49 protein-coding genes (1 of these 49 running past the window's edge) are annotated in these 57,671 nt (G+C 64.0%); 22 read left to right on the top strand and 27 right to left on the bottom strand.

Features of this window, described 5'->3' with window-relative positions; translation table 11 throughout:
- Nucleotides 1–332, bottom strand: partial view of a nucleoside triphosphate pyrophosphohydrolase gene (gene mazG, locus UNPF46_RS13900; RefSeq protein WP_100177455.1) — the 5' end (the start) only. 523 nt of this gene lie to the left of the window's left edge; only the first 332 of its 855 coding nucleotides appear in the window; the start codon lies at nucleotides 330–332; its stop codon lies off the left edge, out of view.
- A gap of 126 nt (nucleotides 333–458) precedes the next feature.
- On the opposite strand from mazG, the gene queC reads away from it, so the two are divergent.
- Complete coding sequence (queC, locus tag UNPF46_RS13895) at nucleotides 459–1,172, top strand: 7-cyano-7-deazaguanine synthase QueC (protein ID WP_142250385.1); 714 nt, start codon at nucleotides 459–461, stop codon at nucleotides 1,170–1,172.
- A gap of 98 nt (nucleotides 1,173–1,270) precedes the next feature.
- On the opposite strand, the gene UNPF46_RS13890 is transcribed toward queC, so the two are convergent.
- From UNPF46_RS13890 to nthA, 4 genes are all read right to left on the bottom strand, one after another.
- Nucleotides 1,271–2,995, bottom strand: coding sequence for a hypothetical protein (locus UNPF46_RS13890; RefSeq protein ID WP_142250384.1), 1,725 nt, complete (start codon nucleotides 2,993–2,995; stop codon nucleotides 1,271–1,273).
- Nucleotides 2,996–3,118: 123 nt separating this feature from the next.
- On the bottom strand, nucleotides 3,119–3,496 hold the full coding sequence (locus UNPF46_RS13885) for a nitrile hydratase accessory protein (protein WP_174718943.1): 378 nt from the start codon (nucleotides 3,494–3,496) through the stop codon (nucleotides 3,119–3,121).
- Nucleotides 3,496–4,155, bottom strand: a complete 660-nt coding sequence (gene nthB / locus UNPF46_RS13880) for a nitrile hydratase subunit beta (protein ID WP_142250383.1) — start codon at nucleotides 4,153–4,155, stop codon at nucleotides 3,496–3,498. Before nthB ends, UNPF46_RS13885 begins: the two co-directional genes overlap by 1 nt.
- Complete coding sequence (gene nthA, locus UNPF46_RS13875; protein ID WP_100177450.1) at nucleotides 4,152–4,778, bottom strand: nitrile hydratase subunit alpha; 627 nt, start codon at nucleotides 4,776–4,778, stop codon at nucleotides 4,152–4,154. The genes nthB and nthA overlap by 4 nt, the downstream gene beginning before the upstream one ends.
- Before the next feature lie 62 nt (nucleotides 4,779–4,840).
- Between nthA and UNPF46_RS13870 the strand changes: the two genes are divergently transcribed.
- From UNPF46_RS13870 to UNPF46_RS13830, 9 genes are all read left to right on the top strand, one after another.
- Nucleotides 4,841–5,599 carry a PA4824 family protein gene (locus tag UNPF46_RS13870; protein WP_142250382.1) on the top strand — a complete coding sequence of 253 codons (759 nt, stop codon included), beginning with the start codon at nucleotides 4,841–4,843 and terminating at the stop codon, nucleotides 5,597–5,599.
- Between the two features lie 30 nt (nucleotides 5,600–5,629).
- Complete coding sequence (locus UNPF46_RS13865; protein ID WP_142250381.1) at nucleotides 5,630–6,436, top strand: enoyl-CoA hydratase/isomerase family protein; 807 nt, start codon at nucleotides 5,630–5,632, stop codon at nucleotides 6,434–6,436.
- Between the two features lie 127 nt (nucleotides 6,437–6,563).
- Entirely contained in the window at nucleotides 6,564–8,036 is a 1,473-nt protein-coding gene (locus UNPF46_RS13860; protein WP_142250380.1) for a DASS family sodium-coupled anion symporter, read from the top strand.
- A 239-nt stretch (nucleotides 8,037–8,275) separates the two neighbouring features.
- Complete coding sequence (locus UNPF46_RS13855; RefSeq protein ID WP_181769920.1) at nucleotides 8,276–9,415, top strand: methionine ABC transporter ATP-binding protein; 1,140 nt, start codon at nucleotides 8,276–8,278, stop codon at nucleotides 9,413–9,415.
- Nucleotides 9,405–10,070: a methionine ABC transporter permease gene (locus tag UNPF46_RS13850; RefSeq protein WP_100177446.1), complete on the top strand. Its 666-nt coding sequence runs from the start codon at nucleotides 9,405–9,407 to the stop codon at nucleotides 10,068–10,070. Before UNPF46_RS13855 ends, UNPF46_RS13850 begins: the two co-directional genes overlap by 11 nt.
- 181 nt (nucleotides 10,071–10,251) lie before the next feature.
- On the top strand, nucleotides 10,252–11,379 hold the full coding sequence (locus UNPF46_RS13845; RefSeq protein WP_142250379.1) for a hypothetical protein: 1,128 nt from the start codon (nucleotides 10,252–10,254) through the stop codon (nucleotides 11,377–11,379).
- 709 nt (nucleotides 11,380–12,088) lie between these two features.
- Nucleotides 12,089–14,080, top strand: a complete 1,992-nt coding sequence (locus tag UNPF46_RS13840) for a TonB-dependent siderophore receptor (RefSeq protein WP_181769919.1) — start codon at nucleotides 12,089–12,091, stop codon at nucleotides 14,078–14,080.
- Nucleotides 14,081–14,138: 58 nt separating this feature from the next.
- Complete coding sequence (gene fsrB, locus UNPF46_RS13835) at nucleotides 14,139–15,428, top strand: siderophore utilization protein FsrB (protein ID WP_142250377.1); 1,290 nt, start codon at nucleotides 14,139–14,141, stop codon at nucleotides 15,426–15,428.
- 86 nt (nucleotides 15,429–15,514) lie between these two features.
- Nucleotides 15,515–16,330: a hypothetical protein gene (locus UNPF46_RS13830; protein ID WP_142250376.1), complete on the top strand. Its 816-nt coding sequence runs from the start codon at nucleotides 15,515–15,517 to the stop codon at nucleotides 16,328–16,330.
- 41 nt (nucleotides 16,331–16,371) lie between these two features.
- Here UNPF46_RS13830 and UNPF46_RS13825 read toward each other — a convergent pair whose 3' ends face one another.
- From UNPF46_RS13825 to UNPF46_RS13795, 7 genes are read right to left on the bottom strand one after another with little or no spacing between them, the layout of a single operon-like run.
- Entirely contained in the window at nucleotides 16,372–17,367 is a 996-nt protein-coding gene (locus UNPF46_RS13825) for an FAD:protein FMN transferase (protein WP_142250375.1), read from the bottom strand.
- A complete protein-coding gene (locus UNPF46_RS13820) occupies nucleotides 17,364–17,933 on the bottom strand; it encodes a nitrous oxide reductase accessory protein NosL (RefSeq protein ID WP_142250374.1) in 570 nt (189 codons plus the stop codon). Before UNPF46_RS13820 ends, UNPF46_RS13825 begins: the two co-directional genes overlap by 4 nt.
- Nucleotides 17,930–18,757: an ABC transporter permease subunit gene (locus tag UNPF46_RS13815; RefSeq protein ID WP_142250373.1), complete on the bottom strand. Its 828-nt coding sequence runs from the start codon at nucleotides 18,755–18,757 to the stop codon at nucleotides 17,930–17,932. The genes UNPF46_RS13820 and UNPF46_RS13815 overlap by 4 nt, the downstream gene beginning before the upstream one ends.
- The gene (locus UNPF46_RS13810; protein WP_142250372.1) at nucleotides 18,754–19,674 is read right to left on the bottom strand and encodes an ABC transporter ATP-binding protein; all 921 of its coding nucleotides are present in this window, start codon (nucleotides 19,672–19,674) and stop codon (nucleotides 18,754–18,756) included. The genes UNPF46_RS13815 and UNPF46_RS13810 overlap by 4 nt, the downstream gene beginning before the upstream one ends.
- Complete coding sequence (locus UNPF46_RS13805) at nucleotides 19,671–21,029, bottom strand: nitrous oxide reductase family maturation protein NosD (protein ID WP_142250371.1); 1,359 nt, start codon at nucleotides 21,027–21,029, stop codon at nucleotides 19,671–19,673. Before UNPF46_RS13805 ends, UNPF46_RS13810 begins: the two co-directional genes overlap by 4 nt.
- A 35-nt stretch (nucleotides 21,030–21,064) precedes the next feature.
- The gene (nosZ, locus tag UNPF46_RS13800; protein WP_142250370.1) at nucleotides 21,065–23,011 is read right to left on the bottom strand and encodes a TAT-dependent nitrous-oxide reductase; all 1,947 of its coding nucleotides are present in this window, start codon (nucleotides 23,009–23,011) and stop codon (nucleotides 21,065–21,067) included.
- 22 nt (nucleotides 23,012–23,033) lie between these two features.
- The gene (locus UNPF46_RS13795) at nucleotides 23,034–25,328 is read right to left on the bottom strand and encodes a NosR/NirI family protein (protein ID WP_142250369.1); all 2,295 of its coding nucleotides are present in this window, start codon (nucleotides 25,326–25,328) and stop codon (nucleotides 23,034–23,036) included.
- A 178-nt stretch (nucleotides 25,329–25,506) separates the two neighbouring features.
- Here UNPF46_RS13795 and UNPF46_RS13790 point away from each other — a divergent pair, with 178 nt between their 5' ends.
- On the top strand, nucleotides 25,507–26,385 hold the full coding sequence (locus UNPF46_RS13790; RefSeq protein WP_142250368.1) for a ferritin-like domain-containing protein: 879 nt from the start codon (nucleotides 25,507–25,509) through the stop codon (nucleotides 26,383–26,385).
- A gap of 53 nt (nucleotides 26,386–26,438) precedes the next feature.
- Nucleotides 26,439–27,134 carry a VIT1/CCC1 transporter family protein gene (locus tag UNPF46_RS13785; protein ID WP_100177433.1) on the top strand — a complete coding sequence of 232 codons (696 nt, stop codon included), beginning with the start codon at nucleotides 26,439–26,441 and terminating at the stop codon, nucleotides 27,132–27,134.
- 344 nt (nucleotides 27,135–27,478) lie between these two features.
- On the opposite strand, the gene UNPF46_RS13780 is transcribed toward UNPF46_RS13785, so the two are convergent.
- Nucleotides 27,479–28,381, bottom strand: coding sequence for an AraC family transcriptional regulator (locus UNPF46_RS13780; protein WP_283811666.1), 903 nt, complete (start codon nucleotides 28,379–28,381; stop codon nucleotides 27,479–27,481).
- A gap of 108 nt (nucleotides 28,382–28,489) precedes the next feature.
- On the opposite strand from UNPF46_RS13780, the gene UNPF46_RS13775 reads away from it, so the two are divergent.
- From UNPF46_RS13775 to UNPF46_RS13740, 8 genes are all read left to right on the top strand, one after another.
- Entirely contained in the window at nucleotides 28,490–29,476 is a 987-nt protein-coding gene (locus UNPF46_RS13775) for an amidohydrolase family protein (protein ID WP_142250366.1), read from the top strand.
- Between the two features lie 52 nt (nucleotides 29,477–29,528).
- Nucleotides 29,529–31,031, top strand: a complete 1,503-nt coding sequence (locus UNPF46_RS13770) for an amidase (RefSeq protein ID WP_142250422.1) — start codon at nucleotides 29,529–29,531, stop codon at nucleotides 31,029–31,031.
- 49 nt (nucleotides 31,032–31,080) lie between these two features.
- Nucleotides 31,081–32,391 carry an MFS transporter gene (locus UNPF46_RS13765; RefSeq protein WP_142250365.1) on the top strand — a complete coding sequence of 437 codons (1,311 nt, stop codon included), beginning with the start codon at nucleotides 31,081–31,083 and terminating at the stop codon, nucleotides 32,389–32,391.
- 119 nt (nucleotides 32,392–32,510) lie between these two features.
- Entirely contained in the window at nucleotides 32,511–33,668 is a 1,158-nt protein-coding gene (locus UNPF46_RS13760; protein ID WP_246668646.1) for a serine hydrolase domain-containing protein, read from the top strand.
- A gap of 697 nt (nucleotides 33,669–34,365) precedes the next feature.
- Entirely contained in the window at nucleotides 34,366–35,397 is a 1,032-nt protein-coding gene (locus UNPF46_RS13755; RefSeq protein ID WP_100177427.1) for a TRAP transporter substrate-binding protein, read from the top strand.
- A gap of 30 nt (nucleotides 35,398–35,427) precedes the next feature.
- The gene (locus tag UNPF46_RS13750) at nucleotides 35,428–37,317 is read left to right on the top strand and encodes a TRAP transporter large permease (protein WP_142250364.1); all 1,890 of its coding nucleotides are present in this window, start codon (nucleotides 35,428–35,430) and stop codon (nucleotides 37,315–37,317) included.
- 22 nt (nucleotides 37,318–37,339) lie between these two features.
- Nucleotides 37,340–38,989, top strand: coding sequence for an acyl-CoA synthetase (locus UNPF46_RS13745; protein WP_181769918.1), 1,650 nt, complete (start codon nucleotides 37,340–37,342; stop codon nucleotides 38,987–38,989).
- A gap of 250 nt (nucleotides 38,990–39,239) precedes the next feature.
- Nucleotides 39,240–40,589 (top strand): autotransporter outer membrane beta-barrel domain-containing protein, encoded by a 1,350-nt coding sequence (locus UNPF46_RS13740; protein ID WP_142250362.1) that lies wholly within the window; start codon nucleotides 39,240–39,242, stop codon nucleotides 40,587–40,589.
- Nucleotides 40,590–40,629: 40 nt separating this feature from the next.
- Here the strand turns inward: UNPF46_RS13740 and UNPF46_RS13735 are convergent, their stop codons facing one another.
- From UNPF46_RS13735 to UNPF46_RS13690, 10 genes are all read right to left on the bottom strand, one after another.
- Nucleotides 40,630–41,607, bottom strand: coding sequence for a TRAP transporter substrate-binding protein (locus tag UNPF46_RS13735; RefSeq protein ID WP_142250361.1), 978 nt, complete (start codon nucleotides 41,605–41,607; stop codon nucleotides 40,630–40,632).
- Nucleotides 41,608–41,639: 32 nt separating this feature from the next.
- Entirely contained in the window at nucleotides 41,640–42,953 is a 1,314-nt protein-coding gene (locus tag UNPF46_RS13730) for a TRAP transporter large permease (protein ID WP_142250360.1), read from the bottom strand.
- A gap of 2 nt (nucleotides 42,954–42,955) precedes the next feature.
- Nucleotides 42,956–43,588, bottom strand: a complete 633-nt coding sequence (locus UNPF46_RS13725) for a TRAP transporter small permease (RefSeq protein ID WP_100177421.1) — start codon at nucleotides 43,586–43,588, stop codon at nucleotides 42,956–42,958.
- A 128-nt stretch (nucleotides 43,589–43,716) separates the two neighbouring features.
- Nucleotides 43,717–44,514 (bottom strand): MBL fold metallo-hydrolase, encoded by a 798-nt coding sequence (locus tag UNPF46_RS13720; protein ID WP_100177420.1) that lies wholly within the window; start codon nucleotides 44,512–44,514, stop codon nucleotides 43,717–43,719.
- Between the two features lie 13 nt (nucleotides 44,515–44,527).
- Nucleotides 44,528–45,304 (bottom strand): TatD family hydrolase, encoded by a 777-nt coding sequence (locus UNPF46_RS13715; protein WP_100177419.1) that lies wholly within the window; start codon nucleotides 45,302–45,304, stop codon nucleotides 44,528–44,530.
- A 185-nt stretch (nucleotides 45,305–45,489) separates the two neighbouring features.
- A complete protein-coding gene (locus UNPF46_RS13710) occupies nucleotides 45,490–47,406 on the bottom strand; it encodes a hybrid sensor histidine kinase/response regulator (RefSeq protein ID WP_283811665.1) in 1,917 nt (638 codons plus the stop codon).
- Between the two features lie 361 nt (nucleotides 47,407–47,767).
- The gene (gene metG / locus UNPF46_RS13705; RefSeq protein WP_142250358.1) at nucleotides 47,768–49,768 is read right to left on the bottom strand and encodes a methionine--tRNA ligase; all 2,001 of its coding nucleotides are present in this window, start codon (nucleotides 49,766–49,768) and stop codon (nucleotides 47,768–47,770) included.
- 110 nt (nucleotides 49,769–49,878) lie between these two features.
- Nucleotides 49,879–50,925 carry a DNA polymerase III subunit delta' gene (locus UNPF46_RS13700; RefSeq protein ID WP_142250357.1) on the bottom strand — a complete coding sequence of 349 codons (1,047 nt, stop codon included), beginning with the start codon at nucleotides 50,923–50,925 and terminating at the stop codon, nucleotides 49,879–49,881.
- Entirely contained in the window at nucleotides 50,922–51,608 is a 687-nt protein-coding gene (gene tmk, locus UNPF46_RS13695) for a dTMP kinase (RefSeq protein ID WP_142250356.1), read from the bottom strand. The genes UNPF46_RS13700 and tmk overlap by 4 nt, the downstream gene beginning before the upstream one ends.
- A gap of 2 nt (nucleotides 51,609–51,610) precedes the next feature.
- On the bottom strand, nucleotides 51,611–52,873 hold the full coding sequence (locus UNPF46_RS13690; RefSeq protein ID WP_142250355.1) for a D-alanyl-D-alanine carboxypeptidase family protein: 1,263 nt from the start codon (nucleotides 52,871–52,873) through the stop codon (nucleotides 51,611–51,613).
- Between the two features lie 153 nt (nucleotides 52,874–53,026).
- Between UNPF46_RS13690 and UNPF46_RS13685 the strand changes: the two genes are divergently transcribed.
- Nucleotides 53,027–53,983 carry an alpha/beta fold hydrolase gene (locus UNPF46_RS13685; RefSeq protein ID WP_142250354.1) on the top strand — a complete coding sequence of 319 codons (957 nt, stop codon included), beginning with the start codon at nucleotides 53,027–53,029 and terminating at the stop codon, nucleotides 53,981–53,983.
- Here the strand turns inward: UNPF46_RS13685 and UNPF46_RS13680 are convergent.
- From UNPF46_RS13680 to UNPF46_RS13665, 4 genes are all read right to left on the bottom strand, one after another.
- On the bottom strand, nucleotides 53,980–54,498 hold the full coding sequence (locus UNPF46_RS13680; RefSeq protein WP_181769917.1) for a GNAT family N-acetyltransferase: 519 nt from the start codon (nucleotides 54,496–54,498) through the stop codon (nucleotides 53,980–53,982). The genes UNPF46_RS13685 and UNPF46_RS13680 overlap by 4 nt on opposite strands.
- Before the next feature lie 9 nt (nucleotides 54,499–54,507).
- The gene (locus tag UNPF46_RS13675) at nucleotides 54,508–55,050 is read right to left on the bottom strand and encodes a phage tail protein (RefSeq protein WP_100177412.1); all 543 of its coding nucleotides are present in this window, start codon (nucleotides 55,048–55,050) and stop codon (nucleotides 54,508–54,510) included.
- A gap of 37 nt (nucleotides 55,051–55,087) precedes the next feature.
- Nucleotides 55,088–55,615: a phage tail protein gene (locus UNPF46_RS13670; RefSeq protein WP_100177411.1), complete on the bottom strand. Its 528-nt coding sequence runs from the start codon at nucleotides 55,613–55,615 to the stop codon at nucleotides 55,088–55,090.
- A 119-nt stretch (nucleotides 55,616–55,734) separates the two neighbouring features.
- A complete protein-coding gene (locus UNPF46_RS13665) occupies nucleotides 55,735–56,271 on the bottom strand; it encodes a phage tail protein (RefSeq protein WP_100177410.1) in 537 nt (178 codons plus the stop codon).
- Between the two features lie 519 nt (nucleotides 56,272–56,790).
- Between UNPF46_RS13665 and UNPF46_RS13660 the strand changes: the two genes are divergently transcribed.
- Nucleotides 56,791–57,671, top strand: an 881-nt coding sequence (locus UNPF46_RS13660; RefSeq protein WP_181769916.1) for an IPT/TIG domain-containing protein, incomplete at its 3' end; no start/stop codon positions are given.

The raw sequence follows: 57,671 nt of genomic DNA, 5'->3' as shown, positions 1-57,671 counted from the left end.
GCGAGATTGCCGTCCTTGTCGGCGAAGACGTGGGGATGACGCCGGATCATTTTTCGCGTGATGGCCTCGACCACGTCGCCGAAGGCGAACGCGTTCTGCTCGGACGCCATCTGGGCGTGGAAGACGACCTGGAGCAGGAGATCGCCGAGCTCTTCGCGGAGATCGTCGAGATCGCCGCGGTCGATGGCGTCCACCACTTCATAGGCTTCCTCGATCGTGTAGGGCGCGATCGTCGCAAAGTTCTGCTCGAGGTCCCAGGGGCAGCCGGTGACCGGCGTGCGCAGCGCCGCCATGATCTCGATCAGGCGGGAAATGTCGCGGGAAGGGGTCATTGCGGGGCCGTTCTCCTGGGTCCAAAGCCTTATGCCAAAAGCGGGCCGCCGATCCCAGAGCAGGCAGCCGGAACAGGCCGATTTCCACCGATTGGCTGAGACGTTCCGCGGTGCTAAAGCGCGGTCATGAGTGACGCATTTTCATCACAAACCGCGCTGGTGCTGTTCTCCGGCGGCCAGGATTCCACCACCTGCCTGGCCTGGGCGCTGAGCCGCTTTGCCCGCGTGGAGACGCTGGGGTGCGACTACGGCCAGCGCCATGCCATCGAACTTGCCTGCCGCGACCGGCTGTTCGCCGGCGTCAAGGCGCTGCGCTCCGATTGGGCCGCAAAGCTCGGCGAGAGCCATACGCTGTCGATCCCGACCCTGGCAGCCGTGTCCGAGACCGCGCTGACCCGCGACGTTGCGATCGCGATGGGCGCCGACGGCCTGCCCAACACCTTCGTGCCTGGCCGCAATCTGGTGTTCCTGACCTTTGCCGCCGCGCTGGCCTATCGGCGCGGCATCACCCATATCGTCGGCGGCATGTGCGAGACCGACTATTCCGGCTATCCCGACTGCCGCGACGAGACCATCCGCGCGATGCAGACGGCGCTCTCGCTCGGCATGGCCAAGCCGTTCGAGCTGCACACGCCCCTGATGTGGATCGACAAGGCCGCGACCTGGAAGCTCGCGCAGGACCTCGGCGGCGACGGCCTCGTCGACCTCATCCGCGAGCACTCCCACACCTGCTATCTCGGCGAACGTGGCGCGCAGCACGACTGGGGCTATGGCTGCGGGGAATGCCCGGCGTGCAGCCTGCGGGCGAAGGGATGGCGGGAGTTTGCGGCGGGGCGCTAGCGTCACCCCCGTCATGCATCGCAAGCGACGGGTCGATCGCGGCCTACGGGACCGATCCTTGCTGAGGGCTTCTCCTCACTTGCCCAAGGGCATGGACATCAGCCGAACGGCGGCGTCCGAGACACCAAGCTGGTCTTGATCTCCTCCCAGGGCTTCCACGGATCCGAACGGTCACCACAGCCTGATTTGTAGGCTGACGAGACGGCAGCCAGGCTCGCCGCGGTCGGTTTCTCGATCAACATATTCCCGACCAGAAGTCCGTCGACATTGGTCGCTTTAGGGTCCGTGAAGCCCACAATGAGATTGACGAGTCTCCGGTTACCACCTCCGGAATCGAGCAAGACCAGCATCTGGGCCGAATATTTTGTGAGTAGTTGCTTGTCCGGCGCAAGGAAACATCCATACCGGATCGACGCACCGATCGGCCAGGCAGCGATCTTCGCCGCGAGAGAATCCCTGAGGACCCCGGTGCTGGGCGGCAGGAGATCAGGCGCGTCGAATGACTCAGTTGCGACCCTTGCATCGAAGTAGGGCGCCAGCTTTTTGGCACGAGCTTCAGGCGAGAGGTTCGCCGCGGGAATCGAACTGAGCGCGCGACCAAATTCGTTGAGAAACTCCCTGATCGCGCTCCAGCGGATCGGATCCGTAGCATCCTTCGCCGGATCTCGCGGGAGATCGCTGTTCTCCTGCGGCGCGGCGCGGGCGGCGAGGGGGTCTGTCAGTCCCATCGTCTTGAGAGCTTCACGTTCGATCGCCCTGAAGCAAGGATCCTTCAGATCCTTAACTGTATTGTCTCCGAACCTGTCGAACTCCTTGGCGAGAATGACGATCATCTCTTCCTTCGTGAAGAGGTATCCCAGCGCCTCGCGAATCTTGCCGCATCCTGTCCTCGACGTGTCGACATCCTTGCTGATGACCATCGTGTCCCAGTTGCCGGCCTTGGTCGTCAGATAGGCCGCAATATCGATCCCGGTCTTCTCTGATATGAGCTTCTGGAGGGGAGCGCCCGGCGCATTCAGTTTCGGGCCGTCGAACGTCAGGAAGGCAGAGCGTTTGCCGATTCGAGATATCGTGAATTTCGAGCTGTCGGAAAGAAGGAGCGTCACGCTCTTTTCGTTGACGTCGAACGTCGCCATGGGCTGTTGCGTGTTGACCTCGTCGAACGCCTTGACGATTTCGTCGATATCGCTCTTGTTGTCCTTGATGGCGTCGCTGATCTTCGTCGCTTCTCCTGCAATCGCGGCGCCACCGGGACCGGCGAACACGAAGCCAAGCACTTTCGAAACGATGCGGATGGCACTGTAAGTCGACGGATTGACGGTCGTCGTCTTCGATTGCAGCAGCTTGAATTTCAGCCTCAGCGTCGAATTGAACGAGATGTTCGTTGCAAGAAAATTGTCGCAGCCGGTCACCGTGGTATTCCCGCCGGCATCGCGCTTGATTTGCGCGATCAGATAAGTGAGCGGCTTGGGTGGATCGGCGGCGTTCCTGCTGATCTGCTCGATGTCGGCCGAAAGAGCGAATTCGCGATTTTCCGACAGCAGACCGACGGACCATGCGCGATCGACAAACTGCCGTGCGAAGCGCTCGAGCCCTGCCGAATTGCAGTCTATCTTGATGTCCGCGTAGCTGAAGTCGCCGACCTCGCCAGGCTTGTAGAGAACCGAAGAACGGTCCGCGACGATCTGCTGAAGATTGGTGTCCTTCCGAGGTGTCTTGTCCAGACAAAGCCACTCAGGAACGTTGCAAGCCGCTCGGCTCGGAGTCGGAAAAGCGGAAATGGCGGCAAGCAGCAACAGAAAGGTCGCGATTCTTGCGAACATGATGCCTCCCAATACGCAATTCCTGATTGAAATGAGCCGCTCGCGTACGCCGCGATATTACAACCGCCGATATGAATTTGAAGGGTCTTTTTGTCAGCGATCCGAAATAGCCGGGCTTGCCCGTCAGCCAAAATCCTCCGGCCTGAGCTCGATTGGCTTGCCGTGCGGCGTGCGATCAGCCGCGTGGTCCCAGGCGTCGCGATAGCGGTGCAGCGTGTCCATCGAGGCAACGCCCTTGCGCGCGACCAATCCCTCCAGCGTGGCGAGCCAGTGCAGGTAATAGGTCTCACCCGTGTCAGGGTCGCCGGCGGCCTGCGCGCGCTTGATCTCGGCGGCCAGGGCCGCTGCCCATTCCGGCCAGGTGAACACGCCGCGCTCGTGCAGCGTCAGGGCCATCGCAAAGGCATGCGCCTCCCAGGGCGCGCGGAACACCGGGCCGTCTTCATCGCGGGGAATGCTCGGGATGGCCGCCGTCGCGGCCGCAGCAGCGCTAGCACTCATCACGCAGGATCCAGATAGGGCTCGAAGGCGTCGATCGAGACCTTCAGCGTGGGATCGCCATCCTCGCCCCAGAGATCACGGCCCTCGAACACGACGGTGTAAAGCCATTGCGGATGTTCGCCGCGCTCCATCGCCGCCGTGTCCGGAAACACGTGGCACCCATGGTTGAGCTCGACGACACCGACATGGCCGCGCACGTAACGCGGTAGCCGCGTGTGCGTCACCGGATGGATGTTCTTGGCCCGCACGCGATCGCCGATGTCGAATTTCGCCGGTGCCGGAGCAGGGCGGGCGAACTTCCCGCGCACCATGATGCGCTCGATCTGGGTGAGATCGAACTTGCCGTGCTTGAGCGCCTTGCCGGGCTGCATCGCGTGGCCGGCAGCGACCTCCTCACGCGTGAGGTAGCCCTTCTCGATCAGCATCTCCTCGAGGCCGAGGAACCATTTCTTGTAATAGGAGCTCGAGAGGTACACGTGCGGCGGCAGCGTCTCGCGATAGTAGCGCGAGGTGTCGATGTTGAAGGCGCCGGCCGCGCCCATCGCGCGCACCATCGCCAGCACGCGCTCTTCCCAATGCGCGTGAAACACCGGCTCGTTCGGCTCGGGCTCGACCTTGCCGAACCCATCCATGCCGCCCATGTCGTGCACGCCGTTCATGACGGCGCTCCCGGCGTCCTGGGGAATCCGGTGCCGATCATGGAATCGCGCGTGACGAGCTCGGCGAGCTGCTCCTCGCTCCAGCCCTCGGTGCCCGCGGGGCGCATCGGCAGCACCAGGAAGCGCGTCTCGGCAGTGGAATCCCAGACCCGGATCTCCATGTCCTTCGGCAGGGTGACGTCGAAATCGGCGAGCACGCCGCGCGGATCCTTCACGGCGCGGGAGCGATAGGGCGCAGCCTTGTACCAGACCGGCGGCAGCCCCAGCATCTCCCAGGGGTAGCAGGAGCACAGCGTGCACACGACCATGTTGTGCCGCTCCGGCGTGTTCTCGACGACGACGAGGTGGTCGCCGACGCGGCTGACATGGCCGAGCGTGCCGATCGCCTTGGAGCCGTCCTCCAGCAGCGCCTTCTTGAACGCCGGATCGGTCCAGGCCTTGGCGACGACGCGCGCGCCGTTATGCGGGCCGATCTTGGTCTCATAGGCCTGGATGATGGCATCGAGCGCGGCGGGCTCGACATAGCCTTTTTCGGTCAAGATCGTCTCGAGCGCGCGCACGCGCAGCTCGGTCTCGGACAGCTCGGAATGGTCGTGATCGTGGTCGTGATGATGTTCACTCATGGCGCGAAGATAGTCCCAGAATCCGGGCCTTGTCGAGGCGAAGACTCTGCTAACATCGCCCCATGGGCCGGGCTTCGCAAACCGCAATAACCGCCGCAATCGCGGCTCTTGCCGCATTGGCGGCGCAGGATGCGCGCGCCGCGAATGGCGCCTATGCAGTCGATGCCGCCGACATCTCCGAGGTCGGGTCCTGCAAGGTCGAGAGCTGGATGTCGGCAGCGAGCGACACGGACGTCCTGGCGGTTGCCAATCCCTCCTGCGTCGTCGATCCCTTCAGGCCGGTCGAGCTCAGCATGCAGACCGTCCGCGCCCGCAGCGACGGCGACTGGAGCACGACGGTGGCCCCGAAGGCCAAGACCAATTTCATCCCGACCGGAATCGGACGCTGGGGATTATCCGCCTATGGCGGCGGATCGTTCGACGTCATGACCGGCGAGGCGCTGTCCGCCTTTGCGGTGATCCCCGCGACCTTCCGCCTGTCGGAGACGATGCGCATCAACGTCAATGGCGGATGGCTGTGGGATCGCACCGTGGATCGCCATTACCTGACTTATGGCGTCGGCTTCGATTGGAAGTTCACCGACACGCTGCAATGGACGATAGAAGCTTATGGCCAGGCCGGAGCGTCCGAGGTCGCGAGCGTCGTACAACCGCGCCTGCAGACCGGTTTGCGCTACCGGCCGAACGAGATATTTTCCGTCGACGTGATCTACGGCCGCAACATCACCGGAGAGAACGCCAACTGGATCACCATCGGGACCACGATTCGATTTCCGGTCCGCGGCAGTGAGCCGGAGCACCGGCGCACCGGGCATCTGTGATCAAGAGCAACAAGAACAGGGGGACTTCCGTTGACCAATTATGTGACGATCGAGAAGGGTCTCGGGCCCGAGGGACGGATCGCGGTGGTGCGCTTCGACCGCGGCGACGGCATCAACGCACTCTCGCCCGAGGCGCTGCGGCAGCTCACCGCGGCGGCGCGCAGTTTCGAGGATGACGCGACGACCTCCGTCGTGGTGCTGACCGGCAGCACCAGCGCCTTCAGCGCGGGCTTCGACCTGAAGGACGCCGAGGGCCGCTCGCGCAAGGAGATGGATCTCGGCACCTTGCGCCGGCACCTCAAGCTCGGGCCGCGCCTCACCCACGCCTGGCAGGAGATGGAGCAGGTCACGATCGGGGCGATCGAGGGATTTTGCGTCGGCGGCGGCGTCGCGCTCGCCGTGGCGCTCGACTTCCGCGTGATGGGGCACGACGCCCATCTGCGCGTGCCCGAGATCGGGCTCGGCATGAACATGAGCTGGCAAAGCATCCCGCGCATGCTGCACCTGATCGGACCTGCCCGCACCAAGCAGGCGGTGATCCTCGCCGACCAGCGCATCAGCGCGGACGAGGCCTATGAATGGGGCCTGGTCGAGCAGGTGACCGACCCCGGCCATGCCTTCGATGCCGCCATGGATCTCGCGCGCAAGATCGCCGCGCAGCCGCCGCTCTCGGTCGCGATGACGAAGCTGACCGTCAACCGGCTCGCGCACGCGCTCGACGATCTCGCCAGCCACATGGACGTCGACCAGTTCGCGCTCGCGAGCTTCAGCGAGGATCACAAGGAGGGCGTCGAGGCGTTCCTGGGCCGCCGCAAGCCACGCTTCAAGGGCCGGTAGACCGATGCCAGGACATTTGATGCCAGGCCATTGATCGCACTTCCGACAGTCCGTATACGCCGCACGGGGACACGAGCAGGCCCGGCCAACGGGCCGCACGAGGCGACGATATCAGAGGGGAGGGCCCATGACCGTCAGTTCGCAGGCGCCTGAGGCAAGCGGATTTCGCTGGAAGCTGGTCGCACCGCTCGCGGTGTGGCTGGTGATCTATCTGTGGCCGGCGCCCTCCGGGCTCAACGTCAATCAGTGGCACTATTTCGCGGTGTTCGCGGCCGTCATCACCGGGCTCATCCTGGAATCGATGCCGGTCGGAGCGGTCGGCTTCATCGGCCTGACCGTAGCGGGCGTTGCCGGCTATATCGATCCCGATCCCGGCAAGTCGCTGCGCTGGATGCTGGCAGGCTTTGCCGAGAGCACGGTCTGGCTGATCGTCGGCGCCTTCGTGTTCTCGATCGGCTATCGCAAGAGCCAGCTCGGACGGCGCATCGCGCTGGTGCTGGTGCAGCGCCTCGGCCGCAACACGCTCGGCCTCGGTTATGCCGTGGCGATGTCGGACTTCCTGCTCGCGCCGGCAACGCCGTCGAACACCGCGCGCAGCGGCGGCATCGTCTATCCCATCATCTCCAACATCCCGCGCATCTACGGCTCCGAGCCGGGCCCGACCGCCGGCAGGATCGGCACCTATGTGATGTGGACGGCGTTCGCCGCGACCGCGATCACGAGCTCGCTGTTCTTCACCGCCCTCGCGCCCAATGCGGCGGCACTGGCGATTGCCAAGAAGACCGTCGGGGTCGAGGTGAGCTGGGGGCAATGGTTCATCGGCTTCGCGCCGCTCGGCCTCCTGCTGATGATCGTGGTGCCGCTGCTCAGCTATCTGGTCTGCCGCCCCGAGGTGAAACGCAGTCCGGAGATTTCCGAATGGGCGGCGAAGGAGCTCGCAGAGATGGGCCCGATGTCGCGCAACGAATGGATCATGCTCGGCCTGATCGTGCTCGCGATGTTCCTGTGGATCGCGGGCTCCAGTCCGGACATCCACGTTCCCGTGCTCGGCTCCAATTTCGTCAACGCCACCACCGTCGTGTTCATCGTGATCTCATTGATGCTGGTGACCGGCGTGATCGAGTTCGCCGACATCGTCAGCGAGAAGAGCGCCTGGGAGGTGTTCTTCTATTTCACCTCGCTGCTGACGCTGGCCTCCGGCCTCAACGAGATCGGCTTCATCAAATGGTTCGCGACCGAATACGCAAAGCCGCTCGCCGGGCTGGCGCCGTCGACCGCGATGCTGCTGCTGGTCGCGCTGTTCTTCTGGATCCACTATTTCTTCTCGAGCATCACCTCGCACGCGGCCGCCGTGCTGCCGGTGGTGCTCGCGGTCGGATCGGGCATCCCCGGTCTGCCGGTCACCACGCTCGCCATGCTCTGCATGTATTCGCTTGGCCTGATGGGCGTGATCTCGCCTTACGCGACGGGGCCGGCGCCGATGTATTTCGGCAGCGGCTATATCGGGAAGGGCCAGTTCTGGGGTTTTGGCCTCATCTTCGGGCTGCTGTACTTCGCCGGGCTGCTGCTGATCGTGTTGCCCTGGTTGCAGATGGGATGAGCCGGGCAGGCGGTTGATATCCCCGGCGAAGGAATATTCTTCTCCGGGGAGGGATTGGGGAATCTTCGTCCATCTCCTCGCAAATATCTGACATTGCAACAAAGACTGGAAAAGGCGATGGTGCGTGCTGCGGTGCAGCGCGTGCCCTTTTTGAGGCGTCTGTTGCTGTTCCGCCTCCCAGTCGCTGATGCGACCCGGCTCTCGTTTGCCTTTTCGGGCGGGCGAGAGAACTATTGTGCATGAAGGCCGTCTCCATGAACGCCCACCAATCGCTCGCCGTCGGACAGCCGATTGCGCCGCCAGAAGCGATGTCACCTGCCGCGGCTGAACCGGACATGATGGTCCGCTTCGTAGGCATCTCGAAGACCTATCCGGCCTATCGCGGCAAGCCCGGCATCAATGCGCTGCAGGACATCGACTTCGCGATTCCCCGTGGTTCCATCACCGGCGTGATCGGCCGTTCCGGCGCCGGCAAGTCGAGCCTGGTGCGGCTGATCAACGGGCTGGAGAAGCCGACCACGGGCCGCGTGATCGTGGACAACAGCGATATTTCGGCGCTGGCGGGCCGCGAGCTGCGCCTCGCGCAACGCTCGATCGGCATGATCTTCCAGCACTTCAACCTGCTGTCGTCGCGCACCGCGGCCGACAACATCGCGCTGCCGCTCGAGATCGCCGGCTGGACCAGGGCCGACATCAAGGCCCGCGTCGCCGAGCTGCTCGCGCTCGTCGGCATCGCCGACAAGCACGACCGCTATCCCTCGGAACTCTCCGGCGGCCAGAAGCAGCGTGTCGGCATTGCCCGTGCGCTGGCGACGCGGCCGAGCGTGCTCTTGTCGGACGAGGCGACCTCGGCGCTCGATCCGCAGACCACGCGCGCGATCCTCGATCTGCTCGCCAGCATCAACCGCGAGCTCGGCGTCACCATCGTGCTGATCACCCACGAAATGTCCGTGGTGCGCCAGCTTGCCAGGGAAGTGGTGGTGCTTGATGCCGGCCGCGTCGTCGAGAGCGGCCATGTCGCCGACATCTTCACGCACCCGAAACATCCGATCACGCAGTCCTTCCTTGCGGAAGTCATCGGCGACAGCCTGCCGGTCTCGCTGGCGAGCCGGATCGTGGCAGAGCCGCCTGTCGGCGGGCAGGCCGTGATCCGCGTCCAGGTGCGCGGGGCAGGGGCCGGCGACACCGTGGTGGCACGGCTCGCCCGCGAGCTCGGCCTCGACGTGGCGCTGCTGTCGGCCCGCATCGACGAGATCGGCGGCCAGCATGTCGGCTCGCTCGTTCTGGGCATACCCGGCCGCGAGGATGCGCAGGCGCGGGTTATGGCCTGGCTCTCTCAATACCAATTCCCGGCGGAGCATCTCGGCTATGTCGCCTGAACTCATCAACCTGATCATCCAGGCCACGGGCGAGAGCCTGTACATGGTCGGCATCGCCGCGCTGCTCGGCACCGTCTTCGGCCTGCCGCTCGGCGTCTTCCTCGCAACCAGCCGGAAGGGCGAGCTGTTCGCGGCTCCGCTCGTCAACCGCGTGCTGGGCGCCATCGTCAATGCGACGCGCTCGACGCCCTTCATCATCCTGGTGGTCGCCATCATCCCGTTCACCCGGTTTGTCGCGGGCACCTCGATCGGCTCGACCGCGGCGATCGTGCCGCTGACGATCGCATCGGCGCCGTTCATCGCCCGCCTGGTCGAAGCGGCCATTCGCGAGGTCGACGGCGGCCTGATCGAGACCGCATCCTCGTTCGGCGCATCGCCCTTGCAGATCGTGCTCAAGGTGCTGATCCCCGAAGCGCTGCCCGGCCTGCTGCTGGCGCTGACGCTCGCGGTGGTCAGCCTGCTCGGCTATTCCGCCATGGTCGGCGCGGTCGGCGGCGGCGGCCTTGGCGACCTCGGCATCCGCTACGGCTATCAGCGTTTCATGCCGGAGATGATGCTGGCCGTCGTGGTCGTGCTGATCGCCTTGGTGCAGCTCGTGCAAAGCGCGGGCGATTATCTGGCGCGGCGGGTCAATCGCCGGCTGCGGCATCGCTGAACCAATTGGCCTGGCGCGCCACGGCAACGTGTTCGATCCCACGAGGCGGGTGCCGTCGCGCGAGCGCGACGCAGCGGCGGTAGGGACGAGCTTGACGCGGTGGAGGTAAAGCTCTGCCGGATGGAACGACGCTGCCCGGCGCTCTTGCACGCCCGGCATTGATCGAAATCAACGCAAAATTGTGCGCATCTCACGATACTCGTTTTCGCGAGGCGCACTCGGCGCGCCCTTCGGGGAGGCACACATGGCACGAATTGCGGCCTATTTCACGACCACCGATGAAGGTCACGACGTTTATCACAATCAGGATGATTGCCCGACCGGCTCGAAGATTTTCACGGAGAACAGGAGCAGCGATGACATCGGCAGCCGGTCGCTCTGTGCGCAATGCGCCAAGCACGGTTACGGCCACTATGAGACCTGGCTCTCCGAACAGGAGGCACAGGGCGAAGCGGCGTTCAAGAAGGAGGCCGAAGCGCTGCAGAAGCTCAGCGACAAACGCGACGCTGCCCGCAAGCGGGAGGATGCCTATCAGTCTTTGAACACGCAGTTTGAAGAGATCGCAAACGAGCGCAAGGCTCTGGAAAGCAACAAGAACCGCACCGCGGAGGAGAGTGAAAAGCTCGCGTCGCTCAAGGTCCAGTATAACGATCTCTATCGGACGCTCCAGTCGATGGCTGCGCAGCACAAGACCGACAGCGACGATCTCGTGCGTCTCGAGGGTGGCAAGAAAGACAAAAGCGGCAAGCTGGACGAAGGTCAGATCAAGAGGCACAAGAAGGCGTTGGACGGGCTCGAGAGCAACAAGGCGCGCTACGGGGAGGCTGCGGCCAGACTGGCGGCGGCCCACGCGGCCGCCGTTGCGGGACGGAGTGACCCCGAGAAGGTGGAGCTGATTGCCGACGTCGTCATGAACGAAGCCAGGGGAGAGGACCCCTACATCAAGAAGTGCCTCGCCTACGCCTACCTCAATTTGACAAAGGGAGACCTGCGGCCTCCACGAGGAGCCGAGATCAGCAATTTCACGCGGAGCGAGAAGCGGTTCGATGATCCCGACGAAGGCGATCAGGTCAAGTACATCAGGAGCGTGGCCGACAGCCTGGAGGCCGTTCGCGCGCGTCTGGATGAACCGAAGAGCGATCCGACCCACGGTGCCAACCACTGGGCCAGCCCGAAGAACTTGAGCAAGAAGAGGCGTGCCGAGTACGAGAGCAAGAGCGGCGAATATGAGTGGCTCAATCGCGCCGTCAAGATTCCGATGAAAGACATTCCGGACGAGACTTTCACGTTCTGGAAGACCGACGATTGAGAGAACGCCACCGATTCCCGAGCGAGCCGCCGACCAGCGCTTGTCGTGTTGAAGCCGGAGCCTGGGTCATGCTGCCACGAGGCTGGCGGAGCAGGGCGCCGACGCACCAGACGGCGCTGGATCCGCGCCGGATCATCCCGCCACCAGTATAGCCACGCACTTCGCGTGCGCGGGCGGCTTGCGTGTCACTGGTGCTCGCGCCTCGTCGGCTGACCATGCTCGTTCAGAATGATTCCAAATCTGCGCGCCTCTCGCCGCGGCTGAGTGCATTCGCCGCATGTGCTGCGCACAGGTCTGGAGAAGTTCTAACCCGGTTCCTATCGCGCTCCGAAATTGCCTGCGTTAGGTCGGGGCATCAAGAACGATACCGGCGAAGCCGGCAGTGCGTGGGGCCTCGAAAGACGTGAGCGACTTACAATTTTCTTCGCGTGGCGACACGCGTCGTCGACAGATTCGGGTGTTCTTCCTCGGGGCGGTCAGCACATTCTCTCTCGTCATTCCCTTCGCTTCCGTGGAGGCCCAGACGCAAATTCCTGCGGTCACCGTCGAGGCGCCGGCGCAGCGCACTCGTCCAGCGGCGACTGCGTCGTCGCGGCGGGCTGCAGCGACGCGAACCGCACGCGCCAATCGCCGCTCGCCGGCGCAACAGGCTGCGCCAACCCAGTCGGCATCATCGAATGGCGCCACAGGCGAACGCGCCAATGGTCCAGTGCGCGGGTTCGTCGCGACGCGAAGCGGCACCGCGACCAAGACCGATACGCCCTTGATCGAAACGCCGCAGTCGGTCTCGGTGATCACGACCGACCAGGTCAGGAACCAGGGCGCGGTCTCGATCGGCGAGGCGCTGCGCTACACCGCCGGCGTCAGCGGCGACGTCAATGGCGGCTCGGACACCCGCTTCGGCGGCCTCCAGATCCGCGGCTTCGACATGACCATGCCGGGCCTCTATGTCGACGGTCTGCGCATTCCCTCCAGCAATTACGTGCATTTCAACGGCCTCGACCCCTACGGCGCCGAGCGCATCGAGGTGCTGAAGGGACCATCATCGGCCATGTATGGCGGCAGCGGCACCGGCGGCCTGCTCAACTACGTGACGAAGCTGCCGACCGCGCAGCAGTTCGGCGAGGTCTCGATCTCCGGCGGCAGCTTCAACCGTTATCAGGGCCAGTTCGACATGGGCGGCCCCGCCAACAAGGAAGGCACCGTGCTGTGGCGCCTGACCGGCGTCGTCCGCGACGGCGAGACCCAGGTCGACTTCACCAAGGACAATCGTGTCTTCATCGCGCCGGCCGTCACCTTCAAGCCGAATGAAGACACCACGCTCACGATCCTCGCCAATTATCAGCGCGACCGGGCGGGGTGGGGCCTCCAGTTCTTGCCGGCCTCGGGCACGGTCTGGCCGAACAATGGCCGCACCATCCCGGTTTCTTTCTTCGCGGGCGTCCCGAGCTTCGATGCGTTCAACACGGAGCTTGCGACCGCCGGCTACCAGTTCTCTCACAACTTCACCGATAACATCACGTTCCGGCAGAACCTGCGTTATGCCTACCAGCACAACGAGGAGAAGGTCTTCTACGGCGCCGGCTACACCAACGAAGCCGCCGGCGACTATGCCCGCGTCGGCAGCTACAGCAATTCGTACATCAACTCGTTTGCGGTGGACAATCAGCTGCAGGGCAAGTTCGCGACCGGCTTCCTGCAGCACACGGTGCTCGCCGGTATCGATTATCGCAACACCAGTTTCCGCGACACCGCCTTCGGCGTGACGACCTCGTCTCCCACGGTCAACGTCTTCAACCCCGTGTACAGCTACGACTACGCCGTGGACACCACGCCGAGCGACAAGACCGGCGTCAAGCAATCGCAGACCGGCCTTTACCTGCAGGATCAGATCAAGCTCGGACGGCTGTCCTTCCAGCTCGGCGGCCGCCAGGACTTCGTGACAACGCAGGTCGACAACGGCATCGCCAACAATTCGATCTCGAAGGATGCATCGGCCTTCACCGGCCGCGCTGCCGTGATGTACAATTTCGACAGCGGCATCGCGCCTTACGTGAGCTACTCGGAATCGTTCCTGCCGGTGCTCGCGACGGCCAGCGGCCAGCTGCTGAATCCTGAAACCGGCGTGCAGTACGAGGTCGGCGTCAAGTACCAGCCGCTCGGCTGGAACGCGCTGTTCACCTTCGCGGGCTTCGACCTGACGCGCGACAACGTCGTCGTCTATGCGCCGCCGACCTATACGGCCTCGCAGCTCGGCCAGGTCAAGTCGCGCGGCATCGAGCTCGAGGGCACGATGTCGCTCGCCGACGGCTGGAACCTGCGCGCCGCCTACGCCTATGTCGATGCCGAGCTGTCGCGGGATCCGGTCAATCTCGGCAAGGCGCCGACGACGGTGCCGCTCAACCGCGCTTCGCTGTGGAGCGACTACACGCTGCAGAGCGGCCAGCTCGCCGGGCTGCAATTCGGCGGCGGCATCCGCTATGTCGGCGCGACCTGGGGCGATGACGCCAACACTTTCAAGGTGCCGTCCGCAACCGTGCTGGATGCGCTGCTCGCCTATAGCAGGGACAATTGGCGGCTGTCGCTGAACGTGACCAATCTGACCGACCTGCGCTATGTCGCCGCGTGCTACGGCGCTGCCTCGGGTTGCTTCTACGCCGAGGGACGCAAGGCCATCGGCAAGCTGACCTATCGCTGGTGAGATCGACGTAACGACGGTCCGGCCCCGGGAGCCGGACCTTTGAAGTGAGACTTGAGCGATGAGAGCGATATTCGGCAGGCTGCATCGCTGGGCGGGACTGCTCACGGCCGGATTCCTGTTCTTCTCCGGCATAACAGGCGCGATCATCTCCTGGGATCACGAGCTCGACGACGTCCTGAACAGTCGTCTGTTCGACGTCTCGACCAAGGGGCCAGCCATTCCCTCGATCGAACTCGCCAGGATGATCGAGCAGCGCGATCCCCATGCGCGCGTCGTCTATCTCTTCATGACGCCGGAGCAGGGTCACTCGCTATGGTTCTTCGTGATGCCGCGGATCGATCCGGCGACCGGCAAGCGCTATCCGCTCGACTACAATCAGGTCTTCCTCGATCCCAACACCGGCGTTGAGCTCGGCCGCCGCTACTGGGGCGCGGTCTGGCCGGTGACGCGGGAGAATTTCGTCTCCTTCCTCTACAAGCTGCACTACACCATGCACATTCCCGAATTCTGGGGCAGCGACCGCTGGGGCATGCGCGTGCTCGGCGTGATCGCCATCATCTGGACCATCGACTGCTTCGTCGGCTTTTACCTCACGCTGCCGTCGCGCCGCCGCGCCAAGGCGGCGCGGGCGCCAGCCGTCGCGCGCCAGCTCGAACGCGGCTTCTGGGCGCGCTGGGCGCCGGCCTGGACCATCAAGACCTCGGGCAGCGCCTACCGGATCAATTTCGACATCCATCGCGCCTTCAGCCTGTGGACCTGGGGCGTGCTGTTCGTCATCGCCTTCACGGCGTTCTCGCTGAACCTCTATTTCGAGGTGTTCTCGCCGCTGATGAAGATGGTGTCGAACTACACGCCGACGCCGTATGAGCAGCGGCCTTATCGCGATCTCGACGATCCCATCGAGCCCAAGATGACGTTCGCCGAGATCGCCGAGCGCGCCGCCGCCGACGGCAAGGCGCGCGGCTGGACCGTTCCGGTCGGCTCGATCAATTACGGCCCGGCCCATGGCGTCTATGCCGCCGCCTTCTTCCACCCCGGCGACGACCACGGCGCGGGCGGCGTCGGCCCGGCGCAGCTCTATTACGACAGCGAGGACGGCCGCCCCATCGGCGAGCGGTTGCCCTGGGTCGGCACCGCCGCCGATATCTTCGTCCAGGCGCAATTCCCGCTGCATTCGGGCCGCATCGTCGGCCTGTTCGGCCGCATCCTGATCTCGATCATGGGGCTCGTGGTGGCCGCGCTCTCGGTCACCGGCGTCGTGATCTGGTGGCGCAAGCGCCGTGCCCGGGTGCGCGTGCGCGAGACCGCGGCGCTGCGCCTGAGCCGGCAGCTCACGCCGGCGGAGTAGGGCCGGCGCACCGGACCTTGCTGATGAACCTCGCCGCAAGGTAAGGGCACAAAGAAGGGAGGTTGCTCCCCGATTCCGGAAATCTGATGAAATCGCTTGCCTTGCTCTGCCTGCTCGTTTTGGCGACGCCCGTCCATGCCGCCACGCCCGAACAGTCCTATCTCGACCTGCGCGATCGCTACATCGCCAAGTTCTCGAAGGCCAAGGAGAGCGAGGAGATCTACAAGCAGCATGATGCCGCCCTGAAGGAGCTGGCAGGCGTGTTGCGCGGCCTGGTCGGACCGGTCGCGATCAAGGGGCTTCCCGCCGAAGGCAAGTCGAACGCTGACACGCTCTTCAAGGGCGATTCGGGCTTCGGCCATCTCGACGGGCTCGGTTTCGCCTCGGTGGGCGACAAGAGGCAGGCCGTGGTGACCACCACGGGACTGCTCAAGCACTGGCTGCGCGAGCATCGCGAGGACGGCATGCCGCAGGAGATCGGCGCGGCCTTCAAGTCCGACCGCTTCTATTATCAGGCGATCCAGGACTCCGCCTTCGCCAAATATGCCGAGCTGCCGATCGCCAAGCCCGCCTCCGCGAGCACTGTCGCTGCCGTGCTGGGGGTGCGCGGCAATGGCGACCTGAAGGGAGCGCCGCACGAGATCGACGTCGTCGCGATCCAGGGCGACAAGGTCTTCTTCCTCGCCGACACCGATGCCGTGAAGACGGCAGAGATCCCGGCCTGCGAGAAGGTCTGGAAGCAGATGATGGCGAAGAAAGTGCCAGAGGATGCCATGGCCAAAGAAGACCAGGCGATGGACGCCTACACCAAGTGCTTCGCCAAGGAAGCACCGAACCAGGGCTGGTACCCAGCGGTCGTGAAGAAGGCGCAGAGCCAGCTGGAGCTGCTGCTATCGCGATAGCGCGACCCCGGCGCTGTTTTCTCCGCGCCAGCGTGGAGCCACTACACGGACAATTCGACCGACCTGCCGGCCGCGTCGATCAGATGCACGCGGTCGATGTCGGCACCCGGCAGCAACGATCTGATCTGGTCTTCCGGCATCAGGCTGAACGCCGTCGACAATGCGTCCGCGGCGGTCGCGCAGCGGGACACGGTCGTCACGCTGCGATAGCGCTGCGCGCAGAGGCCTGATCGCGGATCGAACAGGTGGTTGAAGCGCGCCGCGGGATCGAACTGGCAGCCGTAGCCGCCCGAGGTGGACACGGCGCGGTCGATGATCGGCAGCACCGCCTTCGTGCGGCCTACAAGGTCGGGATCGGCGATGCCGACATCCCAGGGACGTCCGTCCGGACGCGACCCGATCGCGCGGGCCTCGCCCATGTCGACCAGGCTGTGAGAGATGCCATGCGCCCGCAGCAGCTCGACCACCTTGTCCGTGACGTAGCCTTGCGCGATGCCGTTCAGGGTGACCGCCATGCCCTTGGGCATCACGATCCGGTCGCGGCTGATCGACAGCCGGCTGCTGCCGACACGCGCGCGCGCGGCCTCGATCGCGGCGGCCGCAGGGCCGGCCGGATCTGCGTCATCGCGCGCGAAATGGCCGGCATAGAGCTGCCACAGCGGCTGCACGGTGACGTCGAACAGGCCGCCCGTCAGCGTGGAATAGCGCTGCGAGGCCGAGAGCAGGTCGACCATCTCGACGGCGGGATCAAGCAGGATACCGGTCCGGTTCAGCGCGACCAGGGCGGAATCGTCGAGGTAAAGACTGAACAGCCGCTCGAGCCGCCGCGCCTCGGCGCAGGCCAGCGCGATCAGCCGCTCCGCCCGGCTGCGATCTTCGTCGTGGATCTCCATCGTCGCGACCGCGCCCAGCATCGTGCCACGCCAGGTCGCCGGCGCGATCTCGGCACGAACGGGATAACCTGGAGACAACACGCCAAGGCCAGCTGCCGCCGCGCTGATCCGGATGAAGCGTCGGCGCGTCAGGGTTCGCGTCATGGCGTCCTCCTTCCTCGTTCGCCCGGCGGGCTTTCCGCCTCGTCCGCCGCCACGGCAGCGCCGGCGTTCGCCGACGACAAGACGTAGTCCCGGGGCACCTCGTTGAAGCCGACGATCCTGCCGCCGTTCTGCGCGGCGAACTTCTCCGCCGCCGCCCGGTCCGAGAACGGAACGGCCTCGTCGCCGCCCATGCCGCTCTTGACCCGGCTTTCGATCACGAACAACGCCTTGCGCGCCTCGATCCAGTTGTCGGCGCCGGGCTTGTCCCAGTCGGGCGCCTTGCCCATGTCGGAGACGTAGATCGCCTGGATGTCCTTGGGCTCGTCCGGGAGCATGGTGAAGGCGATGGTGTCACGCACCGAGGAGAACCACACCGGCTCCATCAGGCTCGCGGCGAAGATGTGGCCCTTCGGTCCCGGATGCTCCAGCACGTTCATGCCGCAGTAGTGACCGATGTCTTCGGCGGTCATCCGGTGCGGCGGCGGGATCTTCGCGGCCTGCTTCTCGTTGCAGCCCGCAAGCGCGAGCGGCACGAGCAGGGCGAGCAGGAACGTTCGGCGCCTCATAGCTCCCTCCGCGAGAAGGCGAGCGCGGCGAGCCCCAGCGGCAGCAGCGTCCAGCCGAGCAGGGCGGTCAGCAGGACCGGGATGGTCAGGGACGAGGTTTGGGCAAGGCCAGCCATGCCGGCGAAGGTGCTGACATTGGCAAAGCCGGTCAAATTGATCAGCCGATAGGCGTCGGTCGGGTTCGCCAGCAGCATGGCGTTGAGCGCGGCGGCCGAGATGCTGCGTCCCTGATCGAGCGCAAGCACGCCCAGCAGCGCCATGTCGTAGATCAGCACCAGCAACAGCCACAAGCCGATGCAGATGCCGGCGGCCGTTCCGCGGTCGCGCACGAGCGCGCTGACCAGATAGCCGATCGCGACGAACGCGGCGCCGAGCAGCACCGAGGAGCCCACCATCGCCGCGAAGGCCAGGAAACTATCGCTATCGATCTGGCTGCCCGTCGCGGCCAGCGCACCGACCGCCGCGCCGTAGCCGAGGCAGGTCGCAAAGGCGAGGACGGCGAGATGGCCCAGGAATTTGCCGAGCAGCACCTGCCATCGCGCCACCGGATAGCTCAGCAGCAACAGCATCGTCCCGCGTTCCATCTCGCCGACGATGGCGTCATGGGAGATCAGAAGCGCAATCAGCGGAACGAGGAAGATCGTCAGGCTCGACAGGCTGACGACGACCACGTCCAGCGCGCGGACGCCGACATTGCCGGTCGGCGCACTGCCGAGAAAGGTCAGCGACAGTGCCAGCCCGGCGAGCAGGAGCGTCGCGGCGAGCACCCAGCGATTGCGGATGGCCTGGTGGATTTCCTTGGCGGCGATGATCAGGATGTTCATGGCGCCTGCTCCGATTGCCGGAGGAAATGAGCATAGAGCTCGTCGAGGGTCGGCGGAACGACGTCGACGTCCTCGACCGCATTGCCGGCGGCCGTGGCGCGGTGCAGCAGCTCGATCTTCCGCTCCGGCGCGGCATCGATCTCGACGATATGACCGTTCAGGCGGCGGCAGGTCGCGTCTGCGGGAGCCCAGGGCGGCATCTCGCTCGGCGCGAGGCCAGCCACTTTGAGGCGGATCCTGGTGGGCAGCCGGGCGAGACGACGCAGCTCGTCGATCGACCCGTCCGCGACCTTGATGCCGCGATTCATGATGATGACCCGGCCGGCGCGCTCCTCGAGCTCGGTCAGCGCATGCGACGACAGCAGCACGGTCGTGCCCGCAGCGGCGAGCCGTGCGATGATGTCGTAGAAGGTCTGGCGTAATTCCGGATCGAGCCCGGTGGTGGGCTCGTCCAGCAGCAGCACGCGCGGTGCGCCAAGCAGCGCCTGGGCAAGGCCGAGGCGCTGACGCATGCCCTTGGAATAGGTGCTCACCCGGCGGCGGCTGGCGGCGCCCAGCCCGACGGCGTCGAGCAGATCGAGGGCCTTGGCGACAGGCTCCCGCTTCAGCCTGGCGTAGAAGGCCTGGGTCTCGCGGCCGGTGAGGGCAGGGTCGAAGGAGACGTTTTCGGGGAGGTAGCCGAGCTGTCGTCGCCCCGCGAACTCGCCGGCGGCAGGATTGTCGCCGAGAACCTCGATGGCGCCGCTGGTCGGCCGGATCAATCCCAGCATGAGCTTCATCAGCGTGGTCTTGCCGGCCCCGTTGTGGCCGATCAAGGCGACCAGCTCGCCCTGGCCAAGCGCGAATGACGCGCCGCGCACGGCCTCGACGCGGCCATAGGTCTTGGTGACGTCGCTGACGCGTACCGTGCTGGTCATCGCGTCTCCTTCGGCGCAGGAATGCGCGGCGGCGACACCAGCGGATGGCTGTCGACCACACCGCCCGGCAGCAGCGCCGGAAACTGCGCCTGCGCCCAGCGGATCACCTGGACAGCTGGGCTATTGATCAGGACCTTCGCGGCGGGTGCCGTCCACAACACGCGGTCGATGAGGTCGTTCGGCCGGTACGCCGTGTCGGCGATGCCGTCTCCGTTCAGGTCGAATGCCGGATTGTCGCTCCAGTAGTTGCCGCGGCCGCCGGTCGACCAGTCGAGGTGGCGGGTGCCGACATATTTCACCTGGTTGGCGTTGCTGACGAAGGCGTTGCCGGTGATCTCGTTGCCTTCGGAGCCGGCCGTGAAGTGCACGCCGATGGCGCAGCGCTCGAACCAGTTGTTGCGGAACTTGTTGTGATTGGTGTTGTAGATGAACACGCATTTCTCCGGGCCGCTCTTGAGCGTGCTCTCCCGTTTCGCCTGCGGGAGCATGCCTCGCTCGTCGTCGGGACTGTCTTGCGTGCCCTGTATCGTCGAGCTCAGGGGGCCGCCGATTACCCGGTTGTCCTCGATCTGGGCATAGTTCGCGTAGTTGAAGAGGAATCCATAGTCGCGGTCGTGGTCGGAGGAATTGCCGCGGATCACCAGGCGGTTCGAATACATGATGGCATATCCGACATGGTTGCCGACCGAGACGTTGCCGCTGATTTCGCTGTCGTTGGTGTACATGTAGTGGACCGCGAAGCGGACCTGCTCGAAGCGGTTGTCGACGAAGCGGTCCTTGCTGCTGGAGATCGAGAAGATGCCGTCGCGGCCGTAGCGGAACATGTTGTTGGCGATGGTGACGTCGGGCGCGTTCCACAGCGAGACGCCGTTGCCGGCCTCACTGAGACGGACCCCGTGCAGGCCCTCGATCTCGTTGCGGACGACGCGGGAGCCCCTGGCGCCGTGCACATAGACGCCGAACAAATTGCCCACCAGGCGGTTGCCCTCGACCGTCGCGCGTTCGGCCGTCTTCTGCAGGAAGATTCCGGAATTCATGGCCTGAAGATCGCGGCCGGAGGCCCGGATCGTCAGGCCACGAACGGTGACGTCGGGCGCGGTGACAGTGATGACGTTGCCGGAGCCGTCTCCATCAAGCACCGCCTCGCGGCTCCCGATGAGTTGCAGGGGACGGTCGATCCGGATCGAGCCGTGATATTCGCCGGGCGCGAGCGCGATGACGTCGCCGGCGCGCGCACCGTCCAGCATGGCTTGCAGCGACTGGCCGGGCGCAGCCGTCAACGTCGCCGCATGGGCGAAGCCGGACAATCCGGCGGCGACGAGCGCCGCCGGACACATGCGTAACGGTAGACCCATGAGGTCGCTCCGATCAGACCGGCTTCAAGCCGGCATCAAACTGACTTGGGCTCGACGAACATCCGGCCTTTCATCTCCATGTGCATGGCGTGGCAGAACCAGGAGCAATAGTACCAATAGACGCCCGGCTTGTCGGCCTTGAACGAGACGGAGGCGGTGGCCATCGGTGCCACTTCCATCTGGATGCCGTAGTTCACGATGCAGAAGCCGTGCGTGAGATCCTCGACTGCGTCGATGTTCGTCACGAAGACGGTCACTTCGTCGCCTTGCTTGACCTGGAACTGTTCGAGGCCGAACGCCGGCGCGGTGGACGTCATGTAGACGCGCACCTTGATGCCGTCGCGAATGATCTTCGAGTCCGCTTCCAGATTGATGCCGTCCGCCTTGGCCTGCTTGACCGCATCCGCAAACATCGGATCCGCGCGGTCCCAGATCGAGATCGGATTGATCTTGGAGCGGTGGACGATGGTCGCGTCGTGCGGCTCGGCGAAGCTCGGGCCGTCATGCACCAGCTTCATCTGGTCGCCCGAAATGTCGATCAGCTGATCGTTCTCCGGCTTGAGCGGCCCGACGTTCAGGAAGCGATCCTTCGAGAACTTGTTCAGCGAGATCAGCCATTTTCCGTCGGCCTCCTTGGTCTGGCCCATCGAGGTATGGTTGTGGCCCGGCTGATAGTGCACGTCGAGCTTCTGGATGATGGGATTGACCTTCTCGCCCTTGAAGGCCCGCTTGGCGAGGTCGATGTTCCACTTGCAGACCTGGCTGTCGAGGAACAGCGTGGTGTAGGCGTTGCCCTTGCCGTCGTAGGCGGTATGCAACGGCCCGAGGCCAAGCTCGGGCTCTGCGACGACGACGTCGCGCGGCTTGATCTTGTCGTCGAACAGCTGGTCGAACAGGCGCACGTCCATCACGGTCACGGTCGGCGAGAGCTTTCCGGCCGCCACGATGTGGATGCCGTCGGGGGCCGTGTTCATGCCGTGCGGATTGTTCGAGACCGGCACGTAGCGGGTGTAGGCCGAGCCCTTGCGGCCGTCGATGACCGGCACGCCGTTCATTTCCTTGAAGTCGCCCTTCTTCACGGCCTCTTCGATCCGCTTGATGTTGAAGATGACGACCCAGTCCTGCTCGCTGGCGGTCATCTCCGCGAGCGTGACCCCTTCCTCGCCGTTGTAGCAGGTCGCGAAAGCGTATTTGCCCTGGTAGTCGGCATCGACATTGTCGAGGTTGCCGCTGACGATCACCTGCCAGGCCACCTTCATCGTGTCGCCGTCGACCGCGCTCAGGATCGAACGATATTGCTTGGGATCGTCGAGGACTTTGCCGTCGTTGGGCAGGGGCACGCCATCCTCGCCGTTGGCGAACACGTAACCGGTGCGCGGATATTTCTGCACCCGCAGACCATGGACGGTATGCTGGTTCGGCAGTTCGACGATCTTGTCGCATTTCATGACGTCGAGCCGCACCCGCGCGACGCGGCTGTTGGCCTTGTCGTTCATGAAGGCGTAGCGTCCGTCGTAGGTGCCGTCCGTGAACGAAATATGGGGATGGTGGAGGTCACCGTTCGTGTAGGTGCCGCCGCGGGTCTTCAGGAATTCGCGGGTCGCGGGCTGCAGTCCCTCGGTCAGAACCTTGAGGCTTTCATTGGTCTGGCCCCAGCCGGTCGCGCTGCAGCGGTTGAACACCGGAACACGCATCAATTCGCGCATCGAAGGAAGGCCGACGATGCGCATCTCGCCGGACTGGCCGCTCGAGAAGAACACGTAATATTCGTCGAGCTCGCCGGGGGCGACCTCGGTCTTCAGCACGGCCGACCGGGCAGGAGGGGCCTTCGGTGCAGCCGCCTTGGTCTGTGCATCCGCAGACGAGACGAAGCCCCCGTCCTTCAGCGCCACGCCGCCGGCAAGGCCGACGCCCGCCGCGACCGCCGTCGTTCCCAACACTGTTCGACGGCTGACGCCCTTGGCCTGTTCGTTCTCGCTCATGATTGCCTCCTCGGCTTTCGGTTCAGTTAGGTGGTGGAGAGACAGTGGGTGACACGCCAACAGGCTTGCCGCCGGCGGTGATGACCGTTGCGGGACCCTTGCCGCCTGAGCGCATCGTGGGGGACGACATCGCCGCGAACTTCTCGCGCTTGAGCCGCACCTGGATCATGTGCGGGCAGCGGTGATCGTCGTGATAGAGTTCCTGGCAATGCATGCAGTAGATGCACTCATTGACGTTGATGTGACCCTCGGGATGGATCGACTGCACCGGGCATTCCTTGGCGCAGCGTTGGCAGGGTGATCCGCATTCCTGCCAGCGGCGGAGCCATTCGAAGGTCCGCATGCGGCCGGGAATTGCCAGCGCCGCGCCGAGCGGGCAGAGGTAGCGGCAGAAGAAGCGCTCGATGAAGAGGCCGATGACGAGCAGGGCGACGGCATAGGCGACGAACGGCCAGCTCCGCGAAAACTTCAGGATGATCGCAGTCTTGAACGGCTCGACCTCGGCGAACCGCTCGGCCATGTCGACCGAGTAGAGCGACAGGCCGAACAGTCCGAGGAAGATGATGTATTTGATCGGCCAGAGCCGCTCGTGCAGTCCCCACGGCACCGTTATCTGCGGCACCTTCAGCCATTTCGCCGCCGTGTTGGTGAGCTCCTGGAGTGCGCCGAAGGGACACAGCCAGCCGCAGAATGGGCCGCGGCCCCAGAACAGAAGCCCGCCCGCCGTTGCGGCCCACAGAATGAAGATCAGGGGCGCTGCCAGGAAGAACTCCCAGCGGAATCCCGTCACCAGCGCATTGATGAAGGTGACGACGTTGACGACGGAGAGCTGCGCGTTGGCGTACCAGCCGAGCCAGACCAGAACGAAGGCGAGATAGCCTCGTCGTACCCAGGTGTACAGCACCGGGCGGCGCACGAGCAGGTTCTGAAAGAAGAAGATGCCGGTGAGGGCGGCCAGCATGAACGCGGTGATGCCGATCGAGACCGTGCTCGACCGCCAGATCCGCATCCAAAGCGGCTCGTCTACCTCAGCAGGCGGTGTGATCGCCGCCTTTGCCTGCGAGGGTGAAGGCGCCGCGCTCTCCGGCACAGTCAGGGCGCGCTGCTCGCGACGAATGTAGCCGTCGGGCAGGGTGTAGTTGAGATCGAAAGTCAGGAATGCCTTGTCGCGGCCGCCGAGGCTCCGCTGCACCAACAGCTGAACCTGCCAGGGCAGCGTCGGATCCAGAGTGAACTCAGGCGGGGTGACGAACAGGCCGATTTCCCTGAACTCGGGCGCGCCGACCGCGTCCAATGCTCCAAGGCGCGTATGATTGCGATCGCGGAAGCGGGTGCTGTTGCCCTCCTGCAGGATCTCGATGCGATCGAAGATGCCGCCGCGGACATAGGCCGATCCCTTGAAGGAGTAGGGGCCGTTGCCGGCGACGATGATCGCCTGCTGCCCCGGCTTCAGGCCGTCCTTCAGCCGCCGATAGCCGTCGTCGCCGAGCAGGCTGCGGCCGATCGTGGGCGCGCTCACGAGCGCGACATAGAGGTCGACGAAGGTGTCGTCGGCCTCACCCGGTTCGGGGTACTGGGTCGCCGTTGCGCTGCCGGATTTTGCAAAGGCGTCGTTGATGTCGCCGACGCTGAGATGAAGCCGGCGTATCGAACCGTCGCCGACGAGACTCTCCCAGTCGCGGACTTCACTGTGTTCGAGATCGAGCGTCTTGATGACGGGGGGCAGGGCTGCCGCAACCGCTGCGCCGCCGACGGCGCCAACGCGACCGCTTCGGATCAGCTTGGACGCGGCGCGGACGATACTGTCGCCCATCACCAGCACGGTGACGGTTGCGCCGCTCACGATGTCGACCTGCGGCGGCTTCTCGGCACCACTTGCGACAGGCTTCATGTCCTTCCCGATCAGGCCATTCACGGCGGCGACGATGCGGGCTTCCGGAATGCCGACCAGCACGATCGGCTCCTTGTGATCGACGAGCTTGATGCCGGTGATGACGCCCTTCGGATCGATCCCGGCCAGCAGGTGGATCGGTTTGCCGGAGTAGCCGACCGAATTGGCCAAATCGGAGTTGAGGAAGACAAAGCCCTGGAGCTGGTCACCGCGGTACACCGGCACGATGGGCGGATCGCCTTGCGGCGGGCCGAAACGATCCGCTCCCGGGAAAAAGTCCGCAGGTGTGATCTTCGGCAGGTATGTCGGTAGATCGCCGGCGGCGCATGCGGGCGAAATATAAGTCAGACACAGCAGTAGCACACCTGCGAGCGCAAGCGCTGCACGTCGTGCGAAGGCGGTGTCGTCATCCGGACGCTTCAACATGTCGATTCAAATGCAATCTGCGCGACCAACCGGGCCGCGCGCGCCTTGATATCTTCGTCGATGATTTGTCGCCGCTGACGTGCAACACTCATCGCGTACGACTGCCTCTGTCAACCCCGTGGGCGAGATTTGTGTTCGCGAGGAACCGGACCGGAAGTCTGCATGTGGAGTCCTTGCTATGCCATTTCTACGCACGTCATTGCTCAGTGCCGAGCCCGCCGGTGTATTGGAGTCGCTCGACGAGCTCTTTGCGCTAGCGCATGCAATGGAGCAGGAAGCAGCCGACAAGTACGAGTCTCTGGCCGAAGATATGCGCGGGCAGGGCAATGATGATCTGGCGGAGGTGTTCGCGCGACTCGCGGACGCCGAGCGCGAGCACGCGGACAGTGTGACGCAGTGGTCGCAATCGCGCCGCGGCAAGCGTCCGGATCCCGCCATGGTGCGCTGGGAAGCGCCCGAAACACTCGCCCCTGAAGCTGCGGCCGAGGTGAAAACGTCACGATTGATGACGCCCTACCGCGCGCTCGCCATGGCAGTCCGCAACGAGGAGCGTGCTTTCGCCTTCTGGTCCTATCTGGCAGCCTTCTCGCATGATCCCGAGGTCAAGAAGGCGTCCGAAGCGATGGCCAGGGAGGAACTTGGCCACGTGGCGGCGCTACGGAAGGAGAGGCGGCGCGCTTATCATCGCGAGCACGACCTGGTCAGTGCGGAAGTGTCGTCAGCGCCTGGGTCGTCGCATGTCGATGCACAGCGGCTCGAGCTGCGCCTCGTTGCCCAGCTCGACGACATGGAACCGCGTCTGAACGGGCCAACCGCGGCCCGAATCCGGGATTTGCGCCAGCAATCGATCGAGATGGCCGCCGCCGCCGCCGGCTTCGGCAGCTTTCCCGCATCCATCGAACGCAAGGGCCCATTGGAGATCGCCGAAGCGCTCGTCGACGGCTACCTCGACGGTGCCGAGCGGTCGAACGACTCGGCCCGTCTCGAAAGCCTGCAGCGGCTTGCCGAACGCGCGATCTCGCGTCTGGCCTGGCTACGCTCGCTTGCGGCCGAGTGACGCGCTTACGGCAACCATCAGAACTTGCAATCTTATCCATTGGGAAAGCGGCCATGCATCCGATTCATCGTGAAACGCATCTCATTGAGCGTATCGGCTGGCTGCGTGCTGCCGTGCTGGGTGCGAATGACGGCATCATTTCGACTGCCAGTCTGGTTGTAGGCGTCGCTGCGGCTGCCAATTCCTCCGGCGAAGTACTGGTGGCAGGGGTCGCAGGGCTTGTCGCCGGAGCGATGTCGATGGCCGCCGGCGAATATGTCTCGGTCAGCTCTCAGGCCGATACCGAACAGGCGGATCTGGCCCGAGAGCGCAAGGAACTCGCCGATACACCCGAGTCCGAGCTAGACGAACTGACAAAAATCTATGTTGATCGCGGTGTCGAGGTCGCTTTGGCCCGGCAAGTTGCTGAGCAATTGACAGCGAAGGATGCATTCGCTGCGCATGCAAGAGATGAGCTGGGGCTGTCGGCCCATGTAGTCGCCCGACCGGTGCAGGCTGCATTGACCTCTGCTCTGACGTTTTCGGTCGGCGCAGCGTTGCCGATCGGCATCGTGCTGCTTGCCCCCTCAGGTTCAACATCCCTGATCGTGTCTGGAGGCTCCCTATTTTGCCTGGCGTTGCTCGGGGCTCTCAGCGCTCGCATTGGGGGCGCAGGCATTGTGAAGCCAACGCTACGAGTCACGTTTTGGGGGGCCATCGCGATGGCCGCCAGCGCCGGCATCGGCGCGCTCGTAGGGCACGCAGTCTAGTCGCGATTCCTAATTCGCTACTTGCGGTGCTGCAGTTCGCCGACGATGGCATCGCACTCGAGAGTAGTTCGCACCCTGTGTTGTACCTGAAAGTTATCCCCTCGCTGTCCCCAACGATCGTCAAGAAGGGGGTCTTCGGCAAAATCGGGCAGTGGGGATTCGGAGTGAACACCTCGCTTCCTGTAGCGTTCGATCGCAAGCCAGGCGCGTCTCTTCACCTAACCCTACGCGCTTGCCGGTCACCGAATGATCACGGGGACACAGCGGGCGACATCAAGGACCGAGCGGATGCTGGCGGCCAGGAGAATAAAGCGACACTTCTCGTTAGTCCGATGAGCTACAGCTCAATTTTGGGTAGGACGCAGATGCGACGGCGGGCAACCGACATGACGGGCGAAAGCGACGCTGAAACCGCTTGCCGACTGATAGCCGCAGGCGAAGGCTATCTCCGAAATCGAGACCCCTTGGCTGATCATTTCTTTGGCCAGCGCCATCCGCCATTTGAGAAGGTATTGCATTGGCGGTAGGCCGACGACCTCGCAGAAGCGCTGTGCGAAGACCGATCGGGATGCGCCGGCGGCCTTCGCCAACGTGGCGACCGACCAGTCCCGGGACGGATCCTGGTGTAAGGCTTCCAGGCATGCAGCGATCTGCGGATCGGCAAGACCGGCCAGCAGGCCGGGGTTCACGTTCGCCTGCGCCTCGCCCTGGTAGCGCATGACCTCGATCAAAAGGATTTCCAGCAGACGTTCGATGACCAGGGCGGAGCCCGGTCGACCCTCCCACGCTTCCGTGCCGAGCATCTTCAGGAGCGACGCCACGCGTGTTGCGCCCGATGTCGCAAAACCGATCTCGACCACGGTGGGGAGTATGTCCTTCAACAGTCCCAAATGCGTGCGGTCGAACGAGAAGCGGCCTCCCAGCAGCTTCAATGTGGGAGCCGTGCTCGATGGATCGGTGACGATCGACCGTGCCGACGGGTTGGATTGAGGAGGCTGGAACCTGATCGGCTTGGTCTCCTCGCTGTCCCCCATCATCCATTCTTCAGGCGCCGTCATCATCAGGAAGTCGCCGGTGACCATCGTGCGCGTCGGTCGGCCAGGAAGCTGAAGCCTGGCGTTTCCCTCGGTGACCAGAACGAAAATCGTGTCCTGGAGCGAGGGATAGCGAATGGCCCATGGGCCTCGCGTGTCGAGCTGCTTCCAGAGCAGCGCGCGCGGTTTGAGGAGCCGGACGACCTGGGTCAGGGGATCGGAAATAGGACGATCTCGAAAGAATTGCGGACGCCTCGATATAGAGCATCCTGAAAGCCGTCGCTAGGGTCTCGCTCAGGATGACCCTAGAAGAGTAGGTCGATGAAGAGCCTTGCTGACGGCTTCGAGGCGCAATGGATCGACGTCCATGCGCATTTCATGGTCCCGCAGACCGAAGAGGAGCTCAAGCGAAGTGCCACCGCGCGCTGCGAGCGATGCTTCCTGGCTCCCGAGCTTTACCAGTGGACTGCGGAAGCCGCGATCGCACACATGGATGGCACCGGTATCGCCATGCAGATGCTGAGCAACATCCCGAAGTCTCTGAAGGCCCTTCAGCTGTCGAACGAACATGGCGCATCGATCGTTGCTCGCTATCCGTCCCGCTTCGGACTTCTGCTTGCCCTCCCCACGGACAATCCGGACGCTTGTCTTGCGGAGATCGATCGCACGGAGAAGCTGAAGGCGGACGGCTTCGCCGTAACTTGCCGTTACAATGACGTGTACCTGAGCGACATCAGGCTCGAACCGGTTTGGCAAACACTGCAGCGGCGGCAGGCGACAGTTTTCGTGCACCCGGACGCCTACGGCGAGCCGTCAATGGGACGTCCGACGGCTCTGCTGGAAGTGGCGTTCGAGACCACGCGAACGGTGATCGACATGCTGTATGCCGGCATCTTCCGTCGCTATCCGAAAATCAAATTCGTCATCGCTCATTGCGGCGCCGCCCTGCCGGCGCTGGCGGGACGTCTTTTGCTGTTGGGCACGGAAAGCTGGGTCCCCAACCCGCAAGGCATCACCAAAGCCGAGATGAAGGCGCAATTGGCGGCGCTCTATCTCGACACAGCAGCGACGGGATCGGCGAACAGCCTGGCGCCCGCCCTTGCGATGACGACGGCCGATCACCTCGTCTACGGCTCCGACTGCGGCGTGCTGTGTTCGAGCGAGGCCACCATGCAGGAAAATATTCGGTCTCTGAGAGCATTCCCGGGTTTGACGAAGCTGGAGATCGACGAGATCGGCCGCGCCGGGGTGAAACTGTTTCCGTCGATTGCAGCGCGGGTTCAGCCGGTCTGTGAGGCGGTGGAATAAGCCGAGTGTGCCGCTTTGATCCAATCCCCTTCTGATCCGGAACATGGCTGACATGAGCCTGAAAGCTCCCAGCCACGAGGAATTCGAGCACCTGGCGTCCGAGCTCGGCTTCTCGCTGCGCGCGGCGGAGCGCGACACGTTTCACAGCATGCTCTCCGGCAATCTCGAGCTCATGAAATTGTTCGATGTCGAAGTGACGGACGTCGTGCAGCCCCCGCGATATCCCCGATCGGCAGGCTACAGACCAGATCACGGCGAAGATCCGCATCATGCCTGGTACGTCAAATCGGAGGTAAGGGGCGCAGCAGAAGGGCCGCTCTCTGGCCGTACCGTTGCGTTGAAGGACAATATCTGCCTGGCCGGCGTTCCCATGATGAATGGCTCGTCGACGCTCGAAGGTTACGTGCCCGATTGCGACGCCACGGTAGTGACGCGGATCCTCGAAGCCGGCGGCACCATTCTCGGCAAGGCCAATTGCGAATTTTTCTGCTTTTCGGCGGGCAGTCACACCAATGCGACTGGCCCGACGCACAATCCGCACCGGCGCGGATATAGCGCCGGAGGCTCGTCATCGGGATGCGCTGCCGCAGTCGCGGCAGGCGAAGCCGACCTCGCCATCGGCTGCGACCAGGGTGGATCGATCCGCGCACCGGCATCTTTCTGCGGCATCGTCGGCATGAAGCCGACGCACGGTCTCGTGCCTTATACGGGCATCATGCCGATCGAGCCGACGCTCGATCATGCCGGCCCGATGACGCGCACCGTCGCCGACAACGCGCTGCTGCTGCAGACGCTTGCGGGTCCGGACGGCCTCGATCCGAGACAATGCACGGGCGCGTCGGGCGACTACCTTGCCGCCCTGTCTGCCGGCGTCGCCGGCATGAAGATCGCGCTCGTTCGGGAGGGGTTCGGCCTGCCTGTCTCGGAGCGCGACGTCGATGCCGCAGTGCTTGCGGCGAGCGACGTCTTCAAGCGGCTCGGCGCCGCCGTCGAAGAGATATCCATCCCGATGCATGCGACCGGCCGGACGATCTGGCGCGCGATAGCCGGTGAGGGCGGCACGAATACCCTGATGAAGGGAAACGCGTTCGGCACCGGCTGGCGCGGGCTGTACGTGACGAGCCTGCTCCAGGCCCACTCGCATTGGCGCGAACGCGCCGACGAACTGCCGCCGTCGCTGAAGCTGTCGATGCTGACCGGGCATTATCTTTCGAAGCGCTACGGCGGGCTCTACTACGCGCGAGCGCAAAATCTGAATCGCAGCTTGCGTGCAGCCTATGACGAGGTGCTCTCGGGTTACGACCTCCTGTTGATGCCGACGACACCGATGAAGGCTGGCCCGATGCCTGCGGCTGATGCGCCTCTATCGGAATTGATCCGGTTGTCGGGGGTGCCGCTCGCCAACACGATGCAATTCAATTGCTCCGGCCATCCCGCCATGTCGATTCCCTGCGGCGAAAGCGATGGCCTGCCGATCGGCATGATGCTGGTCGGAAAGCACTCTGGAGAATCATCGATCTATCGCGCAGCCGCGGCCTTCGAGGCCCGTCGCTGAGCGTTCCAGGCAAACGGTTCGGGGCTTTTGAAAGAGGGGGATATTCACCATGGCGTCAACCAACATCGCACGGCGGTCCGCCTTTGCCAGCCTGATCGGGACATGCATCGAACTCTATGATTTCTACATCTATGCGACTGCGGCGGCGATCGCATTTAACACTCTGTTCTTTCCGACCTACGATCCGGTTGTGGGTACACTGCTGTCGTTCGCGACCTTCGCCATTGGCGCCATCATGCGCCCTTTGGGCGGAATGGTCTGCGGCCATTTCGGCGATCGCATCGGGCGGAAGTCGATGCTCGTCTTCACGCTGATGACGATGGGCGTCTCGACCTTCTTGATCGGTTTGCTGCCGACCTACGGACAAGTGGGAATTCTGGCCCCCATCATGCTGGTGATCCTTCGTACCGTTCAGGGATTTGCCTTTGGCGGGGAGTGGGGTGGCGCGGTGCTGATGTCCGTGGAGCATGCACCTGCCGCCCGAAAAGGCTTCTACGGCTCGTTCACGCAGATGGGCTCGCCCATCGCCTTGTTCTTGTCCACCGGGACCTTTTCGCTCCTGTCGACACTTCCTCAGGATAGTTTCCTGAGCTGGGGCTGGCGGATCCCATTTCTCGCCAGCGCGCTTCTCGTGATCGTCGGCATGATCATGCGAATCGGATTGGTCGAGTCGCCCGAGTTCGCCGCTCTTGCCAAAAACAACGAGCTCTCGAAGCAGCCGGTCACCGAGGTTTTCCGTCAGAATTGGCGGGCCATCCTGATCGGAACCGGGGTTGTCCTGAGCACCGTGGTCGCATTCTACGTGCAGACGCTGTTCGTCGTATCCTATGCGGTGCAATCGGTCGGAATTCCGCGACAGACAGTGCTTAATGCCGTGCTGGTCGGATCGGCCTTTACGCTGTTTATCATTCCAATTTTTGCCCTGCTGTCGGATCGCTTCGGACGCAAACCGATCGCTCTGTTCGGCGCTCTGATGACTGTTGGTGGCGCTTTCCCGTTCTTTGCTTTGGTCCGCTTCGGCACTTTCGAGGGCGTTACGGCGGCAGTTTGCATGGCCTTGTTTGGTACGAGTGCGCTCTATGCCGTGCTTCCGGCCTACGTCTCGGAATTGTTCAACCCGCGGGTCAGATATAGTGGAATATCGATCAGCTACAATTTCGCCTCCGGATTGATCGGAGGTTTCAGCCCTGCAATCAGCGCTGCTCTGTTTGCATGGGCCGGCGCAACGTGGCCGATCGCGCTCTATCTCATGGGCATCGGCTGTATCAGCGCATTGTCGCTCTGGGGCGCTCGACATTTCGTCGCGCAAGCCACCGAAGACGAGCCCGATTTGGCGCTGGCGAGTCAGGTGCGCCCATGAACCGGCGTGAATTGTTGGCTGCGGCTGCTGGAGGTTGCCTTCTTCCACTGTCCACCCGAGCTGACGCGACGGTGATGCGTCACGTGCCCGCTACCCCGCCGAACTGGAGAACGATCGCGATGGAAGCCGATGCCCCTCAGCCGGATGTGAACCTGTCGAACTGGAGGCAATCGCCTCAAAATCATCGCGCGTTCCATCACCTCCCGTCCGAAATCGCAACAGCACGCGTCCGCTCCGGTAGCAACGTAGCCCGGTTTCCGAGCTCATCGGAGTCCATCGAGGCGTTTTCGCTCCGGTTACCCAATGGCTCGTCCATGGGCCTCGAGCCGTTTCTGGCGGCGACGTCGACCGACGCCATGATCGTGCTGCACGACGGGCGGCTTGTTTACGAGGCTTATCGCAACGGCATGGAGCCCAACTCGCACCACATCGCGATGTCCGCGACCAAGGCTGTCATAGGGCTGTTGACGGAGATTCTGGCGGCGGATGGAGCAATCAAGCTCGATAGGCCCATCACCGCCTGTGTGCCAGAGGTCGCCAACTCGCCCTACGCAGCGGCGCGCGCGAGGGACTTGCTCGACATGCGCGTCGCTGTTCTTTTCGACGCGACGCAGGAGAAGAGCTACGCACGATCGGTCGGATGGGAGCCGCCCGGCGATCCCAAGACAGATATCCGGAGCTTTCTCTCCCGGCTCAGTGGCCCGGCTTGGCCATGCGGGGGCGGCTTTACCTACCATTCCGCAAACACCGATCTGCTTGGATGGGTCATCGAGAGAGCAACCTCCGCGAAGGTGCAAGACCTGCTGTCCGAGAAATTATGGGCTCCGATAGCGAGCGATGATGCCGAGCTCACCCTGGATTGGGACGGCTTTGCCCGCAGCGCAGGCGGGCTCTGTGCAACGGCCCGCGACCTGGCGCGGCTCGGGCAGGTGGTTTGCCTCGACGGTTCCTCCGGCAGCGCGCAGATCTTCCCGAACCACATCGTGCACGGTCTTGCGACCGGCGGTGATCGCAAGGCGTGGAGCTCCGGTCAGTGGGGTGAATCGTTCGCTCCCATCAGCCGAAGCATGAGCTATCGCAGCGGATGGTATACGGTCGACACCGATCCGGAAATATTGTTCGCGATGGGCATCCACGGTCAGAATCTGTTCGTTGATCGCAAGAACAAGATCGTCATGGCCAAATTCTCATCCTGGCCGCAACCCGTCGATGGTCGAACGATGTGGCTGACGCATGCCGGGTTTGACGAGGTGCGCAGGTGCCTGCGATCGAGCTGATGACGCCTCGGCACTAACCTTGCCTCATGCGGCCGGGAGTAGGGTGGTGATCGACCTCCACGGCAGGCTCGAACTGGTCCGTTGCCCTAGCGTGTACGGCCGCCGTGCGCCGCGTTGACTTCCAGGTTGAGCTGACCCGCCTCAACGCGGCTTGGGCGGACCTGGACGCCACCGCCTTGCCGAATGGCGACGCCGAGATCCAGCATCGGACGTCTCGAGCTTCGAGGTTCCTGTTTGTCCGTCCTGTTCTGGCACCATGAAACCCTGCAGTCGTGCTCTCTAGCGGGAGTCGGAATAGGGCTCACCAGACTCGACGACCGCGACTTCCATGATCGTGCTGGTCTTATGTGGAGGACCATCAGGCAAAGGGTCAATACCCGATTCGCATAAGGAATATTATGGAATATATTTATATACAATCAGATCAAATATTTAGGCGACACTCCTATCATTTTTCCTTCGCTTCCGGCCGTTTTCGGTACTCGTACCGATCGTCATCTCCGCACTTGACGGCTACTGTGCATGGGGTTGTTTTTCAAATTTTGCATCCGGCCCATCTCGCCGAAAGCCGATATTGCCGTCACCTTGTCCGGCTGCAATAAGCGAGACCTCGCGAGATCGCAGATGACCTTCTGACCTGACGTCCGTATAGGTTTGCATCTCAGAACAACAACAAACCTTCCGAGGAAGCAGACCCATGGTCTTTTCGACGCGCTTTTCCCGACGCACGCTTCTCAAGGCCTCCGCCGCGACCGCGGTCCTGGGCGGCCTCAGTGCGCCCCATGTGGCCCGCGCCCAGAGCGCCGAGTTCACCTACAAATACGCCAATAACCTGCCCGATACCCATCCGCTGAACGTCCGCGCCAAGGAGATGGCGGCGGCGATCAAGAGCGAGACCAACGGCAAGTTCGACCTCCAGATCTTCCCGAACAACCAGCTCGGTTCCGACACCGACATGCTGAGCCAGATCCGCTCCGGCGGCGTCGAGTTCTTCACGCTGTCCGGCCTGATCCTGTCGACCCTGGTGCCGGCGGCGTCCATCAACGGCATCGGCTTCGCGTTTCCGGATTACGACACGGTCTGGAAGGCCATGGACGGCGACCTCGGCGCCCATGTCCGCGGCGAGATCAAGAAGGCCGGCCTCGAGGTTATGGACAAGATCTGGGACAACGGCTTCCGCCAGACCACGTCCTCGACCAAGCCGATCACCGGGCCTGACGACCTCAAGGGCTTCAAGATCCGCGTGCCGGTGTCGCCGCTGTGGACCTCGATGTTCAAGGCGTTCGACGCCGCGCCCGCCTCGATCAATTTCAGCGAGGTCTATTCGGCGCTCCAGACCAAGATCGTCGAAGGCCAGGAGAACCCGCTGGCAATCATCTCGACCGCCAAGTTGTACGAGGTGCAGAAATACTGCTCGCTGACCAACCACATGTGGGATGGCTTCTGGTTCCTGGCCAACCGCCGAGCCTGGGAAAAGCTGCCTCAGGACGTGCGCACCATCGTCGCCAAGAACATCAATGCCGCTGCCGTCAAGGAGCGTGAGGACACAGCCAAGCTCAACGCCAATCTGCAGCAGGAGCTGGCGACCAAGGGCCTGACCTTCAATCAGCCGGCCGTGGCGCCGTTCCGCGACAAGCTGCGCACCGCCGGCTTCTACGCCGAGTGGAAGGGCAAGTATGGCGACCAGGCCTGGGACCTCCTGGAAAAGGCCGTCGGCAAGCTGTCGTAACGTGTCGGGGCCGTCGAGGTTCGTATCAGGATGGCTCATGTCGAGGTCGAGGTGACCGCAGTGGTGGGCGAGGTGGCGTTTCAGTCCCCTCGCCGACCTTCGCTGCTGGCTTCGCTCGAGCGCATGCTCGGTCTTGCCGTCGAAATCCCGGCGGCAATCCTGGTCGTCGCCGAGATCGTGATCCTGTTTGCCGGCGTGGTCGCACGCTACGGCCTGCACCGGCCGCTGATCTGGTCGGACGAGCTCGCCTCGATCCTGTTCCTGTGGCTTGCCATGCTGGGCGCGGCGGTCGCGTTCCGCCGCTCCGAGCACATGCGCATGACCGCGGTCGTCGCCAGCGCGCGGCCGGCCATGCGGGCCTATCTCGATCTGGTCGCGACCTCCGCGGCCCTGGCGTTTCTGATCCTGATCGTCTGGCCGGCCTGCGACTACGCCTACGAGGAAAGCTACATCACGACCCCGGCGCTCCAGATTTCCAACATGTGGCGCGCCGCCGCGCTGCCGGCCGGCATCGGCCTGATGGCGGCCTTCGCCTTGCTCCGGCTGCTGCGCGCGGCCGATTGGCGGATGGTCGCGGCCGCTATCGTCAGCGTTGCCGTCATCATCGGCCTGTTCTGGCTGGCGGAGCCGTCGCTGCGGCCGCTCGGCAATCTCAACCTCGTCATCTTCTTCGTCGGCGTCGCAGGGTTCTGTGTGTTTGCCGGCGTTCCCATTGCGTTCGGCTTTGGCCTTGCGATCTTCGGCTATCTCGCATTGACCACGCGGACGCCCGTGATGGTGCTGGTCGGGCGGATGGACGAGGGCATGAGCCACCTCATCCTGCTTTCGGTGCCGCTGTTCGTATTCCTGGGCCTGCTGATCGAGATGACCGGCATGGCGCGGGCCATGGTGGCGTTCCTGGCGAGCCTGCTCGGCCATGTCCGCGGCGGCCTGCACTACGTGCTGGTCGGCGCCATGTACCTGGTCTCGGGCATATCAGGCGCCAAGGCCGCCGACATGGCGGCCGTCGCGCCGGTGCTGTTTCCGGAGATGAAGCAGCGCGGCGCCAAGCCCGGCGATCTCGTCGCGCTTCTGGCGGCCACCGGCGCCCAGACCGAGACCATTCCGCCGAGCCTCGTGCTGATCACGATCGGCTCGGTCACCGGCGTGTCGATCGCCGCCCTCTTTACCGGCGGCTTGCTACCCGGCGTCGTGCTCGCAATCACGCTCTGCATGCTGGTGTGGTGGCGCTACCGCCACGAGGACATGAGCCACGTCCGCCGCGCCCCGGGTGGTGAGATCGGCAAGACCTTCATCGTCGCCCTGCCCGCGCTCGCACTGCCTTTCGTGATCCGCTACGCCGTCGTCGAAGGCGTCGCCACCGCCACCGAAGTGTCCACCATCGGCATCGTCTATGGCGCCCTGGTCGGCCTGCTCGTCTACCGCCGCTTCGACTGGCGGCGGCTGTTTCCGATGCTGGTCGAGACTGCGGCGCTGTCCGGAGCCATCCTGCTGATCATCGGCACCGCGACCGGCATGGCCTGGGGCCTGACCCAATCCGGCTTCTCGCGCTCGCTTGCGGCGGCCATGACCGGACTGCCCGGGGGAGCTGCGACCTTCATCGCCGTCTCGATCCTGGCCTTCACCATTCTCGGCAGCGTGCTGGAGGGCATTCCGGCAATCGTGCTGTTCGGACCGCTGCTGTTTCCGATCGCCCGGGCCGTCGGCGTGCACGAGGTGCACTATGCGATGGTGATCATCCTCGCCATGGGCATCGGACTATTCGCCCCGCCCTTCGGCGTCGGCTATTATGCCGCCTGCGCCATCGGACGCGTCGATCCGGCAGAAGGCATCAAGCCGATCTGGGGCTATCTGCTGGCGCTGCTGGTGGGATTGATCGTCGTCGCGATCTTCCCCTGGATCTCGATTGGATTCCTTTGAGGCGTTTTGACGGAGGGTGTCGATGAGTGAGCGGCAGAACCAGTACGATATCGGTCTCGACAAGACGCCCGCCAATTACGTGCCGCTGAGCCCGCTGAGCTTTCTCGCGCGCAGCGCGGCCGTTTATCCCGATCACGTCAGCACGGTCTATGAGGGCCGCAGCTTCACCTGGGCGCAGACCCATGAGCGCTGCAGGCGTTTTGCGTCCTGGCTCGCCGGCAAGGGCATCGGCGTCGGCGACACGGTCGCGGCGATGCTGCCGAACATTCCCGCGATGAACGAGGCGCACTTCGCCGTGCCGATGACCGGCGCCGTGCTCAACGCGCTGAACATCCGCCTCGATGCGCCCTCGATCGCGTTCCAGCTCGACCACGGCGGCGCGAAAATCATCCTGGTCGATCCCGAGTTTTCGGGTGTCATCGCAGACGCGCTGGCACAGATGAAGGGCCCGAGGCCGTTCGTGGTCGACGTCGACGACGCATCGTTCAAGGGCGGCAGCCGGATCGGCGAGATCGAATATGAAGCGGCCGTCGCGCAAGGCGACCCATCCTTCGCGGCGATCCCGCCGAAGGACGAATGGGATGCGATCGCGCTGAGCTACACCTCGGGCACGACGGGAAATCCCAAGGGCGTCGTCACCCATCATCGCGGCGCGTACCTCAACGCCGTCAGCAACATCCTCGCCGGCAATCTCGGCCAGCATCCGGTCTATCTCTGGACGCTGCCGATGTTCCACTGCAACGGCTGGTGCTTTCCGTGGACCATCGCGGCATCGGCCGGCATCAATGTCTGCCTGCGCAAGGTCGAGCCGACGAAGATCTTCGACCTGATCAAGCAACACGGTGTCACCCACATGTGCGGCGCGCCGATCGTGTATAACGTGCTGATCAACGCCCCCGATGCGCCCAAAGGCAAAGCCGCGCGCCGCGTCGTCGGCCTGATCGCCGGTGCCGCGCCGCCGGTCGCCGTGCTGGAAGGCGCCGAAAGCATCGGCATCAAGCTGACTCATGTCTACGGCCTGACCGAGGTCTACGGCCCCGCCTCCGTCTGCGCCGAACAGCCGGGCTGGGACGAGCTTCCGCCTGCGGAGCGCGCGCGCATGAAACGCCGGCAGGGCGTGCCCTACCCGCTCCAGGAACGCGTTACCGTCATCGATCCGCAGACCATGCAGGAGGTGCCGCGCGATGGCGAGACCATCGGCGAGGTCATGTTCCGCGGCAACATCGTGATGAAAGGCTATCTCAAGAACGAGAAGGCGACCACGGAAGCGTTCGAAGGCGGCTGGTTTCACACCGGCGATCTCGGCGTGCTCGACGAGCACGGCTACGTCATCATCAAGGACCGCTCCAAGGACATCATCATCTCCGGCGGCGAGAACATCTCCTCCGTCGAGGTCGAGGACATTCTCTACAAGCACCCCGCCGTGCTGTTCGCCGCAGTGGTCGCAAAACCCGATCCGAAATGGGGTGAAGTGCCTTGCGCCTTCGTCGAGCTGAAGGACGGCGCCAGCGCCAGCGAAGCCGACATCATCGCCTTCTGCCGCAGCCACATGTCGGGCTTCAAGACGCCGAAGGCCGTCGTGTTCGGACCGATCCCGAAGACCTCGACCGGCAAGATCCAGAAGTTCCTGCTGCGCAGCGAGGTCGGATCGGCGAAGGCGATCACGGCCTGAGCCTGCCGGGCTGCAGACACATTTGGAAACATAGACTGCGTATTCGCGACATGCGTCGCATCGCCGGACATCGTTTGCGCGCCTTCGACGACATCGCGACACGTCAGGAAAAGATTGGAAAACGTTAGAGACGCATTTACGATTCCACCTCACCGGATTCGCTGATTCCAGAAGATTCGCCGCGCGGGCTGCGCGGCTGGCGACCGGCGCGGTTGGGGCGCTTCATGCGGTTGGTGTCGTGAGCACGGACGTGCGTGTCCGTCTGGCGCTGCTGCTGTTGGCAGCTGGCCTGCTGCTGCCGAAGCCGGCCGTAGCGCAAACCATGCGCGAGTTCGGCGCGTTTGCGGGTGCGCCAGGGTTGGGGCCCGGCAATTCGAATGCGCCGGGCTACAACAATTTCTCAGGCACGGCGTTTGGCGGCCCGCCGCCGGCAGCATTCCCAGGCGCATCGTTCGGCAATGGCGGCGGCGGCATGCAGGCGGCCTATGGCTGGAATGGCGAGCCGCCCGGCTTTGCCGGCGCGGCCCGCTTCGGTATGCAGCAAGCCTTCGGCGGCGGCGATCGCATCCCGCAGGCCGAGACGGCCCAGGCGACGTTTCTTGCGATGAGGCAGTTCGCGCAGACCCTGCTCGACCCCGCCATTGACGGGCGCGGCGTTGGGCCCGCCGGGATCGACGCAGAACTCACGGCCTACGCCGATATCGGCAACGAGCAGACGCATGGCGGCATCGGACGCGAGGCCTATGGTGCGATCTACGGCAAGCCCTCGCCGGCGGCACCACATTGGAGCGTCTGGGCGGCCGGCTTTGGCGGTTCGCAGGTGTCGAGCGGCGGCAACGGGTCGGCCAGCCGGAGTTTCGGCACCGTGGCCGGGGCCGATTATTCTCTCTCGCCGCAGACACGCATGGGCTTTGCTCTCGCCGGCGGCAACACCGGCTTTGCCAGCAATTTCTCGAGCGGCCGCTCCGACCTCTTCCAGGCCGGCGGCTTCGTCAGGCACGCGGTCGGGTCGGCCTATGTCACGACTGGGCTCGCCTATGGCTGGCAGGCCATCACCGGCGACTATCAGGTCACGCCGGCGGGCACGGACCCGCTCAACGCAGTGGTCAACGCCAACGCCTATTCCGGCCGCCTCGAGGGCGGTTATCGCGTGGCCACGCGCTGGCTCGGCATCACGCCCTATGCGGCCGCGCAGATCACCAGCTTCCACCTGCCCTCAAATGCCGCGCAGCCGGCTCCGATGGCCGACAGGTCCGCGACGGCGCCCGCCAGCACCAGCTTCACCGACAGCCGCACCGAGCTCGGTTTGCGCATGAGCACGTCCGTAGCGCTGTTCGGCGGCATGATGGGCCTGCGCGGGCGGCTCGCCTGGGCGCATGATTTCAGCGCGGGACAGTCGATTCCGGCGGCGTTCCAGGCCTTGCCGGGTCAGGGACTGGTCGCGGGCAACGCCGCATTGGCGCCAAATGCAGCGCTGGCAGGCGTTGCGATCGAGCTGCGCGACCTGAACGGCTGGTCCGCCACGGCCAATTTCGACAGCGAGGTGTCGGACTTGCTACGCTCCTACACCGGCAGGGCCACGCTGCGTTACGCATGGTGACCCCGCCTCGAAATCGAGCCGGGCGAAAGGCCGCCCGTCCTTACATCTTCTTGTAGGCGTCGACGATCGCCTGGCCGTCCGCCCCGGCCTTCTTGAGCCAGTCGGCCGTGAGCTGTTCGCCGATCTTCTGGAAGCCGGCCTTGAGCGCCGGGCTTGGCGGCTCGACGTTCATGCCTTTCGCCTTGAGCTGATCGAGGTACCAGGTGCTCTTGTCCTGCCAGGCCTTCCAGCCGCGGGTCTCCGCCGTCGCAGCGGCCTTGAGGATCGCCTCCTGGGTCGGCTTGTCGAGCGCCTCGAACGCTGCCTTGTTGACGAACGTGTAGTCCTTGGGGATCCAGGCCTGCACGTCATAGAAATACTTTAGCGACTCCCACGCCTTCGCGTCGTAGCCCGTGCCGCCCGACGACATGAACGAATTCACCACACCGGTCGCGAGCGCCTGCGGCAATTCCGCCGCCTGGATCGTGACAGACTGCGCGCCGACCAGCTCGCCGATACGCGCGGTACCGACATTGTAGGCCCGCCATTTCAGGCCCTTCATGTCCTCGACCGTGGCGAGCGGCTTGTTGACGTAGACCCCCTGCGGCGCCCAGGGCACGACGAACAGCAGCTTGAGCCCCTGCGCGTCGAGCTTCTTGGCGATCGCAGGCTTGGAGGCCTGATACAGCTTCATCGCGTCCGGGAAGCTGGTTGCCAGGAACGGGACGACGTCGATGCCGAACAGCGGATCCTCGTTCTCGTGGATCGAGAGCAGCACCTCGCCCATCTGCGCCTGCCCGGTCATCACCGCGCGCTTGATATCTGGCGCCTTGAACAGCGAAGCACCGGGATGAACCGTGATCTGGAGCTTGCCGGACGTGGCGGCATCGACATCCTTGGCGAAGGCGACGAGATTTTCGGAGTGCGGATTGTCCGCCGGATATGCCGCCGGCAGATTCCATTTGGTTTGGGCCAAGGCGGGGGTCGCAATCGCCATAACGCCCGCGATCAAGGACGCGCGCAATAAACGAGACATCATCGGACTTCTCCTCACATTCGATTTGATTACGCTCAGTCTGGGAAAGCGAGCTTGGGCAGGAACATCACGATTTGCGGATACTCCGTGATGATGAACACCGCGGCGAGCAGCAGGACGAAGAACGGAAACGCCGCGCGCGCAACCGTGAACGTGTCGCGTCCACTCATGTTCTGCAGCACGAACAGATTGAAGCCGACCGGCGGCGTGATCTGCGCCATCTCGACGTGGATGATGAGGTAGACGCCGAACCAGACCAGGTCGAGACCGGCCTGCTTGACCATCGGCAGCACGATGACGGCGGTCAGCACGATCATCGAGATGCCGTCGATCAGGCAGCCGAGGATGATGTACATGATGCTCAGATACAGCGCGAGCATGCCCGGCGTGAGCTGCTGCCCCTGCACCCAGGTGGCGAGTGCGGCCGGAATGCCGGTATAGGCCATCGCCGCCGTGGTGTACGCCGCGCCCGCCAGGATCAGCATGATCATGCAGGTCAGGCGCGTCGCGCTCATGATGCTCTCGAGGAAGTTCTTGCGCGTGAGCGTGCCGCTCCACCACGCCAGCAGCAGCGCGCCCGTCACACCCCACGCAGCGCATTCCGTGGCGGTCGCGAAGCCCAGCACCAGCGATAAAAAGACTGCCATGATCAGCAGCAGGCAGGGCGCAAGCCGCGCCGACTCCTGCAGCTTCTGTCGGAACGGCATCGGCGGATCGCGCGGCGGAACCTTGTTGGGATTCAGCAGCGACCAGATGATGATGTAGCCCGAATAGAGCACCATCACGAGCACGCCCGGCAGGAAGCCGCCGAGGAACACCTGAAGCACGGAGACATTCGCCGTGACCGCGTAGACCACCATGGGGATCGAGGGCGGGATCAGGAGACCGAGGGTCCCCGAGCCTGCGAGTGAGCCGAGGCTCAAGCCCTTGTCGTAGCCACGCTTGTCGAGTTCGGGCAGCGCGATCTTGCCGATCGTCGCGCAGGTCGCGGCCGACGATCCCGAGACGGCGGCGAAGATGCCGCAGCCGATCACGTTGACATGCGTCAGGCGCCCGGGGAGCCACTGGACCCAGGGCGACAGTCCCCGGAACATTTCTTCCGACAATTTGGTGCGGAAGAGGATCTCCCCCATCCAGATGAACAGCGGCAGCGCGGCCAGCGTCCACGACGAGCTGGCGCTCCAGGTGGTGGTGGCAAGCACGGCGCCGAGTGGCAAGCTGGTCGTCAGCGCCATCGCCACGAAGCCGACGAGCCCGAGCGAGACCGCGATCCAGACGCCGCTTCCCAGCAGCAGGATCATGACGCCGAGCAGGACGAACGACAGCTCGATCATGCCGAGATTGGCCATGGTCAACCTCCGCCGCCCTGCGAGATGCGTTCGACGAATTCTTCCGGCGTCTCGTCGGGCGAGCCCAGCTCGTAGCTCGGCCGGTTGCCACTGACGACGCTGATCATCTCATCGATCAGCGCGATCGACAGGATCGCGAGACCGCCGGCGAAACCGAGTTGCGGAATCCAGAGCGGAAGCGCGACCACACCCTGCGCCACATCGTTGAAGCGCCAGGAATCGTAGGTCATCTGCACGGCATAGCGGGTGAAATAGAGAATGAAGGCGGTGGCGATACCGAGCGCCACGATCTCCGCGATCCACTTGGTCCGCCCGTGCAGCCGTTCCAGCAGCAAGCCGACGCGGATCATCTCTCCCCGCTTGAAGGTATGCGCCAGGCCGAGAAAGGCCATCGCGGCCATGCACCAGGACGCAAAATCGTCACCGGCGGGAATGTTGATCGCAAATTGGCGGCCGACCGACATGGTCATCATGATCGCAAAGATCGCAACCAGGAAGACGCCGGCGGCGTAGCCTGCTCCGAGATAAAGGAGATCCAGCGCACGGCGCACCGGTCCCCCAGCCGTTAGGTCATCCCCTGCCACGCAATCCCCATCTTCATACGAGGCGTTTCGGTCGACCCGGCGATCACGCATCGCTCGCCGCCGATCCAGCCTCAATATCGCCCTTGGCCAACGCCTGTCTTTCAGACGTTAGATCAACATGATGGGGCCGATGCAAGCAAGGACTATGCCTGCGGTGCGGCGGAATTTCTACCGCAGGTTCAGCGCGTCTCCAGCCGCAGCCCGTCATAGGCCGGCACCACGCCGGCGGGCAGCGATTGCCTGATGACCTCGTAGTCGACGTCGGCGGTCATGTTGGTGATGACGGCGCGCTTCGGCTTGAACCGCTCGATCCAGGACAGCGCGTCGTTGATGCTGAAATGGCTGACATGGTTGGTGTAGCGCAGCCCGTCGACGATCCAGAGGTCGAGATTCTCCAGTGCACCCCAGCTCTCGCGCGGGATGTCATTGAGGTCGGGCGTGTAGGCGGCGTCTCCGATACGATAGCCGAGCGCGGGAATGGCGCCGTGCTGAACCAGGAACGCCGTCATCGTCACCGCGCCGCCCTTCCCCAGGATGATCTGGCTCTCGCCCGCCTCGATCGAATGCCGCGTCAGGATCGGCGGGTAGTCGCTGCCCTCCGGCGAGATGAAGCAATAGGAAAACCGCGCCATGATGTCCTTGGCGGTCGACTGGTTGAAGTAGGTCGGGATGCGGCGGCGCATATGCATCACGACCGAACGCAGATCGTCCATGCCGTGGGTCTGGTCGGCGTGCTCGTGCGTCAAGAAAACCGCGTCGATGTGGTCGACATTGGTCGAAAGCAATTGCTCGCGCAGATCCGGCGAGGTGTCGATCACGATGCGTGTGGTGCCGTGCTCGGAGGTCCGCTCCACCAGCAGCGAGCAGCGGCGACGGCGGTTCTTGGGATTGTTGGGATCGCAGGCGCCCCAACCGAGCGCCGGGCGCGGTACGCCGGCGGAGGAGCCGCAGCCCAGGATCGTCAGCGTCAGCGCCATGCGGCTCCCAATTTCAAGCTTTCACCTTCGAGAACAGGCGGAAGAAATTCTCGGTGGTCTGACGCGAGATTTCATCGAGCGACACGCTGCGTGTCTCGGCCAGCACCTTTGCGACCTCGATCACATAGGCCGGCTCGTTGCGTTTGCCGCGGAACTTGCCCGGCGCAAGATAGGGCGAGTCCGTTTCGACCAGGATGCGATCGGATGGCAATTCGGCAGCAAGCGCGCGCAAGGCTTCCGACTTCTTGAAGGTCAGGATTCCCGTGAATCCGACATAGAGCCCGAGCGACACCGCCTTCAGCGCCAGCTCACGCCCGCCCGTGTAACAATGCAGCACGGCGCGAAACGAACCCTTTGCCGCCTCGTCTTCCAGGATGCGGGCGCAGTCCTCGTCAGCTTCGCGGGTGTGGATCACCAGCGGCAGGCCGGTGGCGCGGGCGGCGGCGATGTGGGCGCGAAAGCCCCTCGCCTGCGCTTCCGGCGAGCCGTTGTCGTAGAAATAGTCGAGCCCGGCCTCGCCGAGCGCGACGACCTTGGGATGCCGCGAGAGCGAGATCAGCTCGTCCGGCGAAATGCCGTCCTCCTCATCCGCGTGGTGCGGATGAGTGCCGACCGAGCAGTAGACGTCGTCGTAGCGCTCAGAGATGGCTAGGAGCTGATCGAGCTTTCGCACCCGAGTCGAGATCGTGACCATGCGACCGATGCCGGCCGCGCGCGCTCGCGACACGATCCCGTCGAGATCCTCCGCAAAATCGGGGAAATCCAGATGGCAGTGGCTGTCGACAAGCATTATCGAGCGTCGCTTTCCAGAACCCAGAGGTCGGCCGTCCGCGGTCCCGACCTTCGACGGTGCTGGATGGCTGTCGACGGGGGCCTCAACTCACAGGTAGGGCTAGTGCGAGGAGACGTCAACCGGACCGCCGATCTCGCGCTCCGGCCGGTTCCTGCGCGGCCAAGCGCCGTGGGCAATCAGGATCAGAGGTCCAGTGCCTCGCGCACCTTCTGCGCCAGCCTGTCGCTCCTGTAGGGTTTTTGCAGCAGATGCACCCCGGCATCGAGCCGACCATGATGGACGATCGAGTTCTCGGTATAGCCCGAGGTGAACAGAACCCGAATGCCTGGGAAGCTCTGTCCGATCCGTTCCGCGAGTTCACGTCCTGTCATGCCGCCAGGCATCACGACGTCCGTGAACAACAGATCGGGCGCTCCGGAACGCGAAACCTCAAGGAGCGCGGACGGTCCGTCGGCGGCCTCCGTCACCCGATAGCCCAGGCGACGCAATTGCTGGACGGCAAACATCCGCACGTGAGGATCGTCCTCGACGACGAGGATGGATTCAGAGCCGTTCGCGACTGGTTCCGGAGCTTGGGAAGACGGGACACCGGTCGTCGCGCCGGCTTCGGCGCGCGGCAAATAGATCTTGATGCACGTGCCGTGGCCGACTTCGCTGTAGACCTGGATGTGTCCGCCCGTCTGTTTGACGAAGCCATACACCATGCTGAGTCCGAGTCCCGTCCCCTTGCCGACCGGCTTGGTCGTAAAGAACGGCTCGAAAATGCGGTTACGCATCTCCGGGGCGATGCCGCTGCCCGTGTCGGACAAGGCCACCATGACGTACTGGCCTGGATTGACCTCCAAGTTGTGCGCGGCATAATCGTCCGAGAGATCGACATTGGCCGTCTCGATCGTCAGCTTGCCACCCTGCGGCATCGCATCGCGCGCATTGAGGACGATATTGAGAATGGCAGTCTCGGTTTGACGGATATCGGCGGTCACGCTCCACAACGACTTCGCAAGTCGAAGTTCGACTTCGACATTCTCGCCGATGGTACGCCGCAGCAGCGCGTTCATGTGCGTCACGACCTCATTCAGATCGAACGTGCTGGGCTCGAGCGCCTGGCGGCGCGCGTAGGCGAGCATCAGTTGCGTCAGGCTCGCGCCGCGCTCGGCGGCGGCGATGATCGGCTCGACCAGCTTGCGAAGTTCGTCGCTATTGATCTCCTGCTTGAGGACCTCTGCGTTGCCGAGGACGACAGTCAGCAGATTGTTGAAGTCATGGGCGATGCCGCCAGTCAACTGGCCGATAGCTTCCATCTTCTGCGCCTGTGCGAGTTGCGCTTCGATTCGCTTGCGGTCCGTGATGTCCTCCGTCAGGAAGGCGACGCCGCCGATGTTGCCGAGCGCATCGAACCAGGGGCGCACCTCCCAGCGCAGCCATTGCAGCCGTCCGTCGGATCTCGTGAACGAATCCTCGTCGGCATGAAGCGTCTCGCCCGCAAGGGCGCGGCGGTGAATCGCGCGCCAGCGCTCCGGAATTTCGGGAAAGACTTCATAATGTGACAGCCCGCGCAGATCGCGCCCAAGGAGACCGTAGTCGACCAGCCAGCGGTCGCTGTAGACGATGTAACGCAGCTCATTATCGAGCATCGCGATCGCGGCGGGTGAGTATTTGATGAAATATCTTAGGCGCTCCTCGCTCTCGCGCAAGGCTTCCGCTGCTCCTTGCTGGAGCGCTTCGAGAGTTCTGCGGCTGGAAACGTCCCTCACTGCAGCGATCGCGGCATACCGGTCGGCCAAAATGATCGGACTGATGCTGATCTCGGCCGGGAATTCCGTCGTGTTTTTACGACGCCCATACAGCAGCAATCCACCACCCATCATTCGGGAGGTCGGCTTCCGGAAATAAGCCTTGAGCTGATAGGAGTGTTCGCCGCGAAATCGTTCTGGGATCAGCACCTCGATCGAGCTGCCGACAAGCTCGTCGGGCGCGTATCCGAAAATGTCGGTGACGCGGTCGCTGGCGAATTCGATCACGCCAGCGGCGCTGATCATGATAACGGCGTCCGGACTGGCCGCCAGGACCCCTCTGAACCTCGCTTCGCTTTCGCGCAAATCGGCCGCTATGCGGTCTCGATGAGCCGGTCCCTGCCCCCAACTCAGGTTACGCAGCCGCTGCCAAAATCCGGGTCTGCGCGACCTCCCAAGCTTTTTTGGCGACTTGCCGTCGTCCTTGATATCCGGTGGACCCAATTCTCACCTATCTTGCCCAGGTGCGAAAAGCAGAGTCCGGCGCTGAAGTTGCATTGATCTGGATCAATGACACGAATCGAATCGCGTGCGCGGCGTCGGTCGCGCGGCTAGCCGCCCATCTAAATACCTGTCAGCAAGGGGCTGCAGAGGTTCCGGCATCCCGCGCAAGCCCTCCCAGGCAAGCGTAAGGCCGGGCGCCCGGCGCCGAGTCGCTGAGCAGTGTTTAAGCCGTGGGCTCGATATAGCGCGGGAATGCCGGCGTCGGCGCAGGCAGCGTCGAGCCCGGCGCGATCCGCTTGGCCCCGCCGAGCATGGCGAAGGTGCGCTCGGCTTCGGGGACACCAAGGCTGTCGAGCAGCTTGCCCGAAGCGGCCGGCATCGCCGGCTGGGCCAGGATCGCGATCTGGCGCACGACTTCGGCGGTGACATAGAGCACCGTTTTCTGCCTGATGGGATCGGTCTTGGCGAGCGCCCACGGGGCCTCGCCCGCGAAATAGCGGTTGGCCTCCGCGACCACGGCCCACACGGCGTTGAGCCAGTGATGGATCTGCTGCGTTGCCATGGCCTCGCGCGATGCGACCACCATGCCGTCGGCCATCGCCAGGATCGCCTTGTCGTTGTCGCTGAATTCGCCGGGCTCGGGCAGCACGCCGCCAAGTTGCTTGGCGATCATCGACAGTGAACGCTGCGCCAGATTGCCGAGATCGTTGGCGAGGTCGGCGTTGATGCGTGCCACGATGGCCTCGTGGTTGTAGTTGCCGTCCTGGCCGAACGGCACCTCGCGCAGGAAGAAATAGCGCACCTGATCGACGCCGTACTGGTCGGCGAGGTTGAAGGGGTCGACGACGTTGCCGACCGACTTCGACATCTTCTCACCTCTGCTGAACAGGAAGCCGTGGGCATAGACCCGCTTCGGCAGCGGGATGCCGGCCGACAGCAGGAACGCCGGCCAATACACCGCGTGGAAACGGATGATGTCCTTGCCGATGATGTGCACATCGGCCGGCCAATAGCGCCAGTTCTTGTCGCTCTCGTCGGGGAAGCCGACGCCGGTGATGTAGTTGGTCAGCGCGTCGACCCAGACATACATCACGTGATCCTCGTCGCCGGGCACCTTGACGCCCCAGTCGAACGTGGTGCGCGAGATCGAGAGATCGCGCAGGCCGCCTCTGACGAAGCTCACCACCTCATTCTTGCGGGAGTCCGGGCCGATGAAATCAGGATGATCCGCATAGAGCTTGAGCAGCTTGTCCTGATACGCCGAGAGGCGGAAGAAATAGCTCTTCTCCTCGACCCATTCGACCGGCGTTCCCTGCGGGCCGAGCCTGACGCCGTCGTCGTTCACGCGTGTCTCGTCCTCGGCGTAATAGGCTTCGTCACGGACCGAGTACCAGCCCGCATAGGTGTCGGCGTAGATGTCCCCGTTCGCTTCCATACGCCGCCAGATCTCCTGGCTGGAGCGATGATGCTGCTCCTCGGTGGTGCGGATGAAGCGATCGAACGACACGTTCAGGCGCTGGTCCATCTCCTTGAAGCGGCCGGCATTGCGGGTCGCGAGGGCTGCGGCGGACATGCCCTCGCCGGCCGCCGTCTGCACCATCTTCTGTCCGTGCTCGTCGGTGCCGGTCAGGAAGAACACGTCCTTGCCGTCGAGCCGGGCAAAACGCGCCAGCACGTCTGTCGCGATCGCCTCATAGGCATGGCCGATATGCGGGCTGCCGTTGGGGTAAGCGATTGCGGTCGTGATGTAGAAGACGTTGTCGCGCGCCGGGGCGGCAATGGGCGCGGCGGCTTGCGGAGCTGCGACGGGCTTCGGCGCAGGCTGCACCTCGGGCTTCGACACTTTGGGCTTGGCAGCCTTCGGCGGCACGACGACGGCAGCCGGCGCCGCGATCGCAGCAGGTGCAGTGGCCTTTGCCGTCTTGGCTACTGTCTCCGCCGGAGCCTTCGCTGCTTTCTTGGCCGGTTTCTCGGCTGGCTTCTTGGCCGCTTTCTTCACTGCCTTCTTGGCGACGACCTGCTTCTTTGCAGCCTTCTTGCCGGCTCCCTTTGCCGACTTCGCGACGCTCTTCTTCACGCCCTTCTTGCCGGTAGCTTTCTTGGCCTTCTTGACCTTCTTGGCGGCTTTGCGCGCAAGCGCTTTCACGGCCTTCTTGGCGGTTTTCTCGGCGGCCTTCTTCGTAGCCTTCTTGCCCTTGGCGGTTTTCTTAGCTCGCGTTGCCACGACGAATTCCTTTACCGGCTTCTCGAAATCTGGAAACGAACCTGAGTTCGACTATTGATTTGCGCATGATCCTTTTCGGAAAACCGCTGCGCACTGTTCCGGATCATGCTTTAGCGCGTTGCGTCCGCCAGCCAGCCGAACACCGAGAAAACCAAGGGCTTGCGCTCCAGATTGTAGGTTTCGGTGTCGCGCGCGGCGCGGACGATCTTTTCCCATACCTCGCTTAAGCGCGCAAGGCGCGGCAGGTTCTGGTTGGCATTGGCCTCGTCCGCATGCAGCCGTTCCGCAATCCAGCGATCGATGCCGTCGATGAAGGCGGCGAGCGCGACGCGGTCGCTGGTGGGAAGCGAATCGCCGAGCGTGTGCAACTCGCGCGGATCGACCTGCGGCAGGCGCGCAAGCAGCGCCGCCGTGCGTTGCTGGAGCTTCAGCGCGTCGCCGCCGAGCAGCGTCAGGGCTCGTGCAACGCTCCCCTCCGAGGCCTCCGCCGCCTCGCGCAGCGCGGGATCGTTCGGATCGAGCTCGGCCGCTGCAGCCGCAGCCCCGATCACATCGTCCGTTGCGAGCGGCCGCAGGCGGAGCTTGCGGCAACGCGACTGGATCGTGGCAAGCACGCGCGCGGGCGCGTGGCTCACCAGCAGGAACAACGATTGCTGGGGCGGCTCCTCCAAAATCTTCAGGAGCGCGTTGGCCGCATTCGGGTTGAGCTCGTCCACGGTGTCGACGATGCAGACGCGCCAGCCTTCTGCCGCCGCGGTCGAGCCGAAGAAGCCGATCGTCTCGCGCGTCTCGTCCACGGTGATCACGGTGCGCATCACGCCGCGATCGTTGGCGGTACGCTCCAGCGTCAGCAGGCCGCCATGCGAACTCGCCGCGACCTGCCGCGCCACGGGGTCGTCGGGATCGATCGCGAGGTCCTCGGCGCGCTGCACGGCTTCCGCGAGCGGCTGGCCATGAGCGAGCACGAAGCGCGCCATGCGATAGGCCAGCGTCGCCTTGCCGATCCCCTGGGCCCCGCCGATCAGCCAGGCATGCGGAATCCGGCCGCTGCGATAGGCCGCCAACAGCGCCGCCTCGGCCTCGCGATGGCCGAACAGACGGCTCGTCTCGCGCGGATGCGGAATGGCGCTTTCGCGCTCGGTCTGACGCGGGCTCATGCCGACACCACCGAAGCCGGCGTCGGAAGCAGGCGATCGCGCAGAGCAGTCCAGACGCGGCCTGCGACCGTGTCAGGATCGGAATTGGCGTCGATCAGCACGCAGCGCGCGGGATCGTCGGCTGCGATCTTGCGATAGGCCTCGCGCAGGCCCTGATGGAAACTGAGCTGCTCGCTCTCGAACCGGTCGGGCGTGCCGCTGCCGCGGCGCGCGGCGGCGCGTTGCAGGCCGATCTCGACCGGCAAATCGAGGATGATGGTGAGATCCGGCTTGAGATCGCCGATCGTGACCCGCTGCATCGCGTTGATCAGCCCGGCCGGCACGCGGCCGAGGCTGCCCTGATAGGCCCGCGTCGAGTCGGCGAAGCGGTCGCACAGCACCCATGTGCCCTGGTTGAGCGCCGGGAGGATCACGGTGCGGACATGGTCATCGCGCGCGGCGGCGAACAGCAGCGTCTCTGCCTCGGGGCCGAGCAGCCTGCCCATGCCCGACAGCACCAGATGACGCATGATCTCGGCGCCCGGCGAGCCGCCCGGCTCACGGGTGACTCGGATGCGCAGCTTTGCCGCCTTGAGGCGGTCGGCGAGCTTCTTGATCTGGGTCGATTTGCCGGTGCCCTCACCGCCTTCAAAGGTGATGAAGCGTCCGCGTCCGGACGGCCGCTGTCCCGCGCTCTCACTCATGATCAGAGCTTCTCGGCGCCTGCGCGGAACATGCCGATCACGAGCTCGCTGGCGCCGTCGATCGCCCGGCGCACGGTCGAGCCGGTGCCGATCGCTTCGGCGGCATAGACCGGCGTCTCCACCGCGATGTTGCCGCTGCGCCAGACCCTGACCACACCGACCCGCTGGCCGGCCTCGACCGGCGCCCGAACCGGGCCGCTATAAACGACGCGCGCGATCAGCTTGTCACTGCCGTTCTTGTGCACCATCACCTTCACCGGAGTCTTGGCGACGAGCTTCACCGAGCGACTCTCGCCGCCGAACACCTTGGCATAGCCGACGGGCTGGTCGGCCGCGATCAGCGTGCGGGTCTCGAAATTGCGGAACCCCCATTCCAGCATTTTCTTGGCTTCCGTGGCACGATCCTCGGGATCTTCCAGCCCGTTGACGACGACGATCAGCCTCGTCCCGTTCTGTACCGCCGAACCGACCATGCCGTAGCCGCCTTCCTTGGTGTAGCCGGTCTTGAGGCCGTCGGCGCCTTCCATCGAATTGAGCAGCGGATTGCGGTTGGGTTGGCGGATCTTGTTCCAGGTGTACTCCTTCTCGCCGAACAGTTTGTAGAATTCGGGGAAGTCCAGGATGATGTGCCGGGCGAGGATTCCGAGTTCGCGCACGGTCATTTTGTTGGCGGGGTCGGGCAACCCGTTGGAGTTGCCGAAGGTCGATCTGGTCATGCCGAGCTCGCGGGCGCGCTTGGTCATGAAGTCGGCCGCAAAGATCTTCTCGTTGCCCGCCATGGCTTCGGCGAGCGCGATGCAGGCGTCGTTGCCGCTCTGGATGATCGCGCCGTGCAGGAGATCGTCGACCGAGACCTTGCTGTTGATGGCGGCGAACATGGTCGAGCCGCCCGAGGGCGCGCCGCCCCGGCGCCAGGCGTTCTCACTGATCCGGTACTCGTCGGTCAGCTTGATGTCGCCCTTCTTGATCGCATTGAAGACGACCTCCGCCGTCATCAGCTTCATCATGCTGGAGGGCGCGCGCAGCTCGTCGGCATTCTTCTCGAACAGCACGCTGCCGCTCGTGGCCTCGATCAGGATCGCGGTTGGGGCATCGCCGTCGAAGCCGGCATCCTCGGTTTTCTTCGCGCCCTGGACGCTCTGGTTCGCGGCCCAAAGCGCCCCGCTCCAGCCGATGCTTGCCGCCAGGACCGTCGCGATCAGGCCGCGCGCCAGCGCTCCGGCGGTGAACCGGGTGCGACGGTGCGAAGGAAGACGACATACCATGGCCAAGCCCTGAGAGCAGCGTTCTAACAGCTGGAATCGGTGCGAACAACGCGGGGGTTGGACACCTGCCCGAAGATTGCACGATTCTCGCCGCGCCCCTATCGTGGCACCTTATGTTTCCCGACCAAACCCCTGAAACAAGGCGGAAAAGCGATGTCCTCCACCCGCGTGATCAAGGCCAACGGCATCGATCTCTTCATCCGCGAAGCCGGCCAGGGGCCCCTGGTGGTGCTTTGCCATGGCTGGCCGGAGCTGTCCTATTCCTGGCGCCACCAGATTCCCGCCCTCGCCGGGGCCGGATTTCACGTCGTCGCCCCCGACATGCGTGGCTATGGTCAGAGCTCGGCGCCGCCCGACGTGAATGCCTATTCGATCTTCGACACGGTCGGCGACGTGGTTGGCCTGGTGCAGGCGCTCGGCGAGACCAGGGCGATGGTGGTCGGGCACGATTGGGGCGCGCCGGTCGCCTGGCACGCGGCGCTGTTCCGGCCGGACATCTTCGCGGCGGTCGCGGGGCTGAGCGTGCCGCCGCCGTTCCGCGGGCGCGGTAGGCCGCTCGACCTGTTGCGCCAGGGCGGCGTCACCAACTTCTACTGGCAGTATTTCCAGGCCCCCGGGGTCGCCGAGGCCGAGCTCGAGCGCGATGCCGCCCGCACCATGCGCATCGTGCTCGGGGGACGCGGGCTCGCCGATCCCACTGCCGCCATGTTCGTGCAGGAGGGCCAGGGCTTTCTCAGCCACGCGACCGCCGAGGAGCCCCTGCCCGCATGGCTCAGCGAGGAAGATCTCGCCTATTTCACCGAGAGCTTCCGCAAGTCCGGCTTTCGCGGCGGGCTGAACTGGTACCGCAACATCGACCGCAATTGGGAGCTGACGGCGCCTTGGCAGGACGCACAGATCCGTCAGCCCTCGCTGTTCATCGCCGGCTCCCGGGACGCCGTCATCACCGGCCTGATCGGCGCAAAGCGCGTCAACGAGCTCGAGCGTGTGCTGCCCAATCTGAAGCGAAAGCTGATCATCGAGGGCGCCGGCCACTGGGTGCAGCAGGAACGGCCCGACGAGGTCAACGCTGCGCTTGTGGAGTTCCTGCGCCAAGCGTCGGCGCGCTAGCCGATATCCTTTCTCATCGCAATGTACGCGGCGCCCGCAGCCTCCCGCTCGACAAATCCGTGCCGCAGGTAAAACCGGCGCGCCCTCACATTGCTCGCGAGCACCGTGAGCGTCAGCGCACCGACACTCTGCTGCCGAGCGCTCGCTTCGAGAGCGTCGAGGATCTTCGCGCCGGCGCCGCGACCGCAAGCGGCCGGCAGCAGCGCGATGTCGATGATGTGCCAGTGCCCGCTTGCGCAATGAAGCAGCAGACGACCGATCGCGCCCCCGTCTCGTGTGACGATCAACGAGATCGCGTTCGGAAACTGCACGGCATAGCCGTTCGTCTGGCCGCGGAATTGTTGTTCGAGAACCTGCTCGAGGATCGGCCCGGACAGTCCTGCGGCTATGAATTGCCTGCTCCTGGCCTCGCGGAACAGCTGCCGCGTGAACGGCTCATCACCGGGATCGGCTGACCGCAGGCGCAAATCCGGATCGCCAGGGACAATGTCGAGCCGCGCGCCGCCGTCGATCATGCGTGGGCGCTATGGAAAGCTCGGAAAGATACCCGCATAGGCAATGCACATGATCAGGGCCTGGGTCGGCTGCATGTTGTCGTGAGGCAGGCTCTGCCCGGTGAACGTGACCGCGTTCGGCGAAAAAGTGAGATTGCCGGGCGGATCCACGAAGCCGTTGAACACCGGATTGAGCGCGACCATGTTCATTCCCGTCCCGGGACCGGGCGCGGCATTTTGCGCAGTGTTGCTGCCCAGTTGCAGCGCGTGCGTGTGCATCGCCATGTTGTCGCCGATCAGGCTGACCTGGGAGCTGCCGATGGACTCGCCGACGACGCGCGGCTGCAATCCCGGCCCGGTACCCTGACTGATCGTCACCGCGCCGTTGAGATTGGGCAAAGCGAAGTTGGTCGTGCCGTTGCCACCGTAATTGGTGCCGATCAGCGCAAACAACGGCGTGAAGGCTTGAACGGCGACAAGCTGTCCGAAGCACGGCAGCCAGGCATTGTTGAAGCCGCCAACCGCGAAGGCAAACGGGAACGCCTGAATTTCGCCGACGTAGGGAGTTGACATGTTGCTTTCCTTGAGACGAGCCCAGTACCCGGGCGGCCTAGCCCGGTGACGGAAAAATGCCGTTGAAGCAGATGCAGTAGTTGGCGACGACGGTCGGCATCATGTTGTTGTGTCCGATGTTCTTGCCTGCCGTGGTGACGCAAGGAGCCATCGTCGCGTAGGGCGCGGCATTCATGACCGGCGCGTAAAGATTGCCGGTTGAAGCCGTTGCCAGGTGCACGGTCGGTCCCGGTGTTGCCGTGTCGGCGGTGGCCGTGGACGACATCAGCGAATGGCTGTGCACCGGCATTTCCGCTTCGATCAGCGTATGATCTTCCTCTCCCGCCATTTGGCCAAGCGCATAGGTAGGGAGGCCCTGTCCGGTGCCCTGGCCGATCGGAACGCGACCGCGCAGATCGGGGAGATTGAAGGTCTGCACTCCGTCGCCGCCATAGGTCGTGCCGATGACCGCATAAAGGACGTCGTATTGTGAGATCGCCAGCGACTGTCCGCTGCAGGCCAGCCAGCCATCCGGGACTCGCGGAAAGCCGAACAGACGTATCTCGCCGATAAACGGATCTGCCATCGCAAAACTCCCCTCTCTCTCTGTGCACGCCAGCCTGATTGTGCCGATGGACAAGACGCGCGATAGGTTCGAAGCGTTGAAATTTGATCTGGTCGGTGGAGACCCGATCCGGGGAGTTGCTAGTTTCGCGAGGGGTAGGTGCCCTGCATCGCGATCAAATAGTTGATGACGAGATAGGGCTGCATGTTGTTGTGCGGTTGGCCGCTGCCCTCGTTCACCAAATTCGTGCCGGTCGCGAGCGGGGTCTCGGCACTGCCTGCGGTCAGGAAGATATTCTTCCCGGCCGGCGCTGTGCTCGTCGCAAAAATGTTGTTGTCGGGCGGTGCACCGCGTCCCTGGCCGTTCGCAGCCGTCGCCTGGATGAGGTGATTGTGCTGCGGCAGCTGGAGCGCGGTCATGTTGACCGACACCGATCCGCCGAGCGCGCCGGCCGGATAGGCTCCGGAGCTGCCGCTCGAACCAAGAATGGCGCGGCCGCGCAGATCGGGAAGCGCAAACGTCGTCACGCCGTTGCCGCCATAATAGGTACCGAGCAAAGAGAACAAGGCCTGATTGGGCTGGATCGCGAGCAGCGCTCCGTTGCAGAGCGCCCAATTCCTCGGGATCGTTGCGCCGGCGAAAGGCATGATCTGCCCCAGAACAGGCTCGTACGGCATAACCCCTCCCCCAAAAAATCAAGTGATCTGTCGCGTGACCATGCGAACGACGACGGCAATACCTAAATTAAAGAATGAAATTATAGAACCGCACTCGCTTAGATTGTTAACCAGGCTGCGTTGACAGTCAAGCAGGCGCACAACCATAAATCGACATCCTCGGCGATCATTGCCGAAGCACGCATTTGTTGCCGCAATGCCACGGTTCGCCGGAAAGTAGTCCTCCTGGATGACGTTTCGGGGCGTTTAGGCCTGCATGCGCTTGCATTGTTTCCGGCATCAGACCCTAAATGCACGCAAGAATTTACGCGATCAATTGCACAATCAGGGATTTCAGCGCGGAAGCTCTTATGTCGGGAGCTGCCGCAAGGGGGGCCGGTGAGTCACGCTTTTGCTGTGGCCGTGCCAGTAATAGCCCGGGAATGGGCGGGCTTGGCGTACAACAGCCGGACCGGGCATCGGCGCATATCGCGGACCCTTTGGCGCGCGGTTCAAAGCATCGGCCTCGCGGCCGTCTTGATGATTGGTACCATCGCGGCAGCGAATGCGGCGTGCACTGTCACGACCGGCTCGACAAACGCTGCAACGATCACGATCAACGGCACCGGCGGCGGCAACACCGTCGGTCTTTGTGTCACCAACAATTCCGTGGCGTGGGGTCTTTACGGCTCATCGAACGGCAGCAATCCCAACGTTGATGCCTTCAACAACTATCCGATGACGGCGGGAGGCCTCACCCCTACCAATCTGAGTTACACGACGAGCAAGGGAACCTACACACTCGTTCCCGTGCCGGATGGCGGTTTTACGTCGTTTCCCGAGTACGACATCACGCTCAACTCGCAATCGGGCGGGGGAACCGACACGATTGTGATCTGGTACGCAAGCGCCTGCACGGTGGCCAACCAGTGCAATTTCAATCCCGAGCTGACTGACACGTCCTTTACGATCACCGTCAACCTTCCAACGCCAACGGTAACGGCTGTCTCTCCGACCGCGGGACCGACCGCGGGCGGCAACAGCGTCGTCATCACCGGCGCGAATTTGACCGGCACAACCGGGGCCGGCGGCGTCAAGTTCGGCGCCACCAATGCCACCAGCTACACCGTCAACTCCGCGACGCAGATCACGGCAGTCGCGCCGGCTGGGGCCGCCGGTACCGTCGACGTCACCGTCACCAACAATGGCGTGACGTCTGCGACATCGGCCGCTGACCAGTACACTTATGTCAGCCCGCCGACGGTGACCTCGGTTTCTCCGACCCAGGGCCCGCAGACCGGCGGCACGACCGTGGTCATCACCGGCACGAACCTTTCCGGCGCGAGCGCGGTCACATTCGGAGCAACGGCCGCAACAGGCTTCACGGTCAATTCGGCGACCCAGATCACGGCGACGTCACC

This window comes from Bradyrhizobium sp. UNPF46 (assembly GCF_006658625.1).
GTDB classification, from domain to species: Bacteria; Pseudomonadota; Alphaproteobacteria; order Rhizobiales; family Xanthobacteraceae; genus Bradyrhizobium; species Bradyrhizobium nitroreducens.
Note: the sequence above shows the minus strand (reverse complement) of the source record. Positions and strands in the feature narration are given on the sequence as shown.

Excerpts from the sequence above, each read along its gene's own strand:
- UNPF46_RS13855 (WP_181769920.1), top strand. The coding sequence starts at position 8,276 with ATGAAGGCCGTCTCCATGAACGCCCACCAATCGCTCGCCGTCGGACAG.
- UNPF46_RS13820 (WP_142250374.1), bottom strand. The coding sequence starts at position 17,933 with ATGAGGCGCCGAACGTTCCTGCTCGCCCTGCTCGTGCCGCTCGCGCTT.
- UNPF46_RS13850 (WP_100177446.1), top strand. The coding sequence starts at position 9,405 with ATGTCGCCTGAACTCATCAACCTGATCATCCAGGCCACGGGCGAGAGC.
- UNPF46_RS13785 (WP_100177433.1), top strand. The coding sequence starts at position 26,439 with ATGCATCCGATTCATCGTGAAACGCATCTCATTGAGCGTATCGGCTGG.
- UNPF46_RS13670 (WP_100177411.1), bottom strand. The coding sequence starts at position 55,615 with ATGGCAGATCCGTTTATCGGCGAGATACGTCTGTTCGGCTTTCCGCGA.
- UNPF46_RS13735 (WP_142250361.1), bottom strand. The coding sequence starts at position 41,607 with ATGATGTCTCGTTTATTGCGCGCGTCCTTGATCGCGGGCGTTATGGCG.
- UNPF46_RS13675 (WP_100177412.1), bottom strand. The coding sequence starts at position 55,050 with ATGTCAACTCCCTACGTCGGCGAAATTCAGGCGTTCCCGTTTGCCTTC.
- UNPF46_RS13795 (WP_142250369.1), bottom strand. The coding sequence starts at position 25,328 with ATGTTGAAGCGTCCGGATGACGACACCGCCTTCGCACGACGTGCAGCG.
- nthA (WP_100177450.1), bottom strand. The coding sequence starts at position 4,778 with ATGAGTGAACATCATCACGACCACGATCACGACCATTCCGAGCTGTCC.
- UNPF46_RS13700 (WP_142250357.1), bottom strand. The coding sequence starts at position 50,925 with ATGAGCCCGCGTCAGACCGAGCGCGAAAGCGCCATTCCGCATCCGCGC.
- UNPF46_RS13690 (WP_142250355.1), bottom strand. The coding sequence starts at position 52,873 with ATGGTATGTCGTCTTCCTTCGCACCGTCGCACCCGGTTCACCGCCGGA.
- nthB (WP_142250383.1), bottom strand. The coding sequence starts at position 4,155 with ATGAACGGCGTGCACGACATGGGCGGCATGGATGGGTTCGGCAAGGTC.
- UNPF46_RS13775 (WP_142250366.1), top strand. The coding sequence starts at position 28,490 with ATGAAGAGCCTTGCTGACGGCTTCGAGGCGCAATGGATCGACGTCCAT.
- UNPF46_RS13830 (WP_142250376.1), top strand. The coding sequence starts at position 15,515 with ATGAAATCGCTTGCCTTGCTCTGCCTGCTCGTTTTGGCGACGCCCGTC.
- UNPF46_RS13885 (WP_174718943.1), bottom strand. The coding sequence starts at position 3,496 with ATGAGTGCTAGCGCTGCTGCGGCCGCGACGGCGGCCATCCCGAGCATT.
- fsrB (WP_142250377.1), top strand. The coding sequence starts at position 14,139 with ATGAGAGCGATATTCGGCAGGCTGCATCGCTGGGCGGGACTGCTCACG.
- UNPF46_RS13890 (WP_142250384.1), bottom strand. The coding sequence starts at position 2,995 with ATGTTCGCAAGAATCGCGACCTTTCTGTTGCTGCTTGCCGCCATTTCC.
- UNPF46_RS13825 (WP_142250375.1), bottom strand. The coding sequence starts at position 17,367 with ATGACGCGAACCCTGACGCGCCGACGCTTCATCCGGATCAGCGCGGCG.
- tmk (WP_142250356.1), bottom strand. The coding sequence starts at position 51,608 with ATGAGTGAGAGCGCGGGACAGCGGCCGTCCGGACGCGGACGCTTCATC.
- UNPF46_RS13870 (WP_142250382.1), top strand. The coding sequence starts at position 4,841 with ATGGGCCGGGCTTCGCAAACCGCAATAACCGCCGCAATCGCGGCTCTT.
- UNPF46_RS13760 (WP_246668646.1), top strand. The coding sequence starts at position 32,511 with ATGGAAGCCGATGCCCCTCAGCCGGATGTGAACCTGTCGAACTGGAGG.
- queC (WP_142250385.1), top strand. The coding sequence starts at position 459 with ATGAGTGACGCATTTTCATCACAAACCGCGCTGGTGCTGTTCTCCGGC.
- nosZ (WP_142250370.1), bottom strand. The coding sequence starts at position 23,011 with ATGAGCGAGAACGAACAGGCCAAGGGCGTCAGCCGTCGAACAGTGTTG.
- UNPF46_RS13745 (WP_181769918.1), top strand. The coding sequence starts at position 37,340 with ATGAGTGAGCGGCAGAACCAGTACGATATCGGTCTCGACAAGACGCCC.
- UNPF46_RS13815 (WP_142250373.1), bottom strand. The coding sequence starts at position 18,757 with ATGAACATCCTGATCATCGCCGCCAAGGAAATCCACCAGGCCATCCGC.
- UNPF46_RS13725 (WP_100177421.1), bottom strand. The coding sequence starts at position 43,588 with ATGCGTGATCGCCGGGTCGACCGAAACGCCTCGTATGAAGATGGGGAT.
- UNPF46_RS13730 (WP_142250360.1), bottom strand. The coding sequence starts at position 42,953 with ATGGCCAATCTCGGCATGATCGAGCTGTCGTTCGTCCTGCTCGGCGTC.
- UNPF46_RS13805 (WP_142250371.1), bottom strand. The coding sequence starts at position 21,029 with ATGGGTCTACCGTTACGCATGTGTCCGGCGGCGCTCGTCGCCGCCGGA.
- UNPF46_RS13720 (WP_100177420.1), bottom strand. The coding sequence starts at position 44,514 with ATGGCGCTGACGCTGACGATCCTGGGCTGCGGCTCCTCCGCCGGCGTA.
- UNPF46_RS13765 (WP_142250365.1), top strand. The coding sequence starts at position 31,081 with ATGGCGTCAACCAACATCGCACGGCGGTCCGCCTTTGCCAGCCTGATC.
- UNPF46_RS13810 (WP_142250372.1), bottom strand. The coding sequence starts at position 19,674 with ATGACCAGCACGGTACGCGTCAGCGACGTCACCAAGACCTATGGCCGC.
- UNPF46_RS13860 (WP_142250380.1), top strand. The coding sequence starts at position 6,564 with ATGACCGTCAGTTCGCAGGCGCCTGAGGCAAGCGGATTTCGCTGGAAG.
- UNPF46_RS13715 (WP_100177419.1), bottom strand. The coding sequence starts at position 45,304 with ATGCTTGTCGACAGCCACTGCCATCTGGATTTCCCCGATTTTGCGGAG.
- UNPF46_RS13770 (WP_142250422.1), top strand. The coding sequence starts at position 29,529 with ATGAGCCTGAAAGCTCCCAGCCACGAGGAATTCGAGCACCTGGCGTCC.
- UNPF46_RS13685 (WP_142250354.1), top strand. The coding sequence starts at position 53,027 with ATGTCCTCCACCCGCGTGATCAAGGCCAACGGCATCGATCTCTTCATC.
- UNPF46_RS13790 (WP_142250368.1), top strand. The coding sequence starts at position 25,507 with ATGCCATTTCTACGCACGTCATTGCTCAGTGCCGAGCCCGCCGGTGTA.
- UNPF46_RS13755 (WP_100177427.1), top strand. The coding sequence starts at position 34,366 with ATGGTCTTTTCGACGCGCTTTTCCCGACGCACGCTTCTCAAGGCCTCC.
- UNPF46_RS13680 (WP_181769917.1), bottom strand. The coding sequence starts at position 54,498 with ATGATCGACGGCGGCGCGCGGCTCGACATTGTCCCTGGCGATCCGGAT.
- UNPF46_RS13750 (WP_142250364.1), top strand. The coding sequence starts at position 35,428 with ATGGCTCATGTCGAGGTCGAGGTGACCGCAGTGGTGGGCGAGGTGGCG.
- UNPF46_RS13665 (WP_100177410.1), bottom strand. The coding sequence starts at position 56,271 with ATGCCGTACGAGCCTGTTCTGGGGCAGATCATGCCTTTCGCCGGCGCA.